Here is a 56,080-nt window from a genome sequence, read left to right on the forward strand (position 1 = left end):
TGACGACTTGCGCAAACGCTTTGCGATCGTCGCCGGCCGGCCGGGCGCCGGAAAGGCGGATCCGGGCGCCACCGTCTGCTCCTGCTTCGGCGTCGGGGTCAACCAGATCATCGGCGCGATCCGCGGCGGCTGCCACAGCGTCGAAGCGGTCGGCAAGGAGCTAAATGCGGGAACCAATTGCGGCTCCTGCCGTGCAGAGATCCGCACGATCATCGACGGATGTCTGGCGGCTGCAGCGGAGTGAGTGGCTCGGCCGAACAGCCCGCAAGCGTGCGATCATTGATCAGAAACTGTAGTTCCGCCGCCCTTCGCGAAGTGCTAAACCATGCCGAAATAGCTGCATGATTTCGCTTTCTTTTTTGCACTTTCGACGGGAGGATGGGCACGGATGGAGGTCGCAGGCCAGAAGATCCAGCTGAGTTACGGCGTGGAACCCGGCATACGTTTTGCCGTCATTCTCGATGGCAAGGGCGGCTGCCGCGAAATCGGCGCGGCCGGTCTTCGCGACTGGAAGCCTGCCGATGGCGTTCTCTGGGTTCATCTGGAACGCGATCACGACGCCGCGGCCGCCTGGGTCGCCAGCAACGGCGGTTTCGATCCGCTCGTCGCCGATGCCTTGCTGGAGGACGAGTCCCGCCCACGTGTCGAGCCCGTCGACGACGGCCTGCTGATCATCCTGCGCGGCGTCTGTGCAGCGCCACCTGAGGAAGCCGAGGACGCCACCATCGAGATCGATCTCGTTCCCCTCCATGCCTGGGTAGACGAAAACCGCGTCGTGACGCTGCGCGATAGCGGGCACTACATCACAGCGCTGCGCGATATCCGCCAGGCACTCGAAAAGGGCAAAGGACCGAAGCGGACAGGTGAATTGCTTGCCCTCGTCAGCGACAAGCTGGTCAGGGACTTGGAGCCGGTTCTTGACCAGATGGACGAGGAAGTCGACGAACTCGACGAATTGATCTTTCATGGTGAGGCCGCCGAGGTCCGGGAGCGCCTCAAGCTGTTGCGCCGGCGGTCCGTACAGCTGCGCCGCTACCTCGCACCACAGCGCGACGCGCTGAACCGCATCGAGCACGACGACGCGCCCTGGCTTGCCGAGCGCGACAAGCTTCGCATGCGCGAGGTCATCGACAAGCTGATGCGCTTCATCGAATATCTGGATGCGATCCGCGACCGCACCGGCATCCTGCACGACGACTTGTCGACCGTGATCAGCGAGCGCATCGCCCGCAATTCCAACCGGCTCGCCGCCCTTGCCGCGCTGCTCCTGCCGCCGAGCGTCGTCGCCGGCCTGTTCGGCATGAATGTCGGCGGCATTCCTGGCGTCAACGACACCTGGGCCTTCATCATCATCGTCGCCTTCGTGGCGGCAACCTCAATCGCGACCCTCTATATCCTCAAGCGCATCAACTGGCTCTGATGCCATTGGGCGGAACCGTCGCCGCTTTCACTGCGTTCTGTGTCAATTCCGCTCATGGGGATTGAGACCATGCGTATTCAGGCACGCCTCTTTGCAATTCTTGCCGGGCTTTGCGTTGCGGCACCGGCGGCCGCTGACGAAGCGGGCTTCCTGCAACCGCTCAGCGGCAACTGGACCGGGACCGGCAAGGTCACCCGCAAGATAGGCAGCTCACCGATCAACGTCTCTTGCAAGTTCAATATCAACGCGCCGGGAGCTTCGATCTCTATGCGCGGCAATTGCCGCGGGCTTCTGGTGATCAACCGCGCCATATCCGCCGACCTGACGGCACGGGGCACGCGCTATTCCGGAACCTATGTCGGCCCGTCCGGGGCGCCCTCGCAGCTTTCGGGAAGCCGTCAGGGCGATGTGATCAATCTCGCGGTCCGCTGGGCGCGTCTGATCAACGGCGACCGCAATGCCAACATGACGATCAGCAAGCGCGGCAACAGTCAGCTGTCGATCCAGACAGTCGACAGAGATCCGGCATCCGGCAAGACCGTGGTCACCAGCGAGATCAGCCTGCGCCGGCTCTGACGATCAGGCGATACGGCGCTTCTTCTGCTGTTCGGCACGCGTTGCGGCCAAGGCCCGGGCCTGGTGGCGCTGGACGAGTACCGTCTGGACGGTTGCCTGAAAATCGAGAACGCGCTCGCTGATCGCTTCGCCCGTCAGTCCGCATTGGGCCAATTCATCCGCCAGCCGGCGGCACTCGGCCTTCCAGAATGTCACGGCTGCCTCGCCATGCAGGTTGTCGAGCGTTTCGGCGCAACGATCGACATCGCCTGCCTTGCTCACATCGCGCACGATCAAAAGTTCACTGTTCTTGAGAGCGGCAAGAAGCGCCGCAGGAGAGGCATCCATCGAATCATCCCGGTTCACGAACTCAATCGTTAGACCGGCGATGGTTAACGACTGCTTGCGCATCGAAGAGATCGCGTCCCAATCTGCCTTCGGCGTTATTCAAGTATCTTGGAAGTCACCTCGATTGACGCCAGCCAAATGCGCTTCCATTGTCGCGCTCGCTTTTGAAATGATTTGGACGGCCGGAACGATCATGAAACTTGACGCCATCGACCTCAGAATTCTCGATGCGATTCAGCGGGATGGCCGCATTACCAAACTTGCCTTGGCAGAAAAGGCAGGACTTTCGCCGACGCCCTGCTGGATGCGGCTGCGCAAGCTGGAAAAGGCAGGCATCATCACCGGCTATCACGCGCGCATCGCGCTGCGCAAGATCGCCCCGGTCGCCAGCGTCATGGTGGAAGTGACGCTCGCCAATCACCGGCAGAGCGATTTCGAACGCTTCGAGCGGGCGGTCACCGGCATCCCCGAAATCGTCGGCTGCTGGTCGGTCGGTGGCGGTGTCGATTATTTCCTGAAGGTAGCAGCCCCTGACATCGATGCCTATCAGCGGCTGATCGATGGTCTGCTCGATCGCGAGCTCGGGATTGAGCGCTATTTCACCTATATCGTCACCAAGACCGTCAAGGATGAGACGGTCTTGCCGGTCGCAGCCCTGGTGCAGACAGAGACCCCATCCGAGCCATAGACAGATCGTGTGGCCTGCCGCGAAGCCTTAGACAATCTCTCTCTTTAAAGCGCCCTCAAAGGACAAAATCTCGCCTCCTCCCGTGAAAGACTTCGCCGTCGGTAACGAGGAGACAGACATGACCGCGGTTTTTGCCCGCCCCGATTTTCACACGGCGCTGTCGCGCCTCAAGGACAGGCATCTGCTGCGCGACCTCGCCTATTGCGATGGCCGCTGGTCTGCGGGCACCGACGGCAGAAGCTTCGAGGTTACCGATCCCGCAAGCGGCGCAACCGTCGCCTGGGTGGCGAGCCTTGGCGCTGAAGAGACCACGGCGGCCATCGATTCCGCTGCCCGCGCCATGCCCGCCTGGCGGGCGATGCTGCCGCAGGAGCGGGCCCGGATTCTTCGCAAATGGCACGACCTGATGCTGGAAGCCAAGGACGATCTGGCTCTGATCATGACGCTGGAGCAAGGCAAGCCGCTGTCGGAATCGCTCGGCGAAATCGACTATGCCGCCTCCTTCGTCGAATGGTATGCCGAAGAGGGCAAGCGGCTGAATGCCGAAAACGTCACCAGCCATCTGCCGGGCGCCGAGATGATCGTTCGCCGCGAAGCGCTTGGGGTGACCGGCATCGTCACGCCCTGGAATTTTCCGTCCGCGATGATCACCCGGAAGGCGGCCGCCGCCCTTGCTGCCGGCTGTACCGTCGTTGCTCACCCGTCTTCGGAAACGCCGCTCTCTGCGCTGGCTCTTGCCGAACTCGGCGAGCGTGCCGGGCTTCCCGCCGGGGTCTTCAATGTCGTGACCGGCGATGCTGCGACCATCGTCGGCCGCCTTTGCGAAGACGAGCGCATCCGGGCAATCAGCTTTACCGGCTCGACAGGTATCGGCAAGTTGATCGCAGGCCAATGCGCACCGACCATGAAGCGACTCGTCATGGAGCTCGGCGGCCACGCACCTCTCATCATCTTCGACGATGCCGATATCGCGCAGGCGGTGAAGATCGCCATCGACGCGAAGTTTGCGACATCCGGCCAGGACTGCCTCGCCGCCAACCGCATCTTCGTGCATCGCTCGATCGCTGCGCAGTTTGAAGCGGCATTTGCCACACGCATCCGCGAATTGAAGGTCGGAGACGGCCTGTCCACGGGCGCCGAAATCGGCCCGCTGATGCACGAGCGGGCTATCGCCAAGGTCGAGGAGCAGGTCGAGGATGCGCTGAAGCGCGGCGCCAAACTCATCACCGGCGGCAAGCGGCACAAGGCGGGCAAACTGTTCTTCGAACCGACGCTGCTGTCGGATATCCCGGCCGACGCGCTGATCATGCGCGAGGAAACCTTCGGCCCGGTCGCGGGCATCACCGTCTTCGATACCGAAGAGGAGGTCGTCGCCAAAGCCAACGACACCGAATACGGCCTCGTCGCCTATGTCGTTACCGCCAATGGCGCGCGGCAGATGCGGCTCGGCCGCGCACTGGAATACGGCATGGTCGCCATCAACAGGGTGAAGATCACGGGCGGCCCGATCCCCTTCGGCGGCTGGAAGCAATCCGGCATCGGCCGCGAAGGATCGCGCCACGGCATCGAGGCCTTCACCGATCTCAAATATCTCTGCATCGACACCGCCGCCTGACACGGCACTCACACTCATGACATCAAGGACATCTGCCATGCTCGACAGAAGCAACGAACTCAACGCCTGGGACCGCGACCACTTCTTCCATCCGTCGACACACATGGGCATGCACGCCCGCGGCGAGACCCCGACCCGCGTCATCTCCACGGGCGAAGGCGCCTACATCACCGACACCAACGGCCGCACCAGCCTCGATGCCTTCGCAGGTCTCTACTGCGTCAACGTCGGCTACGGCCGTCAGAAGATCGCCGACGCGATCGCCAATCAGGCGAAGAATCTCGCCTATTACCATTCCTATGTCGGTCACGGCACGGAAGCCTCGATCACGCTGTCGAAGATGATCATCGACCGGGCACCCGAAGGCATGAGCCGCGTCTATTTCGGCCTCTCCGGCTCGGATGCGAACGAGACCAACATCAAGCTCATCTGGTACTACAACAATATTCTGGGCCGCCCGGAAAAGAAGAAGATCATCTCGCGCTGGCGCGGCTATCACGGTTCCGGCGTCATGACCGGCTCGCTGACCGGGCTCGAGCTCTTCCACAAGGCCTTCGACCTGCCGCGGGCGCCGGTCCTGCACACCGAGGCACCCTACTATTTCCGCCGCCCGGACCGTTCGATGGACGAGGAGCAGTTCTCGCAATATTGCGCCGACAAGCTGGAAGAGATGATCTTGGCCGAAGGCCCGGATACGGTTGCCGCTTTCATCGGCGAGCCGATCCTTGGCACCGGTGGCATCGTGCCGCCGCCGAAGGGGTACTGGCAGAAGATCCAGGCCGTGCTCGACAAGTATGACGTCATGCTGGTCGCCGACGAAGTGGTCACCGGCTTCGGCCGCCTCGGCACCATGTTCGGCTCCGATCACTACGGCATGAAGCCCGGTCTGATCACCATCGCCAAGGGCCTGACCTCGGCCTACGCGCCGCTCTCCGGCACCATCGTCTCCGACAAAGTCTGGCAGGTGCTGGTTCAGGGTTCAGATCAGATGGGCGCGATCGGCCACGGCTGGACCTATGCGGCGCATCCGATCTGCGCGGCAGCCGGTATTGCCAATCTCGAACTGATCGACGAACTGGATCTCGTCAAGAATGCCGGCGAGACCGGCGCCTATTTCCGCAGCGAGCTTGCCAAGGCTGTCGGCTCCCACAAGCATGTCGGCGAAGTGCGCGGCGACGGCCTGATGGCGGCGATCGAATTTGTCGAGGACAAGGACGACCGCAAATTCTTCGACGTCTCCCGCAAGATCGGCCCGCAGATCTCTGCTGCCCTTCTCGAGCGCGGCGTCATCGGCCGGGCCATGCCGCAGGGCGACATCCTCGGCTTTGCGCCGCCGCTTTGCCTCACCCGCGAAGAGGCCGATATCGTCGTCAAGGCGGCCGCCGGCGCCATCGATACGGTGTTCAAGTCGATTTGATAGATCAGGGAGCCCGCAATAGCCGGCTCCCCTCCCACGGTTGCGGAACCAATTGTTTGCTCGCCAGTTTGCCTTGTGCAGAAGGAGCAAAACCATGCTGACACTTGAAGACGCACTGATGGTCTCCGCCGAACGCGTCGCTCATTGCCGTGGAGAGGTCGAACTCGACATTGTCGATATCATCGACAGGTTCGAGGCAGTCGGCTTTTCCCGCAAGGAAGTGCTGGTGGCGCTCAGCGAAATTCTGACGGAGCAATTCGCCGGTCTGCCGGATCTGCCGCGCTTCCATTAAGGCGCTGGCGGCAGCCGCGGTCAGCCTGTAGAAAGCAGCGATGGACATCCGCTTCCTGATAACAGGCGATGATAGCGCCGGAACCACTATTCTTCTCGCCCATGGCGCTGGCGCGCCGATGGATTCCAAATCGATGAATGCTGTATCCGCAGCACTCGCCGACGCGGGTTTCCGCGTCGCCCGGTTCGAATTCGGCTATATGTCTTCCCGCCGGACATCCGGCCAGCGCCACCCTCCGCCGAAGGCCGAGACGCTGCAGTCAGAATATCGCGAGGCCGTCGAGGCTCTCAATTGCCAAGGCAGGCTGATCATCGGCGGCAAGTCGATGGGCGGGCGGGTCGCCAGCATGGTGGCCGATGACCTATTCGCGGCCGGCCAGATCGCCGGCCTTGTCTGCCTCGGCTATCCCTTCCATCCTCCGGAGAAACCGGCGCAGCTGCGCACCGCCCATCTGGAAGGATTACGCACACCAACCTTGATCGTGCAGGGTACACGCGATGAATTCGGCACCCGGCCCGAGGCCGAGGGATATAGGCTTTCGGCAGCGATCCGCATTCTGTGGCTGGAAGACGGCGACCATGATCTGGTCCCGCGCAAGAAGCTTTCCGGCTTCTCGGCGTCCGACCATCTGAAGACAACAGGCACAGAAGTCGCAGCCTGGGCTGCAACGCTGACATAGAGCCGAAAAAGAAAAAGGTGCTCTACCCTTTCGGGGAGCACCTTTTCTTTATTGCCCGGACGGCAAACGCTTGGCTGACCAGAGGTCGGCTTCGCAGGCCATCGATACGGGTGGTGAGCGCTAAATAGCTTCACGCCCCCGCGATTTCAAGGGTTCGATGGACATTTTCTGCAATTTATTGATCGGCGTCGCCACGACGCTTGAAGGACACCCGCCTCCCATCAGGGCTGGGAGGCGGGCGTACTAGAAAGCCGGTACGCAATACTTGAACCGGCTCGTGTGGCCACAGCCGGAGAATGCCCTGAAACGGGGCGTATTCAAGCGAATGCTGATGTGGTGGTTACGGGGTAAGCTTAACGAGGCCCGGGAGAAGCCTTCGCCAAGCGCCTTATGAGATTTGGCGCGATACGACATGGTCTGCTTGACTCACGCGGCGTAAGTCAAAACGGCGGCAGCTATAACGATCATTGTTACGCTGACCAGACCTATCAGACCGTAATTTGGTGCAGCGTTCATGCTGTCCCTCCTGTTTGATAGTGGGACAGATTTTCCTGTAAGGTGTGCCACTTGGTAAAGAACGCAAAACGAGCATCATATTTCATGGTATAGGCGCCGTTAACGGCCGTATTCAGCCAGTTTTCAACCTGTTCGATGCCCATTTTGCATCAGATGTCGAGCAGCAGATCGCCACCTTCTGCAGGCACCGAACAGCAGATCAACGCCTCGCCACCTTCGACTGGATAGCTGGGCTCCGAGACGTAGCTGACAGCGCCCTTGACGATGCGCGTTCTGCAGTCGCCGCAGTTCCCGGCACGGCAGCCATATGCCGGGGAAAGCCCGCGTGCTTCGGCAAATTCAAGCAGTGAACCGTCACCCGGCTTCCATCGCGCTTCCTTGGCAGACTGCGTGAAGATTACCTTCGCAGGCGTTGTCGCAGCAGGAACCGACGGCGGTGCGGTGGGTTGTCCTGCCGAGGTATCGCGCTTCAGCGCCGAGGGACCGAATGCTTCGGCATGGATGCGCTCTTCCGCGATGTTCAATCCACGCAATCCATCATGAATCGATTGCATGAAGGCGCCGGGGCCGCAGAGATAGAAGTCATAGTCGCCGAATGGCAGATGCGCCTTCAGGAGATCCATGTCGATGCGGCCCGCCACATCGTAATTTCCCGCATCTTCGGCAGCCGGGGAACTCAGCACCCGGATATCGTGGACCGAGCCATTTGCGCGCTCGACCAGCCCGGCAATTTCCTGATCGAAGGCGCGCTCACCGTATGCGCGCGACGACCGGAACAGCCAGATCGGCCGGCGGTGACGTGTGCGGTCGCCTTCATGAACCACATGGCGTAGCATCGATAGCATGGGCGTGATGCCGATACCGGCGGCCAGCAGAACCGCGGGCCGCTTGCGCTCCATCGCCTCGATGGTAAAGGCACCGCCAGGCGCCCGTGCCTCGATCTCGTCGCCAGGCTGCATCCGGTGCAGCAGGTTCGATGCCTTGCCCTCCCGCTTGACGCTCAGCCGGTAATGGCCGTCCGATGGTGCGCTCGATATCGTATAGCTCCGGCGGATCTGCTGATCGCCGTCTGCGATGCGGATCGGCAGGTGCTGACCCGCAAGATGAGGGATGAGCGCCTCGCCATCGACGGGCGCCAGTGTCAGCGAACGGATCGTCTCGCTCTCATCCACGGCCTTCTCGATGCGGAAACGCCGCCAGTTGTTGGCCCTTTCGGCGGCCTGCAGGCGGCGTTCCGCCTGCGCCCAGCTGCCGGTCATCAGGCTGCTCGGAGAGAAGCCGTTTTCGGCAAAGGTCCAGCGCAGCGGCAAGGCTTCCGGCCGCAGCACGATCTTCTCCGGTGTGAAGCGCCAGAGGCGCTCGGCACCATCGAACGCTGCGATCTCCGGCGAATCCAGGATGACCTCGACCGCTCCCGTCAACTGCAGCATGCCGCCGCTTTCGTGATCGACGAACACCAGCCCTGCCCGCGGGTTGATCATGAAATTGCCGAGCGTGCTGAAGAACAGGTTCCCGTTGAAATCCGGCACGGTCAGGCTGCCATCGGCATTGATGCGAACGAAGCCCGGCTTGCCGCCGCGGTGGGAAACGTCCACTTCCCGGCCCTCGCCGCGATCGGCATAGGACGCGACGAAGAACGTATCGGCTTCCTCGATGATCTTCCGTGCCTCGCCTTCCAGCTGGTCCGAGACGATTGCCGCGGGAGTGGAGCTTGCGGCCGGATCACGGATGAACGCAAATTGGCGGTTCTGGATATAGCGCGGGCAGTTGCCGAAGCTCTGGCCAACGGTGACGGAAAAGCGGTCATCGACGCTGCGGCTGACCGTACCGTTCAGCCGGTTTCTGCGGCGGGTAATCAGATCGACACCAACCATGCCGATCGGATCGCCGTCCTCCATGCCGCGCTCGGCCGGATCATTCCAGTCACGCGCCGCCTCGACATCGAGCGTCAGCGGGTCCTGAGAATGCAGGAAACCGGGCTGCCCGGCGCGGATCGTCGCCCAAGGGGCGCCATCCGGATCGACCGCGCCGATAACGATGAACGGCAGCAGCGGGTAGAACTCGCGGTGCTGGTCCAGCAGATAGGTGCGCAGCACCTTGCGGCCGACGGGATCCATCTGCTCGGCCATCCCGACGCTGCGCTGCAATTCGAGTTCGCCTTCATGCCAGGGCGAAGCTGGTGTTTCGGCACTATCAAGCATGGGAGCCTCCAATGGAGAAGCGGCCGGATGTCTCCGGCCGCGGTTTGCCGCTAGGCGGCAAGGCCAGCTGCTGTCTTCTGGAACGGTACGAAGCCCGGGAGAGCCTCGATCCGGGCCAGCCAGTGGCGAACCTCGGGATAGGCCGCGAGATCGACGTTTCCTTCAGGTGCGTTGACGATGTAGCTGTAGAGCGAGACGTCGGCGATCGTCGGCCGGTCGCCGATGATGAAACGATGCGTCTCAAGCTCGGCATTGATCAGCGTCAGAATGCGGTGGGCGCGGGCAATCACTTCCTCGGTGCGGAAATTGGCGCCGAAAACGGTGATCAAACGTGCCGCTGCTGGGCCGTAGGCGATTTCGCCTGCAGCCACCGACAACCACTTCTGCACCTTCGCCGCCGTTGCAGCATCATCCGGCAGCCAATCCTTGCGGCCGAGTTTCGTGGCGACATAAACGAGGATCGCGTTGGAATCGCTGACCGCCACGTCGCCATCTTCCAGAACCGGCACCTGGCCGAACGGATTGAGCTTGAGGTAATCCGGCGACTTATGCGCGCCGCCGGGGATATCGACTTCGACAAGCTCGGCCTTGACGCCGAGGAGCGAGAGAAACAGCACGGCGCGGTGGGCGTGGCCGGAGAGCGGAAAATGGTGGAGTTTCATGGGGGTACCTTTCGCAGCGGGTTGAAATCCGTTGGTCCGAAGACCTGCGAAGAAACCTAGTGATTTCCGCTTTTCTGTAGTAGATAGCGATCTTGATAGTTATCCTCTCGTTTTTCGGAAGGTCAGATGGATCGTCTTGATGCGATGAGCGTGCTTTTGGCGGTGGTCGAGAACGGCAGCCTGTCGGCGGCCTCGCGCGCCCTGCACTCGCCTCTACCGACTGTCAGCCGCAAGATATCGGAGCTGGAGGCCCATCTCGGCATCCGGCTGATCAAGCGCACCAACCGCCGCATTTCGCTGACCGAAGCAGGCGAAGGCTATGTCAGTGCCGCGCGCGAAATCCTCGGACGCGTCGAGGAGGCGGAACGGCGGGCCACCGGCGAATATCTGGCGCCCAAGGGCGACCTAACGATGACAGCGCCGATCGTCTTCGGACGGCTGCACGTCCTTCCTGTCATCACCGATTTCCTGAAAGCCTTCCCTGACATCAACATGCGGCTGGTGATGAGCGACCGGCCGGTCAGCCTGGCCGACGAGCACATCGACGTGGCGCTGCGCATCCGCCATCTCTCGGAGAACAACCTGATTGCGACCCGGCTCGGCACCGTCAGGCGAACGGCCTATGCCAGCCCGGATTATCTGCGGCGGCGCGGCACGCCCCTTGATCCGCAGCAGCTTGCCGATCACGCCTGCATTTCCTTCGAAGGGGTCACACCGGCGCAGTTCTGGGTCTTTCGTCAGGATGGTCAGGATGTGTCCACGCCGATCCATCCCCGGCTTTCCGTCAACACCGCCGAAGCGGCGGTCGATGCGGCGGTCTCCGGACTCGGCATCACCCGGACGCTCTCCTACCAGGCAAAACGCGCCGTCGAGGACGGGGTGCTGGTGCCGCTACTGGAAGAATTCGAACAGCCACCCTCCCCCGTCAGTCTCGTGCATCTGTCACAGGGCGTCCTGCCGCTGAAGCTCCGGGCCTTTCTCGACTTTGCCGCGCCGCGGCTTCGCGCTGTGTTGCGATAGGCGGCGAAACGCCGTTCACCTTGGCGGCGTCAGCGGCTATACCGGTCTTCCCATCACGCATTTCGGATGATCCCATGACCAGCACCGTTCTCGACCGCTTCCTGCGCTACGCCGTCATCGATACCCAGTCGGACCCGGCATCGAAGAGCCAGCCCTCGACCGAGAAGCAGAAGAATCTCGGCCGGGTGCTCGTCGAGGAGCTGCTGGAAATCGGCCTTGCCGACGCGCATCTTGACGAGCACGGCTATGTCTACGCGACGATTCCCGCAAACACTGCCAAGGCCGTTCCGGTGATCTGCTTTTGCTCGCATATGGACACGGCGCCCGATTTTACCGGCACCAACGTTAAGCCGCAGATCGTCAAAAACTATCAGGGCGGCGATATCAGGCTGACGGGCGATCCGCAGCAGGTGATCCGTGTTGCCGACCATCCCGAACTGAAGAACCAGATCGGAAACGACATCATCACCACCGACGGAACGACGCTGCTGGGGGCCGACGACAAGGCAGGGCTCGCCGAAATCATGACGGCGGCGAAATTCCTGATCGATAATCCCGATATCAAGCACGGGACGATCAAACTGCTGCTTACACCAGACGAGGAAATCGGCCGCGGCGTCGACAAGGCGGATCTCAAGAAGCTTGGCGCCGAGTTCGCCTACACGGTCGACGGCTCGACGGCCGGCGAAATCGAGGACGAGACCTTTTCCGCCGACGGCGTCGAGATCGTCATCCAGGGCGTCGCCATGCATCCGGGCTTTGCCAAGGGCAAGATGGAGAACGCCATCAAGATCGCCGGCGCTATCATCGCCCGGCTGCCGAAGGAGATCGCACCGGAAACGACCTCAGGGCGCGACGGCTTCATTCACCCGACCGGCGTCAGCGGCTCGATGGAGAAGGCCGAGCTCGGCTTCATCATCCGCGACTTCGTCGACGACGGCCTTGCCGCCAAGGAAGCCCTGCTTGAGGACATCGTCAAGGATGTCATGCAGGCCTATCCCGGCTCCTCCTACACCTTCACCGTCAAGCACCAGTACCGCAACATGAAGGCCGTGCTCGACCGCAATCCGGAGATCGTCGAACACGCGATCGAGGCGATCAGGCGTGCAGGCATGACCCCGGTCCGCGGCAGCATCCGCGGCGGGACGGATGGCTCGCGGCTCTCCTTCATGGGCCTTCCGACCGCCAATATCTTCGACGGCGGACACGCATTCCACTCGCCGCTGGAGTGGGTCAGCCTGCAGGATATGGAAAAAGCCGTGGCAACGATCGTCGAAATCGCCAGGATCTGGGAAGAGCGCGCTTGAGCCATTGCATTCGCCAGCAAAGCGAAAGTGCGGTTTTCAGCCATTGCACAGCTGAGCAATGATTTGCGCCTGATCTTCCGTTTTTGGATGCCTGAAACATTCGTTTGACATTCGCTTCGTCTTCACTTCTAGTCTGCGTAGTTTCGGTTTGCCGGGGAGGGTAACCGAGACAAAAGGCACACGGGAGGGGAATGTGGGCCAGGCACTTCACGACCTATTCGTGATCGGCGGCGGGATCAACGGCTGCGGGATCGCCCGGGATGCGGCTGGACGCGGCTATTCGGTGGCGCTGGCCGAGATGAACGACTTCGCCTCCGGCACGTCGTCGGGTGCCACCAAGCTCATCCATGGCGGTCTGCGCTATCTCGAGCATTACGAATTCCGGCTGGTGCGTGAATCGCTGATGGAGCGCGAAGTGCTCTGGGCGATGGCGCCGCACATCATCTGGCCGATGCGCTTCGTGCTGCCCTATCACAAGGGCGGCATCCGCCCGGCCTGGCTGATCCGTCTGGGGCTGTTTCTCTATGATCATCTCGGTGGCCGCAAGCTTCTGCCGCCGACGGCAACGCTCGACATGCGGACCGATCCGGCCGGCAAGCCGCTGAAGGCGCTGTTTGCCAAAGCCTTCGAATATTCCGACGGCTGGGTCGACGATGCCCGCATGGTGGTGCTGAATGCCCGGGATGCCAGCGATCGCGGCGCGCTGATCATGCCGCGCACCAAGGTCGTCTCCGCACGGCGCGAGAATGGCCTCTGGGCCATCGAAACGGTCGATACGCTGTCGGGACGCAGTTCGACGCATCAGGCCCGCATGCTGGTCAATGCCGCCGGTCCCTGGGTCGACCATGTGATACGAGCCGCCTTCGGCGAGAACGAGGCACGGCATGTCCGCCTCGTCCAGGGCAGCCACATCATCGTCCGGAAGAAGTTCGAGGGTCAGAAGGCCTATTTCTTCCAGAACCCCGACAACCGCATCATCTTCGCCATTCCCTATGAGAGCGACTTCACGCTGATCGGCACCACCGACCGCGATTACACCGGCGACCCCAAGGATGTCAGGATATCGGAAGAAGAGACCAGCTATCTCTGCAACGCGGCCTCCGAGTATTTCAAGGAGCCGGTGAAGCCCGAGGATATCGTCTGGACCTATTCGGCCGTCCGTCCGCTGTTCGACGACGGTGCGTCGAAGGCGCAGGAGGCGACCCGCGATTATGTGCTGAAGCTCGAGGGGAAAGACGGGACCGAGGCGAATGCCGCACCGCTGCTCAACGTCTTCGGCGGCAAGCTGACGACCTACCGGCGTCTGTCGGAACATGCGCTGGAAAAGATCGGCGAGGCGATCGGTATCAAGGGTAGCCCGTGGACGGCGAAGAGCCATCTTCCCGGCGGGGACTTTCCGGTACAGGGCTATGAGGCCGAGGTTGGCAAGCTGAAGGCTGCCTATCCGTTCCTCGCCGACAGCCATGCCCGCCGGCTGACGCGCCGCTATGGCACCAAAGCCAATGTGCTGCTTGGCAAGGCCGCGTCCACGGCTGATCTCGGCAGGCATTTCGGATCGGATCTCTATGAGGCCGAGGTGCGCTATCTCATGCAGAACGAATGGGCCTTCACCGCCGAGGATGTCCTCTGGCGGAGAACGAAGGCCGGATTGCACATGACGACGGAACAGATGCAGACACTGGAGGAGTACATCGCCGCCCTGCCCGCGCAAATGGCCGGATAGAGCGGCATGTGGTCCCCGTCTTGAGGAGGCACGGGAGCCGGAATGCTGGAACTGCGCAAAGCCGCAAAGATGGTCGGCGGTGAGTATCACATTCACCCGACCAACCTGACTTTCGAACGGGGAACGCTGAACGTCCTGCTGGGACCGACGCTGTCAGGCAAGACGTCGCTGATGCGCCTGATGGCGGGCCTCGACAAGCCGACCAGCGGTTCCGTCTATTTCGACGGCGCCGACGTCACCGGCATGCCGGTGCAGAAGCGCCAGGTGGCGATGGTCTACCAGCAGTTCATCAATTACCCGGCGCTCTCGGTCTATGAGAACATCGCCTCGCCGATGCGCATTGCCGGTCACGACGCAAAGACCATCGACGCCGAGGTGCGCAAGGCGGCCGAGTTGATGAAGCTGACGCCCTATCTCGATCGCACGCCGCTCAATCTCTCCGGTGGTCAGCAACAGCGCACGGCTCTGGCCCGCGCCCTCGTCAAAAATGCCAGCCTGGTGCTGCTCGACGAGCCGCTCGCCAACCTGGACTACAAGCTGCGCGAGGAATTGCGCGAGGAACTGCCGCGCATCTTCGCCGCCTCGGGCGCGATCTTCGTCTATGCTACGACGGAGCCCTCGGAAGCGCTGCTTCTCGGCGGCAACACGGTTACCCTCAGCGAAGGCCGCGTCACCCAGTTCGGCAAGACGATCGACGTCTACCGCCGCCCGGCCGATCTGATCACTGCCAAGACTTTCGCCGACCCGCCGCTGAACTTCATCGAGGTGACCAAGCACGCAGCAAGCTTCCAGCACGCAAGCGGTGCGGAGATACCCGTGCCGCAGCATCTCGCCGGCATGGCGGATGGCGTCGTGACTATCGCCTTCCACCCGCATCATCTGGCGCTCTCTCAGCAGACCGGCGCCTCGCCGAAGCTTTCGGCACGCACGCTGATATCGGAGATCACCGGGTCGGAAAGCTTCGTCCATCTGGACTTCAACGGAGTGCGCTGGGTGATGCTGGCGCATGGCATTCACGACATCGACCCGGACACGGAGGTCTCCGTCTTTCTCGACACCCGCCATCTCATGGCCTTCGGGCCGGATGGCCGGGCGATCGCAACCGGCAACCAGGCGGCTTAGGAGGCTCACATGGCACGCATCACGCTCGACCATATCCGCCACGCCTACGGGCCGGATCCGAAATCTGATAAGGATTACGCCCTGAAGGAAGTCGATCACGAATGGACCGATGGCGGCGCCTACGCGCTGCTCGGCCCTTCCGGCTGCGGAAAGACCACGCTTCTCAACATCATATCCGGGCTTCTTCAACCATCGCATGGACGCATCCTGTTCGATGGCAAGGATGTCACCAACCTGTCGACACAGGCGCGCAACATCGCCCAGGTCTTCCAGTTCCCCGTCATCTACGACACGATGACCGTCTACGACAATCTGGCCTTCCCGTTGCGCAATCGCGGCGTCGCCGAGCCCCAAGTCGACAGGCGCGTCCGGGAAATCCTTGAGATGATCGATCTCTCGGACTGGGCGAAGCGCAAGGCACAGCGCCTGACGGCCGACCAGAAGCAGAAGATTTCGCTCGGCCGCGGCCTCGTTCGCAACGACGTCAACGCCATCCTGTTCGATGAACCACTGACGGTCATCGATCCGCATATGAAATGGGTGCTGCGTTCGCAGCTGAAACGGCTGCACAAGCAGTTCGGCTTCACCATGGTCTATGTCACCCACGACCAGACCGAGGCGCTGACCTTCGCGGAAAAAGTCGTCGTCATGTATGAGGGCGAGATCGTCCAGATCGGCACGCCGGCCGAACTGTTCGAACGGCCGAGCCACACCTTCGTCGGCTATTTTATCGGCTCGCCGGGCATGAACGTCATGCCGGCCAAGGTTTCCGGAAACGCCGTCAGCGTCGGCGAACAGACCATCAATCTCGACTACGCGCCACGCACTGACGGGGCATCGAAGGTGGAGCTCGGCATCCGCCCCGAATTCGTCAGGCTCGGCCGCGAGGGCATGCCGGTCACGATCTCGAAGGTCGAGGATATCGGCCGTCAGAAGATCGTCCGCGCCCGCTTCGCCGGGCAACCGCTGGCGATCGTCGTGCCTGAGGATGGGGAGATCCCCGAAGACGCCAGGGTCAATTTCGATCCCGCAGCCATCAGCATCTACGCCAATTCCTGGCGCGTCGGCAGGGAGGCCTGATCCATGGAAAAGACCTGGAACAACAAAGCCTGGTTTCTCGTCCTGCCGGTGCTGGTGCTTGTCGCCTTCTCGGCCGTCATCCCGCTGATGACCGTGGTCAACTATTCGGTTCAGGACACGTTCGGCAACAACGAGTTCTTCTGGGCCGGAACCGACTGGTTCGTGCAGACGCTGGAATCGGATCGGTTTTGGGCGGCGCTGCAGCGCAACCTCGCCTTCTCGCTGATCATTCTGGCGATCGAAATCCCGCTCGGCATTTTCATCGCGCTGAACATGCCGAAGAAGGGGCTCGGCGTCCCGGTCTGCCTGGTGCTGATGTCGCTGCCGCTGCTCATTCCGTGGAACGTCGTCGGCACCATCTGGCAGGTCTTCGGCCGCGTCGATATCGGTCTGCTCGGCCATACGCTGGAGGCGATCGGGCTCGATTATAACTACGTCCGCGATCCCGCCGATGCCTGGATCACCGTCATCGTCATGGATGTCTGGCACTGGACGAGCCTCGTCGTGCTGCTCTGCTATGCCGGTCTCGTCTCGATCCCCGACGCCTATTATCAGGCGGCGAAGATCGACGGCGCCTCTCGCTGGTCCGTGTTCCGCTACATCCAGCTGCCGAAGATGAAGCGCGTGCTTCTGATCGCCGTACTGCTGCGCTTCATGGACAGCTTCATGATCTACACCGAACCCTTTGTCGTGACAGGCGGCGGGCCGGGCAATTCGACGACCTTCCTGTCGATCGACCTCGTGAAGACGGCGGTCGGCCAGTTCGACCTCGGCCCGGCCGCGGCCATGTCGATCATCTACTTCCTGATCATCCTGCTGCTGTCGTGGATCTTCTACACCGTGATGACCAGCAGCGACGAAAACGCCTGAGAAAGGAGACGACCATGGCTCAGACAATGAAATACAAGCCTGCCGGAAACTTCTCCTGGGTGGTTTCGACGCTCTATATCGTCTTCCTGCTCCTGCCGATCTACTGGCTCGTCAACATGAGCTTCAAGGAGAACTCGGAGATCACCGGGGCCTTCTCGCTCTGGCCGCAGAACCCGACACTCGCCAACTACACGGTGATCTTCACAGATCCGTCCTGGTATAACGGCTACATCAACTCGATCATCTATGTGGCCATGAACACGGTGATTTCGGTTCTGGCGGCACTGCCTGCGGCCTACGCCTTCTCGCGCTACCGGTTCCTCGGCGACAACCACCTGTTCTTCTGGCTGTTGACCAATCGCATGGCACCGCCTGCCGTTTTCGCCCTGCCCTTCTTCCAGCTCTATTCGGCCTTCGGGCTGATCGACACCCATATCGCCGTGGCGCTGGCGCATTGCCTGTTCAACGTGCCGCTGGCGGTTTGGATCCTCGAAGGCTTCATGTCCGGCGTGCCGAAGGAAATCGACGAGACGGCCTATATCGACGGCTATTCCTTCCCTCGCTTCTTCGTGAAGATCTTCATGCCGCTGATCGCCAGCGGCGTGGGCGTCGCGGCCTTCTTCTGCTTCATGTTCTCGTGGGTGGAGCTGTTGCTCGCCCGGACGCTGACGACGACGGCGGCAAAGCCGATATCGGCGATCATGACGCGAACGGTCTCGGCGGCCGGCATGGACTGGGGCGTGCTTGCGGCGGCAGGGGTGCTGACCATCGTGCCCGGCGCGCTCGTCATCTATTTCGTTCGAAACTACATCGCCAAGGGCTTTGCCCTGGGCCGCGTCTGAGGAGGAGACGGAAATGAGCTTTTCCTGGATGGCCTGGACACTGCCGACGGCGCTGTTCTTTCTCACGATCCTCGTGCTGCTCGCCGGCATGAGCGTCTGGGAATATTTCGTGCCGGGGGGCTCTCCGCGCACCGGCCTGCTGCGCTTCGAGACGACGCGCGGGGACCGTCTCTTTATTTCGCTGCTGGGGGCAGCGTTCATTCATCTCGCATGGCTGGGCCTTGTCGGACCCGGCCTGTGGTGGGCTCTTGGTATCTCCGTGATCTACGCCATCGGCGTGTTCCGTTACGTGTGATGCCAAGTTTAGACAGATGGCCGGGGGTACTGGCCGCCTGAAACGTGAAGACTGCAATCGCTAACCCTGGGAGGATATTATGCGACGGCATCTATTTGCGACGACAGCAGGCATTTTGCTGGCAATGACGGGCTCTGCCTATGCCGGCATGGACGAGGCGAAAGCCTTTCTCGACAAGGAAATCGGCGATCTCTCGTCGCTTCCGCGTGCGGACCAGGAAAAGGAAATGCAGTGGTTCATCGATGCGGGCAAGCCTTTTGCCGGCATGGATATCAAGGTCGTTTCCGAAACGCTGACGACCCACGAATATGAATCGAAGGTTCTGGCGCCCGCCTTCACGGCAATCACCGGCATCAAGATCACCCACGACCTGATCGGCGAAGGCGACGTCGTCGAAAAGCTGCAGACGCAGATGCAGTCGGGCGAGAACATCTACGACGCCTATGTCAACGACTCGGACCTGATCGGCACCCATTGGCGCTACCAGCAGGCCCGTTCGCTCACCGACTGGATGGCCAATGAAGGCAAGGACGTTACCAATCCCGGCCTCGATATCGACGACTTCATCGGCACCAAGTTCACGACCGCTCCGGACAAGAAGCTCTATCAGCTTCCCGATCAGCAGTTCGCGAACCTCTACTGGTTCCGGTACGACTGGTTCAACGACGAGAAGAACAAGGCCGACTTCAAGGCGAAATACGGCTACGATCTCGGCGTTCCGGTCAACTGGTCGGCCTATGAGGACATCGCCGAATTCTTCACCGGCCGCGATATCGGCGGCAAGAAGGTCTTCGGCCACATGGACTACGGCAAGAAGGACCCGTCGCTCGGATGGCGCTTCACCGATGCCTGGCTGTCGATGGCCGGCAATGGTGACAAGGGCCTGCCGAACGGTCTTCCTGTCGACGAATGGGGCATCAAGGTCGACGAGAATTCACGTCCTGTCGGTTCGTGCGTTGCCCGTGGCGGCGACACGAACGGCCCGGCCGCCGTCTATTCGATCCAGAAATATCTGGATTGGTTGAAGGCCTATGCACCGCCGGCAGCGCAGGGCATGAACTTCTCCGAATCCGGCCCCGTGCCGGCGCAGGGCGAAGTGGCTCAGCAGATCTTCTGGTACACGGCCTTTACGGCTGACGCCGTCAAGCCGGGTCTGCCCGTGGTCAACGAGGACGGCACGCCGAAATGGCGCATGGCGCCTAGCCCGCATGGCGTCTACTGGAAGGACGGCATGAAGCTCGGCTATCAGGACGTCGGTTCCTGGACGCTGATGAAATCGACCCCCGATGACCGCGCCAAGGCCGCATGGCTCTACGCGCAGTTCGTGACGTCGAAGACCGTGGACGTGAAGAAAAGCCATGTCGGCCTGACCTTCATCCGCGAGTCGACCATTCGCGACAAGAGCTTCACGGAGCGCGCTCCCAAGCTCGGCGGTCTGATCGAGTTCTACCGCTCGCCGGCCCGCGTTCAGTGGTCTCCGACCGGCACCAACGTTCCTGATTATCCGAAGCTGGCACAGCTCTGGTGGCAGGCCGTGGGTGATGCTTCTTCCGGTGCCAAGACCGCGCAGGAAGCCATGGACTCGCTTTGCTCCGAGCAAGAAAAGGTGCTCCAGCGCCTCGAACGCGCCAAGGTGCAGGGTGATATCGGCCCGAAGCTCGCCGAAGAGCACGATCTTGAATACTGGAACAAGGATGCCGTCGCCAAGGGCAACCTGGCTCCGCAGCTGAAGATCGAGAACGAGAAGGAAAAGCCGGTTACGGTCAATTACGACGAGCTCGTCAAGAGCTGGCAGTCTAACTGATCATGACTGCAGGCAGGCCGGAAGATACGAGGCTCCCGGCCTGTTTGATTCAGCGCTGCAGGATATGCTGGCGGACCAGCGTCTTCAGCCTTTCGACATCCCCGGCTGCGATCGCATCGATCATCTGATGGTGCTCGCGGCCGGATTGTTCGACCCGGGCGCGGGTGCGCCATTGCGAGACCGGCGCCGAGGAGGTCCTCTGCCGGATTTCGGTGATGAGGTCGACGAGTTCGATATTGCCGCCGAGCGTCAGCAGCTGGCGGTGAAAGGCCAGATTGGCCTCGTAGAGCTCCAGCATCGTTCCATTCAGCACCATCAGATCGAAATGATCGGCAAGCTTCCGAAGCTTGGCGATCTCGTCTGCAGCAGCATTTGAAACGATCGTCGCCGCGATCGCGGTTTCGAGAATAATGCGGATCTCGCTGACTTCCTGGGCGCGGCGGCCATCCGGCTCATAGACGTGGTAGCCGCGGTTCGGAACATGCTCAACAAGGCGCTTCTGTGCCAGGCGGTCAAGCGCGCGTCGCACTTCCGGACGGGTGCACTTGTAGCGGCGCTCGAGATCGATCTGCTTTAGCCATGTTCCGGGCAGCAGCACCCCGGCGAGAATGTCCTGCAGGATGAAGTCCGTTACGTCGCGTGCTTCTGCCGCTTCCGGCCCCTCTTCCATCACGACATCTGCCATTCGCAATCCCCTGTTTTGCATCATCGATAGCACGCCTGTTCCAAATTCTGTAGGCGTGGCAACCGCTTGAGTTTGTCCAAAATTTATTCATGCACATGGATTGCGCAAAGAATTTTTGTAACCTAAATTGGCGCCAATTTTGGATACTATGCGAAACGAAGCCGTTTTGAAAGTCATGAAAAACATCGAAGCCGTTTGGGATATCGTCGAAGCCAAGAGCGCATCCTTCGCTGCGCTCAGTGACCGCATCTGGGATATGCCGGAGACGAATTACGAGGAATACCGCTCGGCCGACGAGCATGCGCGCCAGCTGGAAGCCGAGGGCTTCCGCGTCGAGCGCGGCATTGCCGGACTGCCGACCGCCGTCATGGGCGAGGCTGGCGAGGGCGGACCCGTGATCGCCATTCTCGGCGAGTTCGATGCACTTCCAGGCCTCAGCCAGGTGGCCGGACTTGCCGAAAAGCGCGAGGCCGAAGTGAATGGTCACGGCCATGGCTGCGGCCACAACATGCTGGGTGCCGGCTCCATGCTGGCAGCCTCCGCCGTCAAGGATTTCCTTGCTGCGAATGGTCTCAAGGGACGCATCCGCTATTACGGTTGCCCGGCTGAAGAGGGCGGCTCCTCCAAGGGTTTCATGGTTCGCGCCGGCGTCTTCGATGATGTCGATATCGCTATCTGCTGGCATCCCGCAGCCTTTGCCGGCGTCAACAATCCGCTGTCGCTTGCCTGCAACGAGCTGAACTTCCACTTCTCCGGCCGCGCCTCGCACGCTTCGGCCACCCCGCATCTCGGCCGCAGCGCGCTTGACGCCGTCGAGCTGATGAATGTCGGCGTCAACTACATGCGCGAGCATATGCCGTCGAGCGCCCGCATCCATTACGCCGTCACCGATACCGGCGGCTCGGCGCCAAACGTGGTTCAGGCCAAAGCGACCGTCCGTTATCTGGTCCGCGCCCGCAATCTGCCGGAACTTCTATCACTCGTTGCCCGCGTAAAGAAGGTTGCCGAGGGTGCTGCGCTGATGACGGAAACATCAGTGCGCAGCGAAGTGATCAGCGGCGACGCCAATCTCGTCGGCAACGTGCCGCTCGAGGACCTGATGTTCGCCAATCTCCAGCGTCTCGGTCCGCCTGTCTTCGACGATGCCGACCGCGAGACCGCCCGCAAGTTCCAGGCGACGATGAGCCCGGAGGATATCGCTTCGTCCTATGCCCGCTTCGGCCTGAAGCCGAAGAAGGATCAGCCACTCTGCGAAGAGATTTTCCCGCTCTATGCCGGCGACAGCTCGATCGTCGGTTCCACCGATGTCGGCAGCGTGAGCTGGGTAGTACCAACAGTGCAGATGCGCGGCGCCACCTATGCGATCGGTACGCCCGGTCATTCCTGGCAACTTGTTGCCCAGGGCAAACTTCCGGCTGCCCACAAGGGCACGGAACACGCGGCGAAGGTCATGGCGAGCACCGCCATCGATCTGATCCGCAACCCTGATCTCATCGAGGCGGCCAAGGCGGACCTTAAGGCCCGCCTCGATGGGACGCCGTTCGTCAATCCGATCCCCGACGACGTGCAGCCGCCGCTTCCCGAAAGGCAGGCATGATGAACCAGCCGGGCATCCTTGAGCTCATCAGCTTCGGCCCCGATGGATGGGGCAAGGCGCTGCTTGCAGGCGCGTGGATGACCGTTCTCGTCGCGCTCGCCGGCTACTCGACCGGCGCCGTCATCGGTTCCTTCGGCGCTTGGGCGAAGATATCAGGCGGACGCGGCCTCAGGATCGCCGCCGACACCTACACCACGGTGTTGCGCGGCATTCCCGATCTGCTCGTCATCTACCTCTTCTATTTCGGCGGCAGCGCTGCGGTCACCGCGATCGGCCAGCTCTTCGGCGCCGAAGGCTTTCTCGGGTTTCCGGGCTTCCTTGCCGGCTCGCTCGCCGTTGGCGTCACCTCCGGCGCACAGTTCACCGAAGTCTTCCGCGGCGCCTTCAAGGCCGTCCATCCCGGCGAGATCGAAGCGGCGATTGCCTGTGGCATGGGCCGCTGGCTGCGTTTCCGCCGCATCATCGCGCCGCTGACATTGCGCCACGCCCTTCCCGGTCTCGGCAATGTCTGGCAGGTGGTGCTGAAAGAATCCGCCCTCGTCTCGATCACCGGCGTCGCCGAACTCTTGCGCCAGACGCAGATCGCCGCCGGTTCGACCGGCCTGCCCTTCGACTTCTACGTCATTGCCGGTGCAATCTACCTCGTCATTTCCACCGGCTCTGGCCTGTTTCTGCGGCGTGCCGAAAAGCACTTCTCGCGCGGCGTGAGGAGAGGCTGATGGACTGGCAATTTCTTTCCGAGACCTTCGTCAGCCTGATTTCAGCCATCCCGCTGACGCTCGAACTTGCAGCCACCTCGATCGCTCTTGGCGCTATTCTGGCGCTGGCGATCGCGCTCTGCCGCCTGTCCGGCAACAAGGGGCTTGAGTGGTTTGCCCGCGCCTACGTCTTCGTCTTTCGCGGCACGCCGCTGCTCGTCCAGATCTTCCTGCTCTACTACGGTCTCAGCCAGTTCCCGGCCGTCCGTCACAGCGTCTTCTGGCCCTTCCTGCGCGATCCCTATTGGTGCGCGGTGCTGGCACTGACGATGAATACCGCCGCCTATGCCAGCGAGATCATTCGCGGCGGGCTGCTTTCAGTTCCCTTCGGCCAGATCGAGGCGGCGCGCGCCTGCGGCATGCCGCGGCTGATGCAGTTCCGGCGCATCGTGCTGCCGCTGGCAATCCGCCAGGCGCTGCCCGGCTACAGCAACGAAATGATCTCGATGGTCAAGGCGACCTCGCTCGCCTCGATCATCACACTGATGGAAGTCACCGGCGTTGCGGCGCGCATCATCTCCGAGAGCTACCGGGCGATCGAGGTCTTCATCGTCGCCGGTGCGATCTATCTGGCGATCAACTTCCTGCTGACGCGCCTCGTCCATCTCGTCGAATACTGGCTGAGCCCGCATCTGCGCCAGCCCGTGCCCTATCATCCGGCAGACGTGTCTGCTCCCGCACTTGAAGGAGATGCCCGATGACCGCCACCCCTTCCCCGATCGCGCTCAGCGTCAAGAAACTCCACAAGAGCTTCGGCAATGTCGAAGTGCTCAAGGGCATCTCGCTCGACGCGCATGAAGGCGACGTCGTGTCGATCCTCGGCTCGTCAGGCTCTGGAAAATCGACATTCCTGCGCTGCATCAACCTGCTGGAGACACCGAATTCCGGCGAGGTGACGGTTGCCGGCGAGACGATCCGGATGGTGCCTGACGCCAAGGGCGCAAGCCGTCCGGCCGATCGCAAGCAGGTCGACCGCATCCGTTCGCAGCTTGGCATGGTGTTCCAGAGCTTCAATCTCTGGTCCCACAAGACCGTGCTTGAGAATGTTATCGAGGCACCCGTCCATGTGCAGGGGCGCAATCGCGCCGAATGCATCGAGGAGGCCGAGGCGCTGCTTGCCAAGGTCGGCATTGCCGAGAAACGCAATTTCTATCCGGCCCACCTTTCGGGTGGTCAGCAGCAGCGTGCAGCGATTGCCCGGGCGCTGGCGATGCGTCCGAAAGTGATGTTGTTCGATGAGCCGACATCGGCGCTCGATCCTGAACTGGTCGGCGAAGTTCTCCGCGTCATGCGCGCGCTCGCCGAAGAAGGTCGCACCATGCTGGTCGTAACCCACGAGATGAGCTTCGCCCGCGACGTCTCAAGCCGCGTCGTCTTCCTGCATCAGGGACTCGTCGAAGAAGACGGCAAGCCACAGAACGTTTTTGCCAATTCACGCTCGGAACGCTTCCGGCAGTTCATCAGCAAATAAATCTCAGCCCAAACCAAGAAAAGGGGAGCTACAATGACAATTCTTTCGCGGGTTCTGACCGCAGCCGCTGCGACGGCGGTTATCGCTACGGCGGGCATCGCCCATGCAGAGGACAAGAAGTGGACGACGGTGACGATCGCCACCGAAGGTTCCTTCAAGCCATACAACTTCACAAAGCCTGACGGTACGCTCGACGGCTATGAGATCGAACTCACCAAGTATCTCTGCGACCACATGAAGGTCGAGTGCAAGGTCGTCGTCCAGAATTTCGATGGCATGATCCCGGCGCTGAATGCTGGCAAGTTTGACGCCATCATCTCCGGCATGTCGGCGACCGCCAAGCGCGAGGAAGTGATCGCTTTCAGCGATTCCTACGGCTCCACCGGCCAGGCTTTCGCCACCGCGAAGCAGAGCGATCTGGCAAACCTGCCGGAAAAGGGCCAGGTCTTCTCGCTCGCCAGCGACGAGGCTGCTGCGGCCGCCGAAATTGACAAGATCAAGCCTGCGTTGCAGGGTAAGGCGATCGGCGTGCAGACCGCCTCGACGGCAGCCGCCTTCGTCGACAAGTACCTGAAGGGCGTCGTCGAAGTCCGCGAGTACAAGACCACCGAAGAGCACGATCTCGATCTCAAGGCCGGTCGCGTCGATCTGGTCATGGCCTCGATGGCCTACCTGACGACCGCTTCGCAGAAGCCGGGCAACGAAGACATGACGACGACGGGTCCGCGCTTCCAGGGCGGCTTCCTCGGCCGTGGCAGCTCGGTTGGCCTGCGCAAGGACGACACCGAACTGAAGGCGATGTTCAACGACGCAATCGCCGCCGCCAAGGCTGACGGCACGATCAAGACCCTGTCGGAAAAGTGGTTCGGCTTCGACGTCACGCCGAAATGAGCCTCTGATCACTGTCATTCTTGCCCGGCGGACAACAGCTCCGCCGGGCTTTTCGTTTTCCACCTACAAGCTGTAGTGACTTATACAGCAGCTCATACTATAAGGCTTCAGCGACTCATGAAGGAGGATCGTTCGATGAGAAATTTCGGCACATTTCAACGCTGAGCAGCGGTGCCGATTTGGCGCGTCTGCTTGACCCGCTTCCCATCCAACGATACTGACAAATATTGCCCCGGAGGGCATTCATGTTTCGTCGCTTCTTTTCCTATTATGCCCGCTACAAGCGGTTGTTCTTCCTCGACTTCGGCTGCGCCGTTCTCGCAGGCCTGCTGGAGCTCGGCTTTCCGCTGGCCGTCAAGCTTTTCGTCGACGAGTTGCTGCCCGGCCGCGACTGGGGACTGATTGCTGCCGTCGCCGCGGCACTGCTCGCCATCTACGCGATCAACACGGCTCTATCGGCCGTGGTCAACTATTGGGGCCATGCGCTCGGCATCTCGATCGAGTCGGATATGCGCCGCCAGGCTTTCGATCACATCCAGAAGCTGTCGTTCCGCTATTTCGACAACAACAAGACCGGCCATCTGATCACCCATGTCACCAAGGACCTCGAAGAGGTTGGCGAGGTCGCGCATCACGGCCCCGAGGACGTGTTCATCGCCATCATGACCTTCATCGGCGCCTTCCTGCTGATGTTCTCGGTCCACTGGAAGCTGGCGCTGATCACCACCGCGATCGTGCCGTTCATGACCTGGCTCGTCAGCCGCTATGGCGCGAAGATGACGGTGACCTGGCGCAATCTGTTCCGCAAGGTCGGTGACTTCAACACCCGCGTCCAGGAAAGCGTCGGCGGTATCCGCGTCGTCAAGGCCTTCGGCAACGAAGGCTACGAAAGCGAGCTCTTTGCCCGCAACAACGAGGGCTACAAGGAAACCAAGCTCAACGCTTATGCCTACATGACCGCAAGCATCGCGCTCAGCTATTTCAGCACGCGCCTGGTGCAGCTGATAATCATGGTGGCCGGCACCTGGTATGTCGTATCAGGCGAGCTGACCTATGGCGGATTCGTCGGCTTCCTGCTGCTGGTCAACGTCTTCTTCCACCCGATCGACAAGATCACCTCGGTGCTGGAGATGTATCCGAAGGGCATTGCCGGCTTTAAGCGCTTCATCTCACTGATCGACACCGAGCCGGATCTCGCCGACCGGCCGAATGCGATGACGGTCAACTCGCTGCGGGGCGACATCGTCTACAACGACGTCTCCTTCGGCTATTCGGACGACGGCAAGGTCTTCCAACATCTGAACCTGACGATATCGGCGGGCGAGACCGTCGCCTTTGTCGGCCCCTCGGGTGCGGGAAAGACCACCATCTGCTCGCTGCTGCCGCGCTTCTACGATGTCACATCGGGCGCCATCACCATCGATGGCATCGATATCCGCGACATGACGCAGGCGTCGCTGCGCAGCCAGATTGGCATCGTCCAGCAGGATGTCTTCCTGTTCGGTTCGACCATCCGCGAGAATATCGCTTACGGCCGTCTTGGCGCGTCCGATGCGGAGATCATGGAGGCCTTGCGCCGTTCGTCGCTGGATGAATTCGTGCGCTCCCTGCCGGCAGGGCTGGATACGCCGACCGGCGAGCGCGGTGTGAAGCTCTCGGGTGGGCAAAAACAGCGTTTGGCGATCGCCCGCATCTTCCTGAAGAACCCGCCGATCCTGATCCTCGACGAGGCCACGTCGGCGCTCGACACGGCCACCGAGTATCAGATCCAGCAGGCGCTTTCGGAACTTTCGCAGGGACGCACGACGCTCGTCGTCGCCCACCGTCTGGCCACGATCCGCAATGCCGACCACATCGTGGTGATGGGGCGCGATGGCATCGAGGAGGAAGGCACTCACAAGGAGCTTCTCTCCAGAAACGGTGCCTATGCCCGGCTGCATAACGCCCAGTTCGGCGCCGTCGCCTGACCCACAAATATCCGGCGCGCTTCAGGCCATCTGCTGCCTGAAGCGCGCGGGCGGCACTCCACGCCTTGCCTTGAATGCCTTGCCGAAGGCCGCCTCGGTGTCATAGCCGACCTCGGCTGCGATATCGGCGACCGTCCGGCGCGTGCGGATCAAGAGATCGCTGGCAAGCGTCATACGGAGATCGGTGAGAAAGCCTGCCACGGTCATTCCCGAAGTTTCCTTGAACTGCCTGGCATAGGTGGCGCGCGACATGGCGCTGAGCGACGCCAGCCGCTCGATCGTCCAATCCTCCGCCGGGTTCGCGATCACAGCCTTCAGCGCGCGCGAGAAGCGCGGGTTGGCAATCAGCGCCACGAGACCGGCGGTGCCGAGCGCTGCATTGTTTCGCGCCCGCAGCGCCATCGCCAGCAGTGCGAGGCAGATTGCCGTGGCAATCGTCAACGCACCGGCTTCCTGATGCATCGCCTCGTCACGCAGGATTCCGACCAGCAGCTTCAGGGTCTCCTGCGACTGCGCTCCGGCCAGCGAAGCATGAAAGACCTCAGGCAAGGTGTCGAGCAGTAGCGATGACGAACCCGCTGCCGCATCGAAATGCCCGCAGAGCAGATCGACATCGGGCGGCCCATCGCCATTCGCCCGCACCGGCAGCATGCCGTCGTGAGAGAGCCTGACGGGTGATGGCTGGCTACCGGTTTCGCGGCCGACGATCACATGCGCCTCGCCGCGCGGCAGCATGAGAAAATCTCCTGCCGTCAGTTCCACCACCCGCCGGCCGGGAAGCCGCAAACGGCAACTGCCGGAGAGGACGACGTGAAACGGGATCACCCCGCGGCCAGCCAGTTCGTGGTCGATCTCGAAGGCGCCTTCGAGCCGGCAGCGAATGTCGAGACTGGTGCGCAGCCCGGCAAGGTCGATAAGGCGGCTGAGGATATCCATGAGACGATCACGCTAGAATTTGACTTTCTGAAACATTCATCGGATCGCCTGAAAAGTCCATATTCCATCCCAACAGACAGCGACGGCGCTGCTGAAGATGATGGAAAGGCAAGACCATGTTGAACTGGAAAGAATATCGCAGCCAGCTGATCGCCCGGATCGGCGAATTCGGCAAGACCGTGCCTGAGACGGTGAAGGGTTACCAGACCCTCTCGACGGCCGGGCAGAAGACCAATTATCTTGATGCCAAGCAGCGCGAACTGATCGCGCTCGCCGTTGCCGTGACGATCCGTTGCGACGGCTGTATCGCGGTCCACACGACGGAAGCCCTGAAGCAGGGTGCGACCAAGGAGGAAATCTCCGAGGCGCTCGGTGTTGCAGTGGCTATCAATGCCGGCGCCGCCATGGTCTATTCGGCCCGCGTCCTCGACGCCGCCGAGGCGATCGCCGGTTAAGTGCATTCTGCGACGCGGAAGGCGCGCTGCCTTCCGCTCCCCTGTTGAAGCGAGGTCATGGCAATGCAAGCTGCAGACATGCCGGCAAGGGCCGGTTTCCAGATGCCGCGTGTCCCGGCATCCTTCTTCGGCATGGTTCTCGGCATTGCCGGGCTCGGCAACAGTTGGCGGGCGGCGGCCTCGGTCTGGGGCTTGCCCGCCGCACCGGGCGAGATCCTCAGCCTGCTCGCCGTGGCCGTCTGGCTCATCGTCAGCATTCTATATGGCCTCAAGTGGCTGAATGCGCGCGGTGAGGCACTGGCCGAGCTGGAACATGCCGTTCAATGCTGCTTCGTCGGGCTTGCCGGCGTTGCCACCATGCTGGCTGGTCTTGCTCTTCTGCCCTATTCGCGGGCGGCCACCGAAGTCCTCTTTGGTGTCGGCGTCGCCTTTACCTTCGCCTTCGCCCTGTGGCGGACCGGAGGGCTTTGGCAGGGCGGCCGCGACGTGACGACCACGACGCCGGTTCTCTATCTGCCGACCGTCGCTGGCTCCTTCGTCTCCGCCATCGTTCTCGGTGCACTCGGATATCACGAGCTCGGTCAGCTTGCCTTCGGCGCCGGCTTCTTCGCCTGGCTGGCGATCGACTCGGTGTTGCTGCATCGCCTGCTGACGGCGCCGGAACTCGCCGTGCAACTGCGCCCGACGCTGGGCATCCAGCTCGCCCCTCCGGCGGTCGGCAGCGTCGCCTATCTCAGCGTCAACGGCGGGACGCCCGACATGCTGGTTCACGCGATGCTGGGCTATGCGATCCTGGAGGCGGCCGTCCTGCTGCGACTCCTGCCCTGGATCATGAAACAGCCATTCGCCGGTTCCTACTGGGCCTTCACCTTCGGTGCGACGGCCCTTGCGACTGCCACGATTCGCGTTGCCAGCCATAGCGACGACCCGGCGCTCCAAGGTCTGGCCGTGGTAATCTTCATTGCCGTCAATGCTGTGGTTGGCCTGATCGCGATCGGCACGCTCTGGCTGATTGCCCGCGGCAAGCTTCTGCCCGCCGCACAGCCAAAGACCAGCTGAAACAGCGAACTGTCGCAGATCTGCGACAGTTCCCCTGCGGCATGGAACAGGCTGCTTCCTTAAGCAGAATTGCAATGAGACGGCATTTGCCCCAGACTGCGGTCTACGTTCCGTGGGAGGAGCAGATGCACGAATTCACAGCGCATGCCGACCATGTCTACACGTGGGCGCAGCAGAACTCTGCTGCCGCCAGCTCCCCGATCGTTGCCTCCTGGCGCCGCTGTATGGACAAGCATCAGCTGACTCCTGAAGAGAAGCGCACGCCCCTGCGCCTGACCGAGCAGGAATTCCGGCTTGCCCGCGAACAATCCGAACAACTGATCCGCGACGCGAGCGATGAGCTCGACCGGCTGTTCCTGACGGTCGGCAAGGCGGGCTGCTGCCTGCTTCTGACCTGCCGCGAGGGGGTGGCACTGGAGCGCCGTGGCGCCCGTGCCGACGACAAGGAGTTCAACGACCTCGGCCTCTGGACCGGATCGGTCTGGACCGAAGCGAGCGTCGGTACGAACGGCATCGGCACGGCTCTGGCCGACGAGCGCTCCGTCTCGATCTTTCGCGACCAGCACTTCCTCTCCTCGAACATCAAGCTCAGCTGCACGACCGCGCCGATCCGCGACCATCGCGGCCAGCTGGCCGCCGCTCTCGACATCTCCACCTGCCGCGACGACGTCAACGAGATGACCTTGTCGATCCTGGCGCAGGCTGTTCGCGACGCGGCGATGCGTATCGAGCTCAATATTTTCCGCAGTGCCTTTGCAGGCTCCCGTTTCCTGATGGTGCCCTCAGGCACCAATTCCGCTGCCGCCCTGCTTGCGGTCGACCGTCACGATCTGGTGCTTGGCGCCACGCGTGCCGCCCGGCTGGCGCTGAAACTCGACGACCGCCGGATCGCCGCCGGCATCCCCGCGGCCGATGCCCTGCAGGAAAGCCGCCCGGCCGATGGCGAGGAAGCGCTGATGGATGCGGAGCGCGCAGCGCTTATGCGGGCGCTGACGCGCACCAACGGCAATGTCTCGCAGGCAGCCGCCAATCTCGGCATGAGCCGCGCCACGCTTCACCGCAAGATGAAGCGGCTGAACCTCCACTGAGCCTTCAAGCCTGTCGCAACGCTGCGACAGTGTGCAGTGCGGCATTGCCCCGGGCGGGTATTTCGAAAGCCAAAAGACGCGCAGATTTCCTCCACTGGTTCGTTCCTGAACCTGGCATCATCAAGGGAGGATGACATGCTGCATCAGAAGATCGTCGAATCTCCGTTCAAGCTGAAATACGGCAACTATATCGGTGGCGAATGGCGCGAACCGATCGGCGGGAAATATTTCGACAACATCACGCCTGTCACCGGCGGCAAGCTCTGCGAAATTCCCCGCTCCGACGAGAAGGACATCAACGCGGCGATCGACGCAGCCCACGCCGCGAAGGACAAGTGGGGCAGGACGGCGCCTGCCGAGCGCTCCAATATCCTGATGAAGATTGCCCAGCGTATGGAAGACAAGCTGGAGCTTCTGGCGCAGGCAGAAACATGGGACAATGGCAAGCCGATCCGTGAAACCATGGCCGCCGATATTCCGTTGGCAATCGACCACTTCCGCTATTTCGCATCCTGCATTCGCGCCCAGGAAGGCTCGATCGGCGAAATCGACAATGACACCGTCGCCTATCACTTCCACGAGCCGCTCGGCGTCGTCGGCCAGATCATTCCTTGGAACTTCCCGATCCTGATGGCCGCCTGGAAGCTTGCTCCGGCACTCGCCGCCGGCAACTGCGTCGTCATCAAGCCGGCGGAACAGACGCCTGCATCGCTGCTCGTCTGGGCGGAAATCATCGGCGATCTGCTGCCTCCCGGCGTGCTCAACATCGTCAACGGTTTCGGCCTTGAAGCGGGCAAGCCGCTTGCCACCAGCCCGCGCATTGCCAAGATCGCCTTCACCGGCGAAACGTCGACGGGCCGGCTGATCATGCAATATGCCAGCCAGAACCTCATTCCGGTTACGCTCGAGCTCGGCGGCAAGTCGCCCAACATCTTCTTTGCCGATGTGATGGCCGAGGATGACGACTTCCTCGACAAGGCGCTCGAAGGCTTTGCGATGTTCGCGCTGAACCAGGGCGAGGTCTGCACCTGCCCAAGCCGCGCCCTCATCCAGGAATCCGTCTATGACCGCTTCATGGAAAAGGCCGTCAAGCGCGTCGAGGCGATCAAGCAGGGCAACCCGCTGGACAGCGCGACAATGATCGGCGCCCAGGCATCGAGCGAACAGCTGGAAAAGATCCTCGCCTATCTCGATATCGGCCGCCAGGAAGGCGCCGAGGTTCTGACCGGCGGCGCCCGCAACGATCTCGGTGGCGAGCTTGCGAGCGGCTACTACGTCAAGCCGACGATCTTCAAGGGTCACAACAAGATGCGCATCTTCCAGGAGGAAATCTTCGGGCCCGTGGTCTCGGTGACGACCTTCAAGGATGAGAAGGAAGCGCTGGAGATCGCCAACGACACGCTCTATGGCCTCGGTGCCGGCGTCTGGACCCGCGACGGCAACCGCGCCTACCGCTTCGGCCGTGAAATCCAGGCCGGCCGCGTCTGGACGAATTGCTATCACGCCTACCCAGCGCATGCGGCCTTCGGCGGCTACAAGCAGTCCGGCATTGGCCGCGAGACCCACAAGATGATGCTCGACCACTACCAGCAGACCAAGAACATGCTGGTAAGCTACAGCCCGAAGGCGCTTGGGTTCTTCTGAGAGTAGCGTTTGCGGGAGGAAGAAAGGCCCCTCCCCAACCCCTCCCCACAAGGGGGAGGGACTAACTCCGGGCACCGTCTCATCCCTCGGCAACATCTCCGCGAATGGGACGTTGATAGGAGTGAGACGCGTGCAACATACTAGCCCCTCCCCCTTGTGGGGAGGGGTTGGGGAGGGGTTTCCTCTCCTCGTCAAAGGGAGGAACCAAATGGAAGACACAATAGAAGGCGAACCGCGCGTACTGGCAACCGACGCTGCGCTCGATCTGATCGGAGAGATCCGCGTGGATCACCCTGATATCCTGTTCCACCAATCCGGCGGCTGCTGCGACGGGTCATCGCCGATGTGCTACCCGTCGAACGAATTCATGATCGGGGATTCCGACGTCAAGCTCGGTGAGATCGGCGGCGTGCCGGTCTATATCAGTGCCAGCCAGTTCGAGGCGTGGAAACACACGCAGCTGATCATCGACGTCGTACCGGGACGCGGGGGCATGTTCTCGCTGGACAACGGACGGGAGAAACGCTTTCTCACCCGCTCGCGCATCTTCGGCGGCGGCGAGGCTTGCGCTATCCCGGATATCAGCAAACGCGCTATTTGAAAGACAGATCGAGCGCCCTGCCCTCGAACAAGCGGTCACGCGACCCTTCAAGGTGGGTCTGCATCAGGTTGCGCGCATCGTCGGCGCGCCCCTCGGCGACAGCCCTGTAGATTTCGTTGTGCTCTTCGTAGACCTGCTCGAGACCCTGGCGCGGGCCGAGCAGCGACAGGCCGTGCAGATGCATGCCGACCGCGATATGCGGCTTCAGCGCGTCGAGCGAGGCGGTGTAATAGTGATTGTTCGCCGCCTCGGCGACGCAGCGGTGGAAGACGAAATCCGCATCGCTGCGGTGCAGCTGGTGGCTCGTTGCTTCGCGCAGATCCGACAGCGCCGAGGCGATCTTCTGGATCGCCGGCTCATCGCGCCGCTTGGCCGCGAAATAGGCAGCCGCAGGCTCGATCGTCAGGCGGAATTCATAGCAGCGCTGGATATCGGCGATCGTCTTGACCGGCGAGTAGGCAAGCTGCGTCGTCGGCGAGCCGTGGGCGCTGACGAAGGTGCCGGCGCCCTGGCGCGCGTAAACGGTGCCCTGCTCGCGCAGCTTTGCCAGCGCATCGCGAACGATCGGGCGCGAGACGCCGAGCATCGACGCAAGTTCGTGTTCGCCGGGCAGGCGCGAATCCGGCGGATAGTTGCCGGCGCGGATGCGCTCGAGGATCTGATCGAAGACGCGATCGACGAGCTTCACGGCCTTGCCGCGTTCCGGCTTTGCCGCCGGACCGTTCCCCGCATTCAGCGATGCGCCATTTGCTTCATCCACGCCCATTCTCCCCGTCGGTCTCATGCTCAAGCCGCCTGATTCCGTGGAACCAGTCTTAGCAGACTCTCGGAATTGCCGAAGCCCCCGGATTTCACCGCACACCGGAAATGCCGTCCATCAGCAGCCGCAACGTCGAACCACGGCACGCCAGCCTCGATCTCACCCTTCGGCATCAATGTGCGGATGCCGAGTTCGCGAAAGACCGCAAGCGCCGTGTCGCCGCCGCCAACCATCAGCATGTCGGGCTTGGTGTCGTCGATGACGGCCTTGACGCCGCCAGCGAAACGCCGGGCGACAGCCGCGCCGTCTCCGGAGATTTCGCCGCTGCAGCGGAGCAGTACGGGAAGGGCAAGGCCCTCGCCGCATTCGACCGTGCCCATTGGCGCATCGATTGTGGCGCGCAGCGTGCCGGAGGCTTCCAGCCGGTTCATCTGTGCCGATGTGATCGGGTCACGCGATCCAAAGGCAAAGAGCGTGCGGCGCGATGCTTCGAACGGCAGCGGCTGGCCACCGCTCCGGCCAAGCTTTCGGGCAAGCGCCGAGCCGAGGCCGCGTGCGCCCACACCCAGGACCAAAGCCCAATCGTTGGCGAGAACGATATCATCGAGATCATAATCGCTTTCGGCGTCGGCAACCGAGATATCGAGTTCGCGTCCGGCGAAGAGATCGGCAACCGGGATAGGCTTTTCGACGCCGCGGCCGACGACAAAGCCGCGATAGGTGGTGCGGTCCTGATCGGGAATGGCAGGAGCGACAACGATCCTGGCAAGGCCGAGCGCGTCCGCAAGAGCCGCGGACTCCGCAGCGACATTGCCCTTCAGCCGAGAGTCGATCTTTTTCATCACGATACCGGGCTGCCGGGCGCTCAGCGCCTTGGCTGCAAGCCGAACACGTCCGGCCGCCTCGTCCTCGGACAAAGCCCGCGACGCCGTGTTGATAACGACAATATCCGTTCCGGCCGCAAGCGCCTCATCGGCGGTCTCGACATCGATTGCCACCGCCACCGAAAGCCCGGCGTCCACGAAGGGGGTGCCGGTATCCAGCGCGCCCGTCAGGTCGTCGGCGATGATGGCAGCTTTCAACGTCATGCAGTCTGTCCCGTGTTGACGGCGTGGCAGGCGACCAGGTGACCCGGCTTGGCTTCCTTCCAATCCGGAATGACTTTCGAACAGACGTCCATCGCCACAGGGCAGCGCGTGTGGAAACGGCAGCCGGAGGGAGGGTTGAGCGGGCTCGGAACGTCACCTTGCAGGATCTGCCGCTGGCGGGTGCGTTCATGCTCCGGATCGGTCTCGGGAACTGCCGAAAGCAGCGCCTTGGTATAGGGATGCAGCGGGTTGTCGAACAGCTCCTCGCGGCTTGCGAGCTCGGCCAGACGGCCGAGATACATGACGCCGACGCGAGTGCTGATGTAGCGCACGACGGCAAGGTCGTGGGCGATGAAGAGGTAGGTCAGGCCGTACTTGTCCTGCAGATCGAGCAGCAGGTTGATGATCTGCGCCTGGATCGAAACGTCGAGCGCCGAAATCGCTTCGTCGCAGACGATGAATTTCGGCTGACAGGCGAGAGCGCGGGCAATGACAACGCGCTGGCGCTGTCCGCCGGACAGTTCGTGCGGGTAGCGCTGCGCAAAGCGCGTCGGCAGGCCGACGTCGGTCAGCAGCGCGGCGATCCTGTCCTTCAACTCAGCCTTGGTGCAGAGCTTGTGGAAGAGGATCGGCTCGCCGATCGCCTCACCGATGGTCATACGCGGATTGAGCGTCGAATACGGGTCCTGGAAGACGATCTGCAGGTCGCGGCGGAAGGGCCGCATCTGCTTCTCGTCGAGCGTCGCCAGATCCTGGCCCTTATAGACCACGCGGCCCGAAGTCGCCTTGTAGAGGTTGAGAATGGTGAAACCGGTCGTGGACTTGCCGCAGCCGGACTCTCCGACGAGGCTCAGCGTCTCGCCTTCCATGATGTCGAGGTTGACGTTGTCGAGCGCATAAACCGTCGCGGAGCGGTCGCCGAAGGCGCCGAGCTTAACGTGGAAATGCTTGACGAGGTTTTCGACCTTCAGAAGCGGTTGAGCACCCATCACGCAGCCTCCTGCATTTTTTGGACGACGAAACATGCGGCGCGGTGGTTTCCGGCACCTGCAACAGGCTCGAGCTTCGGCACCCGCTCATGGCAGATGGCTTCCGCCAGCGGACAGCGCGGCGCGAACGGGCAGCCCTTCGGGCGGCGGCCGGGTTCCGGTGGTGTTCCGCCGATCGAGGAGAGACGGCTCGTCGGCGCGTCCGAGAGCTTCGGGATCGAGGCCAAAAGGCCGCGCGTATACGGATGGCTCGGACGGGCATAGAGCTCGTCGACGGGCGCGTCTTCAACGACGGTACCGGCATAAAGCACGGCAACGCGATCGACCAGACCGGCGATCAGCGCCAGATCGTGAGTGATCCAGACGACAGACATGCCGAGCTTGGCGCGCAGATCCTTCACCAGATCGACGATCTGGGCCTGGATGGTAACGTCGAGCGCCGTCGTCGGCTCGTCGGCGATCAGGAGCTTAGGATTGCAGGCAAGGCCGATGGCGATCATCACACGCTGGCGCATGCCGCCGGAGAGCTCGTGAGGATAGGCCATCAGCCGTTCTTCCGGGCCGGGAATGCCGACGAGGCGCAGCAGTTCGATGGCGCGGGTACGTGCCTCCGCCTTGCTCATCTTGCGGTGATAGATCAGCGGCTCGCAGATTTGCGCTCCAACGCGCATGACCGGGTTCAGCGAGGTCATCGGATCCTGGAAGACGAAGCCGATATCGCCGCCGCGCACCTTGCGCAGCTCGGAATTCGACATCTTCTGCAGGTCGCGGCCATCGAAGGCGGCGCTGCCCTTGGTGACCTTGATCTTGTTCGGCAGCAATCGCATGAGCGAGAGCATTGTCAGACTCTTGCCGCAGCCGGATTCGCCGACGACGCCGAGGGTCTCGCCCTTGTTGACATAGAGATCGATGCCATCGACGACGACGGCGGGGCCGTTGCGGCCATCGATCTCGACGGTGAGATCGCGGACGTCGAGAAGGCGTTCTGATGTCTTCGTGTTCATCACTTGTTGCCCCGCGGGTTGAGCGCGTCGTTGAGACCGTCGCCGAGGAAGCTGAAGGCAACCGAGGCAAGGCCGAGCACGGCCGCCGGAGCGGCGAGTAGATGCGGATAGTGCTGCCAGACGCGCAGACCATCCGAGATCATGTTGCCCCAGCTGGGGGTCGGCGGGTTGACGCCGACGCCGAGGAACGAGAAAGCGCTTTCCAGAACCATCGCGGTGCCGAGACCGGCGCTGACCGAAACGATCAGCGGACCGAGCGCATTCGGGATCACGTAACGCTTGATGATGACCCAATTGGAAAGACCGAGTGCCTGCGCGGCGGTAATATAGGGCCGGCTGCGGATCGACAGCACCTGGGCGCGGACGAGGCGTGCATAGGGCGGCCAGGAAATCAGCGCCATCGAACCGAAGACCAGCAGGAAATCAACCCAGATCGTCTGGCGGTAGAAGGGATTGAGGGTCGCCTGATATTGCGCTTCCATCCAGTTGGTGATCGGCGACTTCAGCGATGCGTTGATAACGACGACCAGCAGCAGGTTCGGCACCGACATGGTGACGTCGGTCAGCCACATGATGACGCGGTCGAACGGATTGCCGAAGAAGCCCGCGACGGCGCCGAGCGTTAGCCCGATCAGTACGGCGATGAAGGTCACGACCACGGCGACGAGAAACGCCGTGCGCGTGCCGAAGACAACGCGGCTGAAGACGTCACGGCCGAGATCGTCGGTTCCGAACAGATGCGCCATGGACGGGGCGGCGTTGCGCGCCTGCAGATCCTGGCTGAGATAGTCGTAAGGCGTCAGGTAAGGGCCGAAGATCGCGGCAAATGCCAGGATCAGGACGACGGCAAGGCCAAAAACCGCAAGCTTGTTGCGCTTCAGGCGGAACCAGGCGTCACGCCACAGGCTGACCGGCGGTTCATCGGCAGTTTCGATTGTCGAGAGAGGGATGGCGGACATGGTCAGCGGCTCCTTCTTGCATCGTTGGCGCGCGGATCAAGCATCGGATAGAGCACATCGACGAGCAGGTTCGAGACCATGACGAGGAAGGATCCGATCAGCGTGATCGCGAGGATGACGGGGTAGTCCGAGTTGGTCAGCGCCTGCACGGTCAAGCGTCCAAGGCCGGGCAGACCGAAGACCAGCTCGACGAAGATCGCGCCGTTGACGATGGTGATCATTATGAGGCCGAGCTGGGTGACGACGGGCGTCAGGACGGGCCGCAGAATATGCTTCAGCGCCACGACCAGTTCAGGAACGCCCTTGGCGCGGGCGGTGCGGACGAAATCTTCCGACAGCACCTCGATGACGGCAGCGCGTGTCTGGCGCACGATCAGCGCGATCGGCTGGAAGGACAAGACGATCAGCGGCAGGATGATGCGCACGTCGAAGACGCCGCCCCAGCCATAGGGCACCTTGATCATCGGCAGGAGCACGATGAGGCCGACCATCAGCAGCGGACCGGCGACATAGGCCGGGATCGCCCAGAGGAACAGCGCCGAGCCGATGATCGTGTAGTCGATGCGGGAATTCTGGTTCAGCGCGGCGATCATCCCGAGCGGGATCGCAACGACCGCCGTCAGGATGATGGAACAGAGCGCCAGCTTGAAGGACACAGGCGCTGCAGCAGACACCATGGCCCAGACCGAACGGCCTGAGGTCAGCGAATTGCCGAACTGGCCATGTAGCAGGTTCCAGATGTAATAGCCGAACTGCTCGATGAAGGGCTTGTTGAGGCCAGCACTTTCGCGGATGGCTTCGATGCGCTCCGGATTATAAGCGACGTCGCCTGGCGCACGAAGAAAGATCAGCTTGATCGGATCGCCGGCGCCGTAGAATGCCATCGCATAGACGGCAAGCATGACGACGAGAACCGACGGAATCCAGATGGCAAATCGCGTTAACACGTAGCGAAGCAAGGCCACCTCCCACCTGTTGTCAGGAACGTTCTCCGCAAACTGACGCGGACCGCACCTTTTCTTGAAACTTGCGCGAAGACCCTGAGGCCTTCGCGCGGTTGCTTGGGGGCTGGAGAGACCGGCTTTGCCGTCTCAATCAGCCGACCGATACGTCCCAGGGAGCGACGACCTGCCAGTCGAGGTTCTTCTCCATGCCCTTGACGTCCTTGGTTGCCCAGCGGGACATGGCCTGAGAATACCACGGAATGAACGCCCAATCGTCACGGAATGCCTTCTGGGCATCCTGGGCGAGCTTGATGCGGTCAGGATCGTCAGCAGCCTTGGTAGCTGCTTCTGCGAGAGCCGCATCCACCTTGTCGTTTTTGTAACCGCCGAGCTTGTTCTGGGCGTTGGACGAGGTGGAGGCGATGCAGCCCGAGAGATAGGACACGGCATCCGGCACGCGGGTGCCGACGTCGTCGCGGAAGATCTGGACCGAGTTCTGGTCCGGACCGGCATAGGAGTCCTGCTGCGGCTTCATGTCGACGGCGGTGATGCCGAGGTTCTGGCGCCACTGCTCGGCGATGAACTGGGCGGCAGCCTGGATAGCCGGAGCCGAGATGCCGACGAACATGATCTTCGGCAGGCGATCGGGACCGCCGTAGCTGGATTCGGCGAGCAGCTTCTTGGCGCCCTCAGGATCGTAGGGATAGGGCTCGAAGCCGGAATTATCGGCACCCGGGACCGAGTTCAGGATCTGGTCGACCTTCTTGTGCGGACCATCCGGATAGGATGCCTTGAAGAGACCGTCGCGGTCGATCGCCATGATCAGCGCCTGGCGAACCTTCGGATCGTCCATCGGCGCGCGCTTGACGTTGAACCAGAAGTGCTGGCTGGTCGGAATGATCGGGCCGGCGGAGAATTCCGGGCCGAGGTCCTGGATGATGGTCGAGGTGACGAGCTCGGTATGGGCATTGTATTCGCCCGACTTGATGAGCTGCGTTGCCGTGACGTTGTCTTCGATCGAGGCGATCTCGATGCGGGCAAGCTTCGGCTTGGTGCCGAAGAAGTTCTCGTTCGGCTCGAAGGTCAGCGTGCCGGCGTCGATATCGAGCGCAGTCAGCTTGAACGGGCCGGAATAGACGGCGCTGTTGTCGGGCTTGTACCAGTCAGCCACTTCCTCGCCATCGCTGCCCTTGGACTGCGAAGCCTTGGTGATCGGGATGATGTGGTTGGCAAGGCGCATGAAAAAGATCGGGTCGGCTTCCGTCAGCGTGACGACGACGGTGCCTTCATCCGGCGTGGCAACGCCCGAGATCTCGGTGGCCGAACCGCCGGCGACGTCCTTGTAACCATCGACCTTGCCCATGACCTGATCGGCGCGCTGGCTCTTGGTGTTCGGGCGGGAAGCGACTTCCCACGAACCCTTGACGTCGGCCGCGGTGATCTTGCTGCCGTCGGAGAAAACAGCCTTCGGATCGATCTTGAAGGTCCAGACCTTCTTGTCCGGGGATTCCCAGCTGGTGAAGACGTAGGGATTGAGCTTGCCTTCGGCGTCGAAATACATCGGCGAGGCCCACCAGAACGAATTCCAGCGGAACGTACGGCCACCGCCGCGCAGCGGCGACCAGTCCTGATCGAAGGCCGGGTTGATGGCCTTCAGCACCTGGCCGTCCTCGGCCATAACGATGCGGGCGCTCATGCCGAACAGCGTGAAGCCGACGCCGGCGGCGAGACCGAGCTTCAGCGCGTCGCGGCGCGAAACCGTGGAAGCATTCTTGTCATTGCGGTCTGTCATACATTCCTCCCATGGGCAAAACAGCGCGTACTCGAAAACCCTCCCCGAGCCGGACGCCTTACAATGCTCCTGAGATTTGCGCGATAATGTAAATCTGTCAATCCAAATTTGCCGTTTTCAACTTTCAAATCCACGCAAAAAATTTTTATCATTTAATTTCATATAGATAAAATACCAACGTCATTCTGACGCAGCTTGTAAGATTGACAACAACTTATCATTTCGAGGAAAAGTCACGCACGGCAAGTGCCAGGAGCAGCATCACGCTGCAGAGGAGGATGCTTTGAGCAATCATAAGATCACCGGCGTTTTCAGCGCCGCCACCACGCCCTTGAACGCCGACGCCAGCCCTGACGTCGCGCTCTTCACCGAGCATTGCAAGCGCCTGCTGGACGAAGGCTGCCACGGCGTTGCCCTGCTCGGCACGACAGGCGAAGCGAACTCCTTTTCGATCGCCGAGCGCCGCATGCTGCTCGAAGCCGCGCTGAAGGCGGGCATCTCGCCTGACAAGCTCCTTCCGGGCACCGGCGTTGCCGCCATTCCCGAAACGATCGAGCTGACAAAGCATGCGCTTTCGCTTGGCGTCACCAAGGTCGTGATGCTGCCGCCCTTCTACTACAAGGGCGTGACCGATGACGGCCTCTTCAACGCCTATTCGGCTATTTTCGAAGGCATCAACGACAACCGTCTGCAGGTGATCCTCTATCACATCCCGCAGGTCTCCGGCATTCCGCTGTCCGTTCCGCTGATCGGCCGCCTCATCGAGGCTTTCCCTGACACCGTCGTCGGCATCAAGGAATCTGCAGGCGATTTCAACAACATGCAGGCGATCATCGCCGCCTATCCGGATTTCTCGGTTCTCTGTGGCGCCGATCCGCTGCTGCTGCCGCTCCTCAAGGCCGGCGGCGCCGGCTGCATCACGGCGACCTCCAACCTCGTCGCCGACTCGCTGCGCGCCGTTTACGATCATGTCCATGACGAAGCGCAGGCCGACAAGGTCGAGAAGGCCCAGGCCCGCATCAATGCCTACCGTACGCTCTCCAACTCCTACGTCCAGATCCCGACGATCAAGGCGATGGTCGGCCTGAAGACCGGCAATACCGCCTGGAAGCGCACCCGCCCGCCGCTCGTTGCCCTCAGTGACGCCGATTACGCCGCCCTTTCCGAAGGTTACGCGCAGCTGCCGTGAGGAGGATGTCATGAGCTTTACCGCGCTCCCGCCGGAAGCCGTTCCGGCGCTGATGAACGGAAAGATCGGCCCCAATCCGGCGCAGCCCGGCCGGGCCGACGCCTACCTGCCGTCACCCTGCATCCAGAACCATGCCGCCAACCTGGCCTTCCTGCCCGATGGCACGCTGACCTGCGTCTGGTTTGGCGGGACAATGGAGGGAATGGGCGACATTTCCGTTTACATGTCGCGCCTCGCCCCGGGGTCGGATCAATGGTCGGAAGCCGAAAAGCTCTCCGACGATCCGGCAAAATCCGAGCAGAATCCGCTGATTTTCAAGGCCCCCGACGGAAAAGTCTGGCTACTTTACACGTCGCAGACATCTGGCGACCAGGATGGGTCAATTGTAAAGTGCCGCATCTCCGAGGATGGCGGCAAGACGTTCGGATCCGCCCGCGTTCTCTGCGATCTGCCCGGCACTTTCGTGCGCCAGCCCGTCATCGTCAACTCCGTGGGAACCTGGCTTCTGCCGGCATTCCGCTGTGTGAGCCTGCCTGGCCAGCGCTGGAGCGGCGATGCAGACACGGCAGGTGTTCTGGTGTCGCGCGATCAGGGCGAGAGCTGGGCGATGGTCGACGTGCCGGACAGCCTTGGCGCCGTCCACATGAACATCATCCCACTCAACGGAAGTAAAATGGTCGCTTTCTTCCGCAACCGTTTTTCCGAACATGTTCTTTCCTCGGAATCGGATGACAATGGCGAGAGCTGGTCGGCGCCGAAGCCGGTCAACCTGCCGAACAACAACTCGTCGATCCAGGCAACCAAGCTGGCGGACGGGCGAATTGCGATGGTTTACAACCACAGCAATGCCGAGACATCGGATGCGCGCCGCGAGTCGCTCTACGACGAGATCGAAAGCGATAAGGGCGAGGCGAAAGCCACAGAAAGCGCAGCAGAAACAAGGCGAAAGGCCGTGTGGGGTGTTCCGCGCGCACCGCTCAGCCTGGCAATCTCCACCAATGGCGGCAAGAGCTTCGATAGCCATATTGATCTCGATACCGGCGACGGCTATTGCCTCAGCAACAACTCCAAGGACTCGCTCAACCGGGAATTCTCCTATCCCTCGATCACCGAGGGGCCGGATGGAGAATTGCACATCGCCTACACCTATTATCGCCGCGCGATCAAATATGTTCGCCTGCCAAGCGATGTAGCGGTTTGAGCCGTCCAATCAGCCGATCCCGTGCCCTCTGGCACGGGATCGGCCTCTCTATTTACAAGTGATTTCGCAGGCAAAGAGAATTGACTTGATCTGCGACATCACTGTTGATGGCGCAGAATGAAGGCCATCAACATACTGATTTTATGGTTATTTATGCTGCTTTATCGGATCCATATCAGAACGTTTCCGCAAAACTGCTGAAAAACCATCGCCTCGCTTATTGCCAGAAACGTGCAGTTGATATAACAACTTTACATCAATAACGGCTTTGGCCGCATTTATGGAGGAGCCGTGTTCATGGTCAGTCTGGATTCGCCCATCACGGTTGTCAGGCCTGAAGTCATCGAGTTTGGCGTCGGCACCGCCGGCAAGCTCGGCAAGTGGGCGGAAAGCAAGGGCTATACGCGCACGCTCGTCATCTCCGATGCCTTCAACGCGTCGCGTGTCGATGTGCTTGAACTGCCGGGCCACGTCTCCGTTTTCGCCGACGTCACCCCCGAACCTGACATTGCCAATCTCGACAAGGTGCTGGCCGCCGCGAACGCCGCCAATGCCGAACTGATCGTCGGTTTCGGCGGTGGCAGCGCCATGGATCTTGCCAAGCTCGCCGCTGTTCTCGCCGGTTCGCCGCAAACGCTGCGCGAGGTCGTCGGCCCCCACAAGGTGACCGGCCCGCGCAAGGTGGCGCTGGCGCAGGTTCCGACAACATCGGGCACTGGCAGCGAGGCTGGCACCCGCGCCCTCGTCACCGATCCCGCGACGCAGGCGAAGCTTGCCGTCGAAAGCCTTTACATGCTGGCCGATATTGCGGTCATCGATCCCGCTCTTACCTTCACCGTCCCTGCCCGCACCACGGCGGCAACCGGTGTCGATGCCATGGCCCATTGCGTCGAGGCCTTCACCAATCGGAAGGCCCATCCGATGATCGATATCTATGCGATCGAAGGCGCCCGCCTTGTCGGCAAGTATCTCGCCCGCGCCGTCAAGGATGGTGCCGATGCCGAAGCGCGTGCCGGTCTGTCGCTTGCCTCTCTCTATGGCGGCTTCTGCCTCGGCCCGGTCAATACCGCCGGCGGCCATGCACTGGCCTATCCGCTCGGCACCCGCTGGCATGTCGCCCATGGCGCCGCCAACGCGCTGATCTTCCCCCATGTGCTGGCCTTCAACACGCCATCCGTTCCGGAAAAGACCCGCGCCGTGATGGCCGCCCTCGGTCACCAGACATCCGATGACGTCGGCTCGGTCTTCGACGCTGCCTATGCCTTCTGCGCCGATCTCGGCATCGAGATGAAGCTCTCGGGCCTTGGCGTTCCTTCCGATGATCTCGATGCCATGGCGGACGATGCCTTTGCGATCCGCCGCCTGCTCGACAATAATCCCCGCGAACTCGCGCGTGACGATATCCGCGCCATCTACCAGGCTGCTTTTTAAGGGAATTTGACGATGACGAAGAATGCAAAAGTGGCGGTAACGCTCGGTGATCCCGCTGGTGTCGGCCCTGAAGTGATCGTCAAGGCGCTGGCAGCAATGCCGGCTGGCGAGCGCAAGGATTTCGTCATCGTCGGCAATATGGAAGCGCTCGTTCGCGCCGACCGCGCCACCGGCACCAGCCTGCGCTTCGGCCCCACTGCCTCGGAAGACGGCTCGACGATCGCCGTCGACGAAGTGGAACTCGGTGCTCCCCTGCCTGAAATCGGCAAGGTCAGCCCGGTCGCAGGCGACGCCTCGGTGAAATACATCAGCCGCGCCGTCGATCTCGCCATGTCGGGCGAAGCCGACGTCATCGTCACCGCGCCGATCAACAAGGAAGCGATGAACCTTGCCGGCCATCATTTCGACGGCCATACCGGCCTGCTCGCGCATCTGACGGGCTCGAAGAGCTCCTTTATGCTGCTCGCCTCGGAGCGCCTGAACACCATCCACGTCTCCACCCATGTGTCGCTGCGCGGCGCCATCGAGCGCGCCAAGACTGAGCGCGTGCTGGCGACGATCGAGGCTGGCCACAACCACTTCATGCGTCTCGGGATGAAGCCGCGCATTGCCGTCGCCGGCATCAACCCGCATTGTGGCGAAAACGGCCTCTTCGGCACGGAAGATAGCGAATTCCTGGCCCCGGCCGTCGAGTTGGCGCAGGCCAAGGGCATCGATGTCGTTGGCCCGATCTCGGCCGATACCGTCTTTGCCCGCGCCTATAACGGCGCTTTCGATCTGGTCATCGCCCAGTATCACGATCAGGGCCATATCCCGATCAAGCTCGTGGCCTTCGAGACCGCCGTCAACGTATCGCTCGGCCTGCCGATCGACCGCGTCTCGGTCGATCACGGCACGGCCTTCGACATTGCCGGAACCGGCAAGGCCAATCACGTCAACATGCTCTCGGCCATCGCTTATGCCCGGCTGATGGCGCGCTCGCCGCGCAAGGCGGCGTAGCACCCGGCGGCGCCGACTGCGCCGCTTTCCGGGAGGAAATGAGGAGGCAGGCATGCAGAGAACCGTACTCGTTCTCGGAGGAGAACTTGCGCCCGAAGGCCGCGAGGTGCTGGAGAAGGAAGGCGTCAAGGTCGTCCAGACCAGGCCCTATATCGACCGCGCTACGGTGATTGCCCTGATGAAGGAGCACCGGCCCCAGGGCGCCATCATCCGCCTGCTCGCCGATGTCCTCGGCCCCGAGGAAATGACATCAGGCGGCAACCTCCGCCACATCGCCAAGCATGGCGTCGGTACCAACGATATCGACGTCAAGGCAGCCGCCGAGCTCGGCATTCCTGTTTCGATGACGACAGGCAGCAACGGCATTTCTGTCGCTGAGCACGCGCTGGCTCTGATCATGGCGCTGGTGAAGGATTTTTCCCGGCAGGATGCGCTGATCCGCTCCGGCACCTGGGACAAGGGCCAGTATCTGGGCCGCGAACTGCGCGGCCAGCGCCTTGGCATCGTCGGCTTCGGCTTGATCGGCCAGACGCTGGGCAGGATGGCGAAGGCGCTCGGCATGGAAATTTCCGCCTTCGATCCGCATACGCCTGCCGAAGCCTTCGAAGACGTCACCCGCGAGACCGATCTCGACAAACTGCTGGCAAACGCCGACATCGTCAGCCTGCACTGCCCTCTGACGCCCGAGACGCGCGACCTGATCGACTCCAGGCGGCTCGGCATGATGAAGCGCGGCGCTTACCTCGTGAATACGGCGCGCGGCGAAGTCGTCAACGAAGCGGCGCTGATTGTGGCGTTGCAGAGCGGACAGCTTGCCGGTGCTGGTCTCGATAGCTTTGCCGTCGAGCCGCCGGAAAAGGACAACCCGCTCTTCTCGCTGCCGAACACCATCGTCACGCCGCATGTTGCCGGCGTCACGCTCGATGCCAAGCGCGCCATGTCGGTCATCGCGGCCGAACATGTTCTGGCGACCTTGCGCGGCGAGATCCTGCACCCGCGCTTCCTCGCCCGCTGATCTTCCAAGCCAATACGGAGACTGACATGGCCGAGACGACAGACAAACGCTATCCGGCAGAGGCGCTACGCGCCTTCGCGACGTCGCTGTTTTCAGCCGCAGGCCTTGAGGATGACAAGGCGGACGCCGTCTCGCGCTATCTCGTGGAAGCCGACCTGCTCGGCCATACGACCCATGGTCTGGCGCTTGCCGGCTGGTATCTGCAGAGCGTTGCCGATGGGGTGATGAAGGTTTCCGGCACTCCCGAGGTTATCTCGGATCGCGGTCCGGCGATCGCCTGGAAGGGCAAGCGCCTGCCCGGCGCCTGGCTGACGTCTGAAGCCGTCAAGCTCGCCAGCGATCGCGCCGCGCAATATGGAACGGCCACCGTGACGATCGCCGACAGCCATCATATCGGCTGCCTCGCCGCCTATCTGACGCTTGCCACGGACCGCGGCTATATGGTCAGCATCGCCAGCTCAAGCCCGTCGGGCGCGCAGGTCGCCCCCTTCGGCGGCACCAAGGGCGTCTACACGCCGAACCCGGTCGCCCACGGCATCCCGACACCCGGTGATCCCATTCTCATCGATATCAGCGCCTCGATAACCACTGTGAACATGGCGCAGCGGCTGGTTCGTGAAGGCAGGGAGTATGAGCACGACTGGCTGCTCGACGAGAACGGCAATCCGAGCCGTGACCCACGTGTCATCGAGCGCGGCGGCACGCTTCTTCCAACCGGCGGTCTCGACCACGGCCAGAAGGGGTATGGCATGGCGCTGCATGTCGAAGCCTTTACCCAGGGCCTCGCCGGCTATGGCCGCGTCGATCAGCCGAAGGGCACCAATGCGGCGGTCACCGTTCAGGTCTTCGATCCCGATGCCTTCGGCGGCCGTGACGCCTTCCTGCGCCAGACCGGTTGGCTCGTTGACGCCTGCCACAGCAATCCGCCCCGCCCCGGCGTGGCGCGTGTGCGCCTTCCCGGCGAGAATGGCCTTGCCCGCAAGCGCAAGGCGCTCGAGGACGGCGTCGTGCTGTTTCCGGGCATCATGGAGTCGCTAAAGCCCCACGCCGAACGGCTGAGTGTCGCGCTACCTGCCTAAAAGGTCAGCTGCACCTTGCAGGCGGCACTCCTGTCGCCCGCCAGCAGGAAAGCAGCATCGGCCTGCGCAAGCGGCAGGCTGTGGCTGATGATCGGGCGGACATCGATCGCCCGGCTTGAGATCAGGGCGACCGCCGTGGCGAATTCCTCGTGAAAGCGCTGCGTTCCGTGGATATGCAACTCCTTGGCAACGATGGCATTGAGCGGCACCGGGACCTCACCCGACACACCCACCTGCACTATCGTCCCGCGCGGCTTCACCGTCGCGATCGCGCTGCGGATCGCCGGGGCCGCCGCCGAGCATTCGAAGACCAGATCGAAATAGCCCTTGCCGGCCTCGAATTCGGCGAGCGCTCCGGCTCCCTGCGAGACATTGACCGCGCGCGTTGCGCCCATCGCCACAGCACGCTCCAGCGCGGCATCCGCAAGGTCGGTGACGACGATCTCAGCCGCGCCATGATGTTTGACAACGGCAACCATCAGGGAGCCAATCGGCCCGGCGCCGGTGACCAGAACCCGCTTGCCCCTGATCTCTCCCGCCCGCGAGGCGGCATGCAGGCAGACGGACAAGGGTTCGCTGCAGGCGGCCTCCGCCGCTCTCGTTCCCGGCCCGACTTCGAAGCACTGCTTGGCCGGCACTACCAGCCATTCACGGAACATCCCCTGCTCGTGCGGCAACCGCATGGCACTGCCCATGAAGCGCATTTCCAGGCAATGGATCGGCATGCCCTTCTGGCAATATTCGCAATGGCCGCAGGGCTGGCTCGGATTGACCGCGACGAGCGTACCCGCCTTGAGCTCGACGCCTTCGCCCGCCTTTTCGACAATTCCCGCCGCTTCATGCCCCGGAATAATCGGCTCCCGAACCCTGACGGGGCCGAAGCCGCCGTCCTGATAGTAATGCAGGTCGGAGCCGCAGATACCTGCGGCGGCCATCTTCAGCAAAACCTCTCCTGGTCCGGGTTCAAGAACCTCAGCCGCCTCGATCCTCAAGTCACCCTTGGCATAAAGCCGTGCCAGACGTGTCTGCATTCCCATCCTCCTAGCGCAACAGGCCAAGCTGCTGCGGCAGCCAGAGAGATATAGACGGCACAAAGGTGATCAAGATCAATGCGACGAAGAGCGGCACCAGCCATGGCAGAATGGCGATCGTTGTCCGCTCCACCGAGAGCTTGGCCACGCGCGAGAGCACGAACAGCACCATGCCGAGCGGCGGGTGCAGCAGCCCAATCATCAGGTTCAACGTCATGATCAGGCCAAACTGCACCGGATCGATCCCGAACTTGACAACAATCGGCAGCAGGATCGGCACCAGAATGGTGATCGCCGCAATCGTATCCAGGAAGCAGCCGACGAAGAGCATCAGCAGGTTGACCAGGATCAGGAACACCCACTTGTTGTCGGTGATCGACAGGATCGCGTCCGACAGCAGCTGCGCTGCCTGACTGACGGTCAGAAGCCAGGCGAAGACCGAGGCGGCCGTGACGATGAAAAGCACCGAAGCCGTCGTCTCGATCGTATCGAAACTCGCCTTCGCCAGTGTCGAGAATGTCATCGTCCGGTAGCGCACCAAGCCGAGGAACAGCGACCAGAGAACGGCCGCGACGGCCGCTTCTGTCGGCGTGAACCAACCCATCGTCATGCCGCCGATCAGGATGACGGGGGTCATCAGCGCCATGACGGCGGAGAAGCCGAAATACCAGTCGAGCCCGAGCAGCGCCAAGAGCGCGATACCGGCAGCGGCATTCATCGATAGTCCGGCAAGCATCATCAGATAAATCGACAGCGGCACCAAGAGAACCACGACGATTTCCATGCCGGCCGAAAGCAGCTGTTTGACGTCGAACGGCGCGTCGGAGCCCCAGCGTTTGACATAGGCGAAACCGGCAACGGTGATCATCATCAGCAGCGTCATGACGATGCCCGGCAGAATGCCGGCCATGAACAGCGCGCCGATCGAGACATTGGCCATCATGCCGTAGATGACGAAGGGCAGCGACGGCGGGAAGATCGGGCCGAGCGTCGCCGAGGCGGCTGTGACGCCGACAGCAGCTTCAACCGGGTAGCCATGGTCCTTCATCGCCTTGATCTCGATCGTGCCAATACCGGCGGCATCGGCGAGAGCTGTGCCGGACATGCCGGAGAAGATCACCGAACCGATGATATTGACCTGCGCCAAGCCGCCCTTCATCCAGCCAACGAGGGCCACCGCGAAGGAATAGATGCGGCCGGTCACGCCTGCCGAGTTCATCAGATTGCCGGCGAGGATGAAGAAGGGAACCGCGAGCAGCGGGAAACTCTCGACGCCGGCGATCATCCGCTGCGCCACGATGATATCAGGCGCAACACCGTAGAGAACAATGTAAAGCACCGAGGCGACGGCCATCGCGATAGCAACGGGCACGCCGATCAGCATCAGCGCCAGAAAAGAGCCAAGAAGCAGCAGCATTGAATCAACCCTCGACGGTCTGGAATTCTTCGGGGCGCTCGAGAACCGAGTAGCCGCGGCGCATGTTGGCGATGAAGACGATCACCGCACGGATCAGCATCAGCACGAAGGCGACGAGCACGCTGTAGAAGACGATGTTGCGGGGCAGATCGATGGTGACCATCTGCTCGTCGGCAACAACCTCCACATAGCGCCACATCAGGTGGCAGGCGTAAGCGAAGAAGCCGATGCGGACGATATCGACGACGGTCGCGAGAACGCGGGCCAGGCGCGCCGGCATATAGTGATAGAAGACGTCCACCTGAATATGGCGCGAGGTACGCACGCACATGATTGCGCCGAGGAAAACGACGCCAATCAGGCAGTTGATGGCGATTTCCTCGGTCCAGGCGTAGCTGTCGTTCAGCACATAGCGGGTGAAGAACTGCAGAAAGACGCAGCCCGCCATCAGCCAGAAGACGATCAGCGTGATCCAGTCCTCGATGGCATAGTCGGAAATGTTGGCGGTCGGCGCGTGGCCTTCGAATTCCTGACCGATCTCTTCGGCGGTCACCTGCGTATGAATTTCTTGCGTCATGAGCGGCGTTGATCCCCTGCGGAAAGAATGGACGCGGCGCCCGGAGACGCCGCGCCGCGGGCTTTACTGAATCGCGCGGATCGCTTCCCAATCGGCCTTGTCGTAGCCGAAGTCCTCGAACTTCACCTTGTCCATGACGGTCTTCTCGAAATCGGCCTTGTCGATCTCGGCGACGTTCAGACCCTTCTCCTTGAAGGTAGCGATCAGGCTGTTTTCCTTGCCTTCGATCGTCTTGGTGGTGCGCTCGGCGGCTTCCTGCATGACGTCACCGAAGATCTTCTTGTCTTCGTCCGAAAGGCTCGCCCACAGCGTCTTCGAGACCACCGTGTTGAGGTGGTCGACGATGTGGCCGGTCAGGATGATGTTCTTCTGAACCTCGTAGAACTTCTTCGCCTCGATCGTCGTCAGCGGGTTTTCCTGGGCCTCGACCGTACCGTTCTGCAGTGCCAGATAGACTTCCGCGAATGCGATCGGTGTCGTGTTGGCGCCGCAGGCGCGCGGCATGGCGAGATAGGCCGGCACATCGGGCACGCGGATCTTCAGCCCCGCCATGTCGGCGCATTTGGCAATCGGCTTGTTGGAGGTCGTGTGGCGAGTGCCGTAGTAGCTGACGGCGGCAATGTGGTTGCCGGTCTTGTCCTCGTAGCCCTTGGCGAGGCGCTTGAAGACGTCGCTCTTGGTATATGCGATCAGGTGTTCCGGACTGCGGAAGATATAGGGGAAATAGGTGACGCCGATCGGCTTGTAATCGCGGGCGGCGAAGCTTGAGCCGGAGATGATGATATCGACGGTGCCGAGCTTCAGGCCCTGATTGATGTCGGCTTCCTTGCCGAGCTGCGAAGCCGGGAAAACGTCGATCTTGTAGCGGCCATTGGTACGCTTGTTGATCTCGCCGGCGGCCCAGACCGATTCCGTGTGGAAGGGTTCCGAGGTTTCGTAGACATGGGCCCATTTCAGAACCGTCTGTGCATGTGCAATTGCCGTCGATGCCATGATCGCCGCAGCCGTGCAGACGATCGTTGCCAGTTTCATTTTCATCGCTCTCTCCTCCTGAGCTCTGTTTAAGTAACTGCAATTCCCTTTTTCGGCCCGGCCTTCTGGCCGCGCCCCTCCTCTCCCGAAAACTCCTCCCCGAAGCTTTCAGAAAATCTCTTCTGCGACATGGTCAGATGTGCGCGCATCGCAGCCTTCGCGCCCGCTACGTCGCCAGCGGCGATCGCATTGCGAATGACGCGGTGCTCGTCCACCGCAGAGCGCCAGGTGACCGGCCCCTCGAAGTGGCTCGCGAGCTTCTCGAAATAGGGCGTCAGGCGCATGTCGAACATTTCGCCGGTGACCCGGATCAGCGTGGAATTCTGTACGATTGCGGCGATGCGGGTGTGAAAAGCACGGTCGGCGGCAAGCACCGCACTGGCATCGTTGACCACGCCGCTCATGCGCTGCAGTGTCTCATCGAGACGCTCGATATCCTCGGGCTTTGCAGTCCTCGCAGCCTCTTCGGCAATGGCGCATTCGATGATCGCGCGTGCCTGCAGCAGCTCGAAGGGTCCCTCGACCGGCTCCCGCTCGCTACCCGTGCCGCCGACGGCATGCTGGCGCACGACATAGATGCCAGAGCCCATGCGGATGTTGACGAGACCTTCAACCTCAAGAACGATCAGCGCTTCGCGCACCGTCGGCCGCGACACCGAGAGCTGTTCGGCAAGGTCGCGCTCGGCCGGCAACCGGTGCCCGACGGCAAGGTCGCCGCGGGTTATCATGAGACGAATCTGATCCGCCACCTGCCTGTAAAGGCGGCGTGACTCCACGGCCGAAAACATGGCTGCCTCCCCTGGCGCGCCTCCTCAAGCGCGCAATCGGTCAAATGGCTTGACCAATTGAATCAGACGTACCATCGGCAAAGTTGTGCGTCAATCCGCCGCATGACGTCAAATAGGCGAGTTCACAGCATAGTCCGCGGCGAGCTTGCGGAAGGATGCGGCGGTCACCGGATCGATCGTGACGCCCTCGCGCCCCCGGCGCTCCGCCACCGCCCACTCCCGGTCGCCTGGTGCCATGACATTGAAGCCATCGCGCGCCGGCGAATTGCGCAACGTCTCGACATAGCGCGTCATGGCGGCGTCGAAAGTTTCGATGTCGAGAAACGCCGCCGGATTTAGCGCGAGGACGAAGGCGCCAAGTCCGCGTGGCGTCGAGAAATCTGGGCCTGGCATTGGTGCGATGTCGAAACTCAGCTTCATCCCCGTGAGCACGGCGCTGAGGATTTCGGAAATGCCGGCGAGCCCAGCACCCTTGAAGCCGAATTCGCCACCAAGCGGCGCCAGCATATCTGCGATATCGGGGTTTGTCGTATCGTGGCCGCGCTCGTCCGAGGCAACACCGGAGGGAAGATCGCGGCCGAGGCTGCGATAGAGCTGGACGCGATTATAGGGAACCGCGCTGGTCGCCATATCGAAAAGCCAGGGATTTTGTCCCTGAACCGGAACGGCGCAGGCGATGGGGTTGGTACCGTGAAAACGCATCGCGCCGTCGTGAAGACGGACAAAGCTATCGGAATTGCAGAAGGCAAAACCGATAAAGCCCCGGCTTGCCGCATCCATCGCATATGCACCGGCCGGGCCGAAATGCGACGAGTTACGCACCGCGACGGCGCCGATGCCGAACTCGCCCGCCAGACGGGTCGCATGCTCCATGGCCGTGTAGGTGGCCAGCGCGCCATGGGCATTGTCGGCGTCCAGCGAGGCGATGGCGCCGAAGGCGCTTGCCAATTTCAGCGCCGGATTGGGATTGAGCCGCCCTTCGGTCAGTCCTTTCACGTAGTGAGCCAGCAGCCTGACGCCGTGACTGTCGATGCCGTGGCGGGTTCCGTGCATCATCGCTCTCGTGGCGGCCTCTGCCGTCGACTGGCTGGCGCCCGAGGCCATCAGGACCCGCTCGCAAAATTCCGAGATGGCAGCAAGCGGCGCCAAGATATCAGTGGAAGCTATGTTGCCGGCCATATCGCTCGATCCGCTCCTGAACCCTGTTCAGAAGAACTAAGCGAGCTTCCGCTGCGCGTAAAGCGGCATACGGGTCATGCGAGCGGCTAGACGAGCTGCGCGCGTGCGCCCAGTCTTGCAATCATCGTTCGGAATTCGGCCGTCATTGCCAGCGCTGCAGAGGCAACGGCCGGAGACAGGTGCTCGCTGCGCCGCGCCGCCCGGCCGATCTTCAGCAGGCCTCGAAGTTCTGCACGTTCGCCGGAAAGCTGCGGAAACCGTTCGGCCAGAAGATGCGGCAACGTTTCGGCATCATCCTGAGATGGCTGCAACATATCCTGATCAAGCTGCAGTAAAGAACGGAGCTCCACCTCCAGCTCCGCGGCTGCGCGGGCGATCTGCGCGATCACATCAGACATCATCCTCAACTCCTCCTTGGAAGCAGCGACGATACCGAATCGTTGCCGCTCAACCAGGGCGGGTTATGTGCTCATTTAAGCCGCAGCGATATCCCACTTTTTGGGGATATGCGCCGGTTTCGCACAGAAGAATACCACGCGTGGTTCAACCTGACGTAACGGGACGCGCAGCACCTTCGGCAAATGCCTCAAGTTCCGGATCGAAATCGATCTCCACGACGTTGTTGAAGACCGCCGTCGCCAGCATGATGCCTGCAAAGGCGACGAGATCGACGAGCACCTTGGCGGGATAGAGCTGCTTGAGCCGCTCCCAGATCGCCGCGGGGATCGCGTTCGAGTCTGCAACGATCGCGGTGCCGAAATCGGCAAGCAGGCGTTCCCTGTCTGAAAGAACCAGCGCATCCGGATCGAAGCCGGCATTCACAAGCGCGCGGCGGAAGAAGGTGATGGCGATCTTCGAGTTGCTGGATCTCGAGATCGCGTGCGAGAAGATCCAGATTTCCCGGTCACTGACGGCAGGATTGAGCTCGGCGCGCAGGGTGAACCATTCGGCATAGATGCGGTGCGCGGCAGGCGAATGCAGCAGCGTTCTCTTCATATTGGTCATCCGGCCGCGCACCCGGACTTCCTCGTCATGGGCCTGGCGAATATCGTCGGATGCGGTGTCGTAGTCGATCTGCGGGATGTGGCTCATGGCATCATTCTCGGTTATTCCATCGCGACGGAGATAGCAGTCCGGGCTCTCAAACTCCATCACAGATCTCGGGTAAGTGCCTCTTGCGTCGCCTGCGCTATCCCGGGCACAATTGCCGAAGAGGAGATTCACGATGAGCCATGATCACGACCATTCCGGCGATCACACGCACGGCCCTATCGATTGGCGCGAGCACGGCGTGAAGGTCATTCCGGGCAATGCGCTCGATCCGAACACGGCCCAGACGCCGGGCATGAACAGGGCGACGGCGATCAACAATGCCCGCGCAGGCGCCGAGAAAATCTGGGCGGGCACCGTGACGATCCATGCGAATGCCAAGACCGGCGCCCATCACCACGGCGATCTCGAAAGCATCATCTACGTCGTCAAGGGCAAGGCCAGAATGCGATGGGGCGAAAACCTGGAATTCGTCGCCGAGGCCGGCCCCGGCGATTTCATCTTCGTCCCGCCCTACGTTCCGCACCAGGAAATCAATGCCAGCCGCGATGAGACGCTGGAATGCGTGCTCGTCCGCTCCGGCCAGGATCCGGTGGTCGTCAATCTCGATATCGAGCCGGTCGAGAAGCCGGAGGAAGTGGCTTGGGTCGATCCGATCCACAAGGCTTAAGAACCGGCGTTAACTGGTTTTGCAATCTCGATTTTCCCGGGCTCTTGCCGGTTGGCGATCGCTCTATAGTTATGGCGATATTCATGGGCAGTTTCCCGATGGAAACGCGGGTCGGACAAGATGCATCAAGCCAGCATACACGGTCATTCCTTCCTTAAGAGAGGAAGCGAGGCCGCTGAGATCATTGCAAACTTCGACTGGTCGGGAACCTCGCTTGGGCCGATCAGCGGATGGTCGCCGACGCTGAGAAGCGTTTGCAGCCTGATCCTGAACTCCCC

Annotated in this window: 57 protein-coding genes (2 of these 57 only partly in view); 36 read left to right on the plus strand and 21 right to left on the minus strand. The window is 61.9% G+C overall.

Annotated elements, in window-relative coordinates:
* The 3 genes from AC1DV9_RS00240 to AC1DV9_RS00250 form a co-directional block, all read left to right on the plus strand.
* Positions 1-244, plus strand: the final stretch of a protein-coding gene (locus AC1DV9_RS00240; protein WP_477945465.1) for a nitrate reductase. The gene continues 2,411 nt to the left of window position 1, outside the view; the window shows 244 of its 2,655 coding nt (coding positions 2,412-2,655); its start codon lies beyond the left edge, outside the window; its stop codon occupies positions 242-244.
* A gap of 144 nt (positions 245-388) precedes the next feature.
* Entirely contained in the window at positions 389-1,420 is a 1,032-nt protein-coding gene (locus AC1DV9_RS00245) for a CorA family divalent cation transporter (RefSeq protein WP_477945466.1), read from the plus strand.
* Positions 1,421-1,489: 69 nt separating this feature from the next.
* Positions 1,490-1,996, plus strand: coding sequence for a hypothetical protein (locus AC1DV9_RS00250; protein ID WP_112388987.1), 507 nt, complete (start codon positions 1,490-1,492; stop codon positions 1,994-1,996).
* A 3-nt stretch (positions 1,997-1,999) separates the two neighbouring features.
* On the opposite strand, the gene AC1DV9_RS00255 is transcribed toward AC1DV9_RS00250, so the two are convergent.
* Complete coding sequence (locus tag AC1DV9_RS00255; protein WP_477945468.1) at positions 2,000-2,323, minus strand: DUF6074 family protein; 324 nt, start codon at positions 2,321-2,323, stop codon at positions 2,000-2,002.
* Between the two features lie 193 nt (positions 2,324-2,516).
* Here AC1DV9_RS00255 and AC1DV9_RS00260 point away from each other — a divergent pair, with 193 nt between their 5' ends.
* From AC1DV9_RS00260 to AC1DV9_RS00280, 5 genes are all read left to right on the plus strand, one after another.
* Positions 2,517-3,011 carry an Lrp/AsnC family transcriptional regulator gene (locus tag AC1DV9_RS00260; protein ID WP_477944004.1) on the plus strand — a complete coding sequence of 165 codons (495 nt, stop codon included), beginning with the start codon at positions 2,517-2,519 and terminating at the stop codon, positions 3,009-3,011.
* 118 nt (positions 3,012-3,129) lie between these two features.
* Positions 3,130-4,626 (plus strand): NAD-dependent succinate-semialdehyde dehydrogenase, encoded by a 1,497-nt coding sequence (locus AC1DV9_RS00265; protein ID WP_477945470.1) that lies wholly within the window; start codon positions 3,130-3,132, stop codon positions 4,624-4,626.
* Between the two features lie 37 nt (positions 4,627-4,663).
* The gene (locus AC1DV9_RS00270; protein ID WP_477945472.1) at positions 4,664-6,043 is read left to right on the plus strand and encodes an aminotransferase; all 1,380 of its coding nucleotides are present in this window, start codon (positions 4,664-4,666) and stop codon (positions 6,041-6,043) included.
* A gap of 94 nt (positions 6,044-6,137) precedes the next feature.
* Positions 6,138-6,335, plus strand: coding sequence for a hypothetical protein (locus AC1DV9_RS00275; protein ID WP_112388225.1), 198 nt, complete (start codon positions 6,138-6,140; stop codon positions 6,333-6,335).
* A 40-nt stretch (positions 6,336-6,375) separates the two neighbouring features.
* Positions 6,376-7,014 carry an alpha/beta hydrolase family protein gene (locus AC1DV9_RS00280; protein ID WP_477945473.1) on the plus strand — a complete coding sequence of 213 codons (639 nt, stop codon included), beginning with the start codon at positions 6,376-6,378 and terminating at the stop codon, positions 7,012-7,014.
* Between the two features lie 512 nt (positions 7,015-7,526).
* Here the strand turns inward: AC1DV9_RS00280 and AC1DV9_RS00285 are convergent.
* The 3 genes from AC1DV9_RS00285 to AC1DV9_RS00295 are packed head-to-tail and all read right to left on the minus strand — an operon-like array spanning position 7,527 to position 10,393.
* Complete coding sequence (locus AC1DV9_RS00285; protein ID WP_477945474.1) at positions 7,527-7,673, minus strand: hypothetical protein; 147 nt, start codon at positions 7,671-7,673, stop codon at positions 7,527-7,529.
* A 6-nt stretch (positions 7,674-7,679) separates the two neighbouring features.
* The gene (locus AC1DV9_RS00290) at positions 7,680-9,731 is read right to left on the minus strand and encodes an FAD-binding oxidoreductase (RefSeq protein WP_477945475.1); all 2,052 of its coding nucleotides are present in this window, start codon (positions 9,729-9,731) and stop codon (positions 7,680-7,682) included.
* A 50-nt stretch (positions 9,732-9,781) separates the two neighbouring features.
* The gene (locus AC1DV9_RS00295) at positions 9,782-10,393 is read right to left on the minus strand and encodes a glutathione S-transferase family protein (RefSeq protein ID WP_477945476.1); all 612 of its coding nucleotides are present in this window, start codon (positions 10,391-10,393) and stop codon (positions 9,782-9,784) included.
* Between the two features lie 126 nt (positions 10,394-10,519).
* On the opposite strand from AC1DV9_RS00295, the gene AC1DV9_RS00300 reads away from it, so the two are divergent.
* The 9 genes from AC1DV9_RS00300 to AC1DV9_RS00340 all read left to right on the plus strand — a co-directional run bounded on the left by AC1DV9_RS00300 (position 10,520) and on the right by AC1DV9_RS00340 (position 20,456).
* Positions 10,520-11,413 (plus strand): LysR family transcriptional regulator, encoded by an 894-nt coding sequence (locus tag AC1DV9_RS00300; RefSeq protein WP_477945477.1) that lies wholly within the window; start codon positions 10,520-10,522, stop codon positions 11,411-11,413.
* 74 nt (positions 11,414-11,487) lie between these two features.
* Positions 11,488-12,720 (plus strand): peptidase T, encoded by a 1,233-nt coding sequence (gene pepT / locus AC1DV9_RS00305; protein ID WP_477945479.1) that lies wholly within the window; start codon positions 11,488-11,490, stop codon positions 12,718-12,720.
* Positions 12,721-12,913: 193 nt separating this feature from the next.
* The gene (gene glpD, locus AC1DV9_RS00310) at positions 12,914-14,443 is read left to right on the plus strand and encodes a glycerol-3-phosphate dehydrogenase (RefSeq protein ID WP_477945480.1); all 1,530 of its coding nucleotides are present in this window, start codon (positions 12,914-12,916) and stop codon (positions 14,441-14,443) included.
* 42 nt (positions 14,444-14,485) lie between these two features.
* Positions 14,486-15,565, plus strand: coding sequence for an ABC transporter ATP-binding protein (locus AC1DV9_RS00315; protein WP_477945482.1), 1,080 nt, complete (start codon positions 14,486-14,488; stop codon positions 15,563-15,565).
* 9 nt (positions 15,566-15,574) lie between these two features.
* Positions 15,575-16,645, plus strand: a complete 1,071-nt coding sequence (locus AC1DV9_RS00320; protein ID WP_477945484.1) for an ABC transporter ATP-binding protein — start codon at positions 15,575-15,577, stop codon at positions 16,643-16,645.
* 3 nt (positions 16,646-16,648) lie between these two features.
* On the plus strand, positions 16,649-17,515 hold the full coding sequence (locus AC1DV9_RS00325; RefSeq protein ID WP_112514888.1) for a carbohydrate ABC transporter permease: 867 nt from the start codon (positions 16,649-16,651) through the stop codon (positions 17,513-17,515).
* 14 nt (positions 17,516-17,529) lie between these two features.
* On the plus strand, positions 17,530-18,357 hold the full coding sequence (locus tag AC1DV9_RS00330; protein ID WP_477945486.1) for a carbohydrate ABC transporter permease: 828 nt from the start codon (positions 17,530-17,532) through the stop codon (positions 18,355-18,357).
* A 13-nt stretch (positions 18,358-18,370) separates the two neighbouring features.
* Positions 18,371-18,652, plus strand: coding sequence for a DUF2160 domain-containing protein (locus tag AC1DV9_RS00335; RefSeq protein WP_112388236.1), 282 nt, complete (start codon positions 18,371-18,373; stop codon positions 18,650-18,652).
* 79 nt (positions 18,653-18,731) lie between these two features.
* Positions 18,732-20,456, plus strand: coding sequence for an ABC transporter substrate-binding protein (locus AC1DV9_RS00340; protein WP_112388237.1), 1,725 nt, complete (start codon positions 18,732-18,734; stop codon positions 20,454-20,456).
* 49 nt (positions 20,457-20,505) lie between these two features.
* On the opposite strand, the gene AC1DV9_RS00345 is transcribed toward AC1DV9_RS00340, so the two are convergent.
* Complete coding sequence (locus AC1DV9_RS00345; RefSeq protein ID WP_477945488.1) at positions 20,506-21,141, minus strand: GntR family transcriptional regulator; 636 nt, start codon at positions 21,139-21,141, stop codon at positions 20,506-20,508.
* A 175-nt stretch (positions 21,142-21,316) separates the two neighbouring features.
* Between AC1DV9_RS00345 and AC1DV9_RS00350 the strand changes: the two genes are divergently transcribed.
* The 6 genes from AC1DV9_RS00350 to AC1DV9_RS00375 all read left to right on the plus strand — a co-directional run bounded on the left by AC1DV9_RS00350 (position 21,317) and on the right by AC1DV9_RS00375 (position 27,825).
* Positions 21,317-22,738 (plus strand): M20 family metallopeptidase, encoded by a 1,422-nt coding sequence (locus tag AC1DV9_RS00350; protein WP_477945490.1) that lies wholly within the window; start codon positions 21,317-21,319, stop codon positions 22,736-22,738.
* Positions 22,738-23,457, plus strand: a complete 720-nt coding sequence (locus AC1DV9_RS00355) for an ABC transporter permease (protein WP_112515286.1) — start codon at positions 22,738-22,740, stop codon at positions 23,455-23,457. Before AC1DV9_RS00350 ends, AC1DV9_RS00355 begins: the two co-directional genes overlap by 1 nt.
* A complete protein-coding gene (locus AC1DV9_RS00360; RefSeq protein ID WP_477945492.1) occupies positions 23,457-24,197 on the plus strand; it encodes an ABC transporter permease in 741 nt (246 codons plus the stop codon). The genes AC1DV9_RS00355 and AC1DV9_RS00360 overlap by 1 nt, the downstream gene beginning before the upstream one ends.
* Complete coding sequence (locus tag AC1DV9_RS00365; RefSeq protein ID WP_477945493.1) at positions 24,194-24,967, plus strand: ABC transporter ATP-binding protein; 774 nt, start codon at positions 24,194-24,196, stop codon at positions 24,965-24,967. The genes AC1DV9_RS00360 and AC1DV9_RS00365 overlap by 4 nt, the downstream gene beginning before the upstream one ends.
* Before the next feature lie 33 nt (positions 24,968-25,000).
* Positions 25,001-25,858 carry a transporter substrate-binding domain-containing protein gene (locus AC1DV9_RS00370; RefSeq protein ID WP_477945495.1) on the plus strand — a complete coding sequence of 286 codons (858 nt, stop codon included), beginning with the start codon at positions 25,001-25,003 and terminating at the stop codon, positions 25,856-25,858.
* A gap of 245 nt (positions 25,859-26,103) precedes the next feature.
* Complete coding sequence (locus AC1DV9_RS00375; protein WP_477945497.1) at positions 26,104-27,825, plus strand: ABC transporter ATP-binding protein; 1,722 nt, start codon at positions 26,104-26,106, stop codon at positions 27,823-27,825.
* Positions 27,826-27,846: 21 nt separating this feature from the next.
* Here AC1DV9_RS00375 and AC1DV9_RS00380 read toward each other — a convergent pair whose 3' ends face one another.
* On the minus strand, positions 27,847-28,761 hold the full coding sequence (locus AC1DV9_RS00380; protein WP_477945499.1) for an AraC family transcriptional regulator: 915 nt from the start codon (positions 28,759-28,761) through the stop codon (positions 27,847-27,849).
* A 116-nt stretch (positions 28,762-28,877) separates the two neighbouring features.
* Here AC1DV9_RS00380 and AC1DV9_RS00385 point away from each other — a divergent pair, with 116 nt between their 5' ends.
* The 5 genes from AC1DV9_RS00385 to AC1DV9_RS00405 all read left to right on the plus strand — a co-directional run bounded on the left by AC1DV9_RS00385 (position 28,878) and on the right by AC1DV9_RS00405 (position 33,608).
* The gene (locus AC1DV9_RS00385) at positions 28,878-29,216 is read left to right on the plus strand and encodes a carboxymuconolactone decarboxylase family protein (RefSeq protein WP_477944021.1); all 339 of its coding nucleotides are present in this window, start codon (positions 28,878-28,880) and stop codon (positions 29,214-29,216) included.
* A 57-nt stretch (positions 29,217-29,273) separates the two neighbouring features.
* Positions 29,274-30,275, plus strand: a complete 1,002-nt coding sequence (gene tehA / locus AC1DV9_RS00390; protein WP_477944022.1) for a dicarboxylate transporter/tellurite-resistance protein TehA — start codon at positions 29,274-29,276, stop codon at positions 30,273-30,275.
* 125 nt (positions 30,276-30,400) lie between these two features.
* Positions 30,401-31,363 carry a helix-turn-helix domain-containing protein gene (locus tag AC1DV9_RS00395; RefSeq protein WP_477945501.1) on the plus strand — a complete coding sequence of 321 codons (963 nt, stop codon included), beginning with the start codon at positions 30,401-30,403 and terminating at the stop codon, positions 31,361-31,363.
* A gap of 135 nt (positions 31,364-31,498) precedes the next feature.
* The gene (gene adh, locus AC1DV9_RS00400; RefSeq protein ID WP_477944024.1) at positions 31,499-33,007 is read left to right on the plus strand and encodes an aldehyde dehydrogenase; all 1,509 of its coding nucleotides are present in this window, start codon (positions 31,499-31,501) and stop codon (positions 33,005-33,007) included.
* 208 nt (positions 33,008-33,215) lie between these two features.
* The gene (locus tag AC1DV9_RS00405; protein ID WP_477945503.1) at positions 33,216-33,608 is read left to right on the plus strand and encodes a DUF779 domain-containing protein; all 393 of its coding nucleotides are present in this window, start codon (positions 33,216-33,218) and stop codon (positions 33,606-33,608) included.
* Here the strand turns inward: AC1DV9_RS00405 and AC1DV9_RS00410 are convergent.
* The 7 genes from AC1DV9_RS00410 to AC1DV9_RS00440 form a co-directional block, all read right to left on the minus strand.
* Positions 33,601-34,368, minus strand: coding sequence for a FadR/GntR family transcriptional regulator (locus AC1DV9_RS00410; RefSeq protein ID WP_310291159.1), 768 nt, complete (start codon positions 34,366-34,368; stop codon positions 33,601-33,603). The genes AC1DV9_RS00405 and AC1DV9_RS00410 overlap by 8 nt on opposite strands.
* 26 nt (positions 34,369-34,394) lie before the next feature.
* Positions 34,395-35,456, minus strand: coding sequence for a four-carbon acid sugar kinase family protein (locus AC1DV9_RS00415; protein WP_477944027.1), 1,062 nt, complete (start codon positions 35,454-35,456; stop codon positions 34,395-34,397).
* Positions 35,453-36,445 carry an ABC transporter ATP-binding protein gene (locus AC1DV9_RS00420; protein ID WP_477945505.1) on the minus strand — a complete coding sequence of 331 codons (993 nt, stop codon included), beginning with the start codon at positions 36,443-36,445 and terminating at the stop codon, positions 35,453-35,455. The genes AC1DV9_RS00415 and AC1DV9_RS00420 overlap by 4 nt, the downstream gene beginning before the upstream one ends.
* Positions 36,445-37,449, minus strand: coding sequence for an ABC transporter ATP-binding protein (locus AC1DV9_RS00425; RefSeq protein WP_112388253.1), 1,005 nt, complete (start codon positions 37,447-37,449; stop codon positions 36,445-36,447). Before AC1DV9_RS00425 ends, AC1DV9_RS00420 begins: the two co-directional genes overlap by 1 nt.
* Positions 37,449-38,408, minus strand: coding sequence for an ABC transporter permease (locus AC1DV9_RS00430; RefSeq protein WP_112388254.1), 960 nt, complete (start codon positions 38,406-38,408; stop codon positions 37,449-37,451). Before AC1DV9_RS00430 ends, AC1DV9_RS00425 begins: the two co-directional genes overlap by 1 nt.
* A gap of 2 nt (positions 38,409-38,410) precedes the next feature.
* A complete protein-coding gene (locus AC1DV9_RS00435; RefSeq protein WP_112388991.1) occupies positions 38,411-39,367 on the minus strand; it encodes an ABC transporter permease in 957 nt (318 codons plus the stop codon).
* A 136-nt stretch (positions 39,368-39,503) separates the two neighbouring features.
* Entirely contained in the window at positions 39,504-41,144 is a 1,641-nt protein-coding gene (locus AC1DV9_RS00440; RefSeq protein WP_477945507.1) for an ABC transporter substrate-binding protein, read from the minus strand.
* A gap of 283 nt (positions 41,145-41,427) precedes the next feature.
* Between AC1DV9_RS00440 and AC1DV9_RS00445 the strand changes: the two genes are divergently transcribed.
* The 6 genes from AC1DV9_RS00445 to AC1DV9_RS00470 all read left to right on the plus strand — a co-directional run bounded on the left by AC1DV9_RS00445 (position 41,428) and on the right by AC1DV9_RS00470 (position 48,058).
* On the plus strand, positions 41,428-42,333 hold the full coding sequence (locus AC1DV9_RS00445; RefSeq protein WP_477945508.1) for a dihydrodipicolinate synthase family protein: 906 nt from the start codon (positions 41,428-41,430) through the stop codon (positions 42,331-42,333).
* A gap of 10 nt (positions 42,334-42,343) precedes the next feature.
* Complete coding sequence (locus AC1DV9_RS00450; protein ID WP_477945510.1) at positions 42,344-43,534, plus strand: sialidase family protein; 1,191 nt, start codon at positions 42,344-42,346, stop codon at positions 43,532-43,534.
* Between the two features lie 297 nt (positions 43,535-43,831).
* Positions 43,832-44,965 carry an iron-containing alcohol dehydrogenase gene (locus AC1DV9_RS00455; protein WP_477945512.1) on the plus strand — a complete coding sequence of 378 codons (1,134 nt, stop codon included), beginning with the start codon at positions 43,832-43,834 and terminating at the stop codon, positions 44,963-44,965.
* Positions 44,966-44,977: 12 nt separating this feature from the next.
* The gene (gene pdxA, locus AC1DV9_RS00460) at positions 44,978-45,964 is read left to right on the plus strand and encodes a 4-hydroxythreonine-4-phosphate dehydrogenase PdxA (protein ID WP_477945514.1); all 987 of its coding nucleotides are present in this window, start codon (positions 44,978-44,980) and stop codon (positions 45,962-45,964) included.
* 52 nt (positions 45,965-46,016) lie between these two features.
* Positions 46,017-46,979 carry a hydroxyacid dehydrogenase gene (locus AC1DV9_RS00465; protein ID WP_477945516.1) on the plus strand — a complete coding sequence of 321 codons (963 nt, stop codon included), beginning with the start codon at positions 46,017-46,019 and terminating at the stop codon, positions 46,977-46,979.
* A gap of 26 nt (positions 46,980-47,005) precedes the next feature.
* A complete protein-coding gene (locus AC1DV9_RS00470; RefSeq protein WP_477945518.1) occupies positions 47,006-48,058 on the plus strand; it encodes an Ldh family oxidoreductase in 1,053 nt (350 codons plus the stop codon).
* Here AC1DV9_RS00470 and AC1DV9_RS00475 read toward each other — a convergent pair.
* The 8 genes from AC1DV9_RS00475 to AC1DV9_RS00510 form a co-directional block, all read right to left on the minus strand.
* A complete protein-coding gene (locus tag AC1DV9_RS00475; RefSeq protein WP_477945519.1) occupies positions 48,055-49,089 on the minus strand; it encodes an L-idonate 5-dehydrogenase in 1,035 nt (344 codons plus the stop codon). The two genes, AC1DV9_RS00470 and AC1DV9_RS00475, sit on opposite strands and share 4 nt — an antisense overlap.
* 10 nt (positions 49,090-49,099) lie before the next feature.
* Positions 49,100-50,506: a TRAP transporter large permease gene (locus AC1DV9_RS00480; protein ID WP_477945521.1), complete on the minus strand. Its 1,407-nt coding sequence runs from the start codon at positions 50,504-50,506 to the stop codon at positions 49,100-49,102.
* Positions 50,507-50,510: 4 nt separating this feature from the next.
* A complete protein-coding gene (locus AC1DV9_RS00485) occupies positions 50,511-51,083 on the minus strand; it encodes a TRAP transporter small permease (RefSeq protein ID WP_112514858.1) in 573 nt (190 codons plus the stop codon).
* Positions 51,084-51,146: 63 nt separating this feature from the next.
* The gene (locus tag AC1DV9_RS00490) at positions 51,147-52,121 is read right to left on the minus strand and encodes a sialic acid TRAP transporter substrate-binding protein SiaP (RefSeq protein ID WP_112446004.1); all 975 of its coding nucleotides are present in this window, start codon (positions 52,119-52,121) and stop codon (positions 51,147-51,149) included.
* A 23-nt stretch (positions 52,122-52,144) separates the two neighbouring features.
* Complete coding sequence (locus AC1DV9_RS00495; protein ID WP_477945523.1) at positions 52,145-52,903, minus strand: FadR/GntR family transcriptional regulator; 759 nt, start codon at positions 52,901-52,903, stop codon at positions 52,145-52,147.
* 108 nt (positions 52,904-53,011) lie between these two features.
* Complete coding sequence (locus AC1DV9_RS00500) at positions 53,012-54,082, minus strand: Ldh family oxidoreductase (RefSeq protein WP_477944039.1); 1,071 nt, start codon at positions 54,080-54,082, stop codon at positions 53,012-53,014.
* Positions 54,083-54,168: 86 nt separating this feature from the next.
* On the minus strand, positions 54,169-54,483 hold the full coding sequence (locus tag AC1DV9_RS00505) for a hypothetical protein (RefSeq protein WP_477945525.1): 315 nt from the start codon (positions 54,481-54,483) through the stop codon (positions 54,169-54,171).
* Positions 54,484-54,625: 142 nt separating this feature from the next.
* The gene (locus tag AC1DV9_RS00510; RefSeq protein ID WP_477945526.1) at positions 54,626-55,174 is read right to left on the minus strand and encodes a carboxymuconolactone decarboxylase family protein; all 549 of its coding nucleotides are present in this window, start codon (positions 55,172-55,174) and stop codon (positions 54,626-54,628) included.
* 133 nt (positions 55,175-55,307) lie between these two features.
* Here AC1DV9_RS00510 and AC1DV9_RS00515 point away from each other — a divergent pair, with 133 nt between their 5' ends.
* Complete coding sequence (locus AC1DV9_RS00515; RefSeq protein ID WP_112514855.1) at positions 55,308-55,802, plus strand: cupin domain-containing protein; 495 nt, start codon at positions 55,308-55,310, stop codon at positions 55,800-55,802.
* 120 nt (positions 55,803-55,922) lie between these two features.
* Positions 55,923-56,080, plus strand: partial view of a PAS domain-containing protein gene (locus tag AC1DV9_RS00520; protein ID WP_477945528.1) — the 5' end (the start) only. The gene runs 3,574 nt beyond the window's last position; only the first 158 of its 3,732 coding nucleotides appear in the window; the start codon lies at positions 55,923-55,925; its stop codon lies beyond the right edge, outside the window.

This window comes from Rhizobium sp. 01L410 (assembly GCF_056400165.1).

Bases quoted from the DNA above. Each gene is read 5' to 3' on its own strand.
- AC1DV9_RS00330 (WP_477945486.1), top strand. From the start codon at position 17,530: ATGGCTCAGACAATGAAATACAAGCCTGCCGGAAACTTCTCCTGGGTG.
- AC1DV9_RS00425 (WP_112388253.1), bottom strand. From the start codon at position 37,449: ATGAACACGAAGACATCAGAACGCCTTCTCGACGTCCGCGATCTCACC.
- AC1DV9_RS00380 (WP_477945499.1), bottom strand. From the start codon at position 28,761: ATGGATATCCTCAGCCGCCTTATCGACCTTGCCGGGCTGCGCACCAGT.
- AC1DV9_RS00260 (WP_477944004.1), top strand. From the start codon at position 2,517: ATGAAACTTGACGCCATCGACCTCAGAATTCTCGATGCGATTCAGCGG.
- AC1DV9_RS00265 (WP_477945470.1), top strand. From the start codon at position 3,130: ATGACCGCGGTTTTTGCCCGCCCCGATTTTCACACGGCGCTGTCGCGC.
- AC1DV9_RS00495 (WP_477945523.1), bottom strand. From the start codon at position 52,903: ATGTTTTCGGCCGTGGAGTCACGCCGCCTTTACAGGCAGGTGGCGGAT.
- AC1DV9_RS00365 (WP_477945493.1), top strand. From the start codon at position 24,194: ATGACCGCCACCCCTTCCCCGATCGCGCTCAGCGTCAAGAAACTCCAC.
- AC1DV9_RS00505 (WP_477945525.1), bottom strand. From the start codon at position 54,483: ATGATGTCTGATGTGATCGCGCAGATCGCCCGCGCAGCCGCGGAGCTG.
- AC1DV9_RS00315 (WP_477945482.1), top strand. From the start codon at position 14,486: ATGCTGGAACTGCGCAAAGCCGCAAAGATGGTCGGCGGTGAGTATCAC.
- AC1DV9_RS00335 (WP_112388236.1), top strand. From the start codon at position 18,371: ATGAGCTTTTCCTGGATGGCCTGGACACTGCCGACGGCGCTGTTCTTT.
- AC1DV9_RS00420 (WP_477945505.1), bottom strand. From the start codon at position 36,445: ATGGGTGCTCAACCGCTTCTGAAGGTCGAAAACCTCGTCAAGCATTTC.
- tehA (WP_477944022.1), top strand. From the start codon at position 29,274: ATGGCAATGCAAGCTGCAGACATGCCGGCAAGGGCCGGTTTCCAGATG.
- AC1DV9_RS00325 (WP_112514888.1), top strand. From the start codon at position 16,649: ATGGAAAAGACCTGGAACAACAAAGCCTGGTTTCTCGTCCTGCCGGTG.
- adh (WP_477944024.1), top strand. From the start codon at position 31,499: ATGCTGCATCAGAAGATCGTCGAATCTCCGTTCAAGCTGAAATACGGC.
- AC1DV9_RS00350 (WP_477945490.1), top strand. From the start codon at position 21,317: ATGAAAAACATCGAAGCCGTTTGGGATATCGTCGAAGCCAAGAGCGCA.
- AC1DV9_RS00450 (WP_477945510.1), top strand. From the start codon at position 42,344: ATGAGCTTTACCGCGCTCCCGCCGGAAGCCGTTCCGGCGCTGATGAAC.
- AC1DV9_RS00300 (WP_477945477.1), top strand. From the start codon at position 10,520: ATGGATCGTCTTGATGCGATGAGCGTGCTTTTGGCGGTGGTCGAGAAC.
- AC1DV9_RS00475 (WP_477945519.1), bottom strand. From the start codon at position 49,089: ATGCAGACACGTCTGGCACGGCTTTATGCCAAGGGTGACTTGAGGATC.
- AC1DV9_RS00340 (WP_112388237.1), top strand. From the start codon at position 18,732: ATGCGACGGCATCTATTTGCGACGACAGCAGGCATTTTGCTGGCAATG.
- AC1DV9_RS00405 (WP_477945503.1), top strand. From the start codon at position 33,216: ATGGAAGACACAATAGAAGGCGAACCGCGCGTACTGGCAACCGACGCT.
- AC1DV9_RS00360 (WP_477945492.1), top strand. From the start codon at position 23,457: ATGGACTGGCAATTTCTTTCCGAGACCTTCGTCAGCCTGATTTCAGCC.
- AC1DV9_RS00385 (WP_477944021.1), top strand. From the start codon at position 28,878: ATGTTGAACTGGAAAGAATATCGCAGCCAGCTGATCGCCCGGATCGGC.
- AC1DV9_RS00490 (WP_112446004.1), bottom strand. From the start codon at position 52,121: ATGAAAATGAAACTGGCAACGATCGTCTGCACGGCTGCGGCGATCATG.
- AC1DV9_RS00515 (WP_112514855.1), top strand. From the start codon at position 55,308: ATGAGCCATGATCACGACCATTCCGGCGATCACACGCACGGCCCTATC.
- AC1DV9_RS00415 (WP_477944027.1), bottom strand. From the start codon at position 35,456: ATGACGTTGAAAGCTGCCATCATCGCCGACGACCTGACGGGCGCGCTG.
- AC1DV9_RS00375 (WP_477945497.1), top strand. From the start codon at position 26,104: ATGTTTCGTCGCTTCTTTTCCTATTATGCCCGCTACAAGCGGTTGTTC.
- AC1DV9_RS00455 (WP_477945512.1), top strand. From the start codon at position 43,832: ATGGTCAGTCTGGATTCGCCCATCACGGTTGTCAGGCCTGAAGTCATC.
- AC1DV9_RS00485 (WP_112514858.1), bottom strand. From the start codon at position 51,083: ATGACGCAAGAAATTCATACGCAGGTGACCGCCGAAGAGATCGGTCAG.
- AC1DV9_RS00280 (WP_477945473.1), top strand. From the start codon at position 6,376: ATGGACATCCGCTTCCTGATAACAGGCGATGATAGCGCCGGAACCACT.
- AC1DV9_RS00345 (WP_477945488.1), bottom strand. From the start codon at position 21,141: ATGGCAGATGTCGTGATGGAAGAGGGGCCGGAAGCGGCAGAAGCACGC.
- AC1DV9_RS00270 (WP_477945472.1), top strand. From the start codon at position 4,664: ATGCTCGACAGAAGCAACGAACTCAACGCCTGGGACCGCGACCACTTC.
- AC1DV9_RS00500 (WP_477944039.1), bottom strand. From the start codon at position 54,082: ATGGCCGGCAACATAGCTTCCACTGATATCTTGGCGCCGCTTGCTGCC.
- pdxA (WP_477945514.1), top strand. From the start codon at position 44,978: ATGACGAAGAATGCAAAAGTGGCGGTAACGCTCGGTGATCCCGCTGGT.
- AC1DV9_RS00290 (WP_477945475.1), bottom strand. From the start codon at position 9,731: ATGCTTGATAGTGCCGAAACACCAGCTTCGCCCTGGCATGAAGGCGAA.
- pepT (WP_477945479.1), top strand. From the start codon at position 11,488: ATGACCAGCACCGTTCTCGACCGCTTCCTGCGCTACGCCGTCATCGAT.
- AC1DV9_RS00285 (WP_477945474.1), bottom strand. From the start codon at position 7,673: ATGGGCATCGAACAGGTTGAAAACTGGCTGAATACGGCCGTTAACGGC.
- AC1DV9_RS00395 (WP_477945501.1), top strand. From the start codon at position 30,401: ATGCACGAATTCACAGCGCATGCCGACCATGTCTACACGTGGGCGCAG.
- AC1DV9_RS00295 (WP_477945476.1), bottom strand. From the start codon at position 10,393: ATGAAACTCCACCATTTTCCGCTCTCCGGCCACGCCCACCGCGCCGTG.
- AC1DV9_RS00510 (WP_477945526.1), bottom strand. From the start codon at position 55,174: ATGAGCCACATCCCGCAGATCGACTACGACACCGCATCCGACGATATT.
- AC1DV9_RS00370 (WP_477945495.1), top strand. From the start codon at position 25,001: ATGACAATTCTTTCGCGGGTTCTGACCGCAGCCGCTGCGACGGCGGTT.
- AC1DV9_RS00440 (WP_477945507.1), bottom strand. From the start codon at position 41,144: ATGACAGACCGCAATGACAAGAATGCTTCCACGGTTTCGCGCCGCGAC.
- AC1DV9_RS00250 (WP_112388987.1), top strand. From the start codon at position 1,490: ATGCGTATTCAGGCACGCCTCTTTGCAATTCTTGCCGGGCTTTGCGTT.
- AC1DV9_RS00470 (WP_477945518.1), top strand. From the start codon at position 47,006: ATGGCCGAGACGACAGACAAACGCTATCCGGCAGAGGCGCTACGCGCC.
- AC1DV9_RS00320 (WP_477945484.1), top strand. From the start codon at position 15,575: ATGGCACGCATCACGCTCGACCATATCCGCCACGCCTACGGGCCGGAT.
- AC1DV9_RS00255 (WP_477945468.1), bottom strand. From the start codon at position 2,323: ATGGATGCCTCTCCTGCGGCGCTTCTTGCCGCTCTCAAGAACAGTGAA.
- AC1DV9_RS00245 (WP_477945466.1), top strand. From the start codon at position 389: ATGGAGGTCGCAGGCCAGAAGATCCAGCTGAGTTACGGCGTGGAACCC.
- AC1DV9_RS00275 (WP_112388225.1), top strand. From the start codon at position 6,138: ATGCTGACACTTGAAGACGCACTGATGGTCTCCGCCGAACGCGTCGCT.
- AC1DV9_RS00430 (WP_112388254.1), bottom strand. From the start codon at position 38,408: ATGTCCGCCATCCCTCTCTCGACAATCGAAACTGCCGATGAACCGCCG.
- AC1DV9_RS00480 (WP_477945521.1), bottom strand. From the start codon at position 50,506: ATGCTGCTGCTTCTTGGCTCTTTTCTGGCGCTGATGCTGATCGGCGTG.
- AC1DV9_RS00355 (WP_112515286.1), top strand. From the start codon at position 22,738: ATGAACCAGCCGGGCATCCTTGAGCTCATCAGCTTCGGCCCCGATGGA.
- AC1DV9_RS00465 (WP_477945516.1), top strand. From the start codon at position 46,017: ATGCAGAGAACCGTACTCGTTCTCGGAGGAGAACTTGCGCCCGAAGGC.